The 57,671-nt window shown below is 63.5% G+C and carries 49 protein-coding genes (1 of these 49 cut by a window edge); 12 read left to right on the top strand and 37 right to left on the bottom strand.

Annotated elements, in window-relative coordinates; translation table 11 throughout:
* Positions 1-2,221, bottom strand: the 5' portion of a protein-coding gene (smc, locus tag Q0C23_RS07700) for a chromosome segregation protein SMC (protein WP_291511784.1). The gene continues 1,247 nt to the left of window position 1, outside the view; the window shows 2,221 of its 3,468 coding nt (coding positions 1-2,221); its start codon is at positions 2,219-2,221; its stop codon lies beyond the left edge, outside the window.
* A 59-nt stretch (positions 2,222-2,280) separates the two neighbouring features.
* Here smc and queF point away from each other — a divergent pair, with 59 nt between their 5' ends.
* Positions 2,281-2,706, top strand: a complete 426-nt coding sequence (gene queF / locus Q0C23_RS07695) for a preQ(1) synthase (protein WP_291511783.1) — start codon at positions 2,281-2,283, stop codon at positions 2,704-2,706.
* Between the two features lie 41 nt (positions 2,707-2,747).
* Here queF and Q0C23_RS07690 read toward each other — a convergent pair whose 3' ends face one another.
* The 9 genes from Q0C23_RS07690 to Q0C23_RS07650 form a co-directional block, all read right to left on the bottom strand.
* Positions 2,748-3,995 (bottom strand): FAD-binding oxidoreductase, encoded by a 1,248-nt coding sequence (locus Q0C23_RS07690; RefSeq protein WP_291511782.1) that lies wholly within the window; start codon positions 3,993-3,995, stop codon positions 2,748-2,750.
* Positions 3,996-4,057: 62 nt separating this feature from the next.
* Positions 4,058-4,759 carry an endonuclease gene (locus tag Q0C23_RS07685; RefSeq protein WP_291511781.1) on the bottom strand — a complete coding sequence of 234 codons (702 nt, stop codon included), beginning with the start codon at positions 4,757-4,759 and terminating at the stop codon, positions 4,058-4,060.
* Positions 4,752-5,624, bottom strand: coding sequence for a 23S rRNA pseudouridine(2605) synthase RluB (rluB, locus tag Q0C23_RS07680; RefSeq protein WP_291511780.1), 873 nt, complete (start codon positions 5,622-5,624; stop codon positions 4,752-4,754). Before rluB ends, Q0C23_RS07685 begins: the two co-directional genes overlap by 8 nt.
* Before the next feature lie 79 nt (positions 5,625-5,703).
* Positions 5,704-7,011, bottom strand: a complete 1,308-nt coding sequence (locus tag Q0C23_RS07675) for an FAD/NAD(P)-binding oxidoreductase (RefSeq protein WP_291511779.1) — start codon at positions 7,009-7,011, stop codon at positions 5,704-5,706.
* Positions 7,012-7,168: 157 nt separating this feature from the next.
* On the bottom strand, positions 7,169-7,705 hold the full coding sequence (gene scpB / locus Q0C23_RS07670) for an SMC-Scp complex subunit ScpB (protein ID WP_291511778.1): 537 nt from the start codon (positions 7,703-7,705) through the stop codon (positions 7,169-7,171).
* A 6-nt stretch (positions 7,706-7,711) separates the two neighbouring features.
* Positions 7,712-8,500 (bottom strand): ScpA family protein, encoded by a 789-nt coding sequence (locus Q0C23_RS07665; protein ID WP_291511777.1) that lies wholly within the window; start codon positions 8,498-8,500, stop codon positions 7,712-7,714.
* A 7-nt stretch (positions 8,501-8,507) separates the two neighbouring features.
* Entirely contained in the window at positions 8,508-9,722 is a 1,215-nt protein-coding gene (locus Q0C23_RS07660; protein WP_291511776.1) for a tryptophan--tRNA ligase, read from the bottom strand.
* Positions 9,719-10,381, bottom strand: a complete 663-nt coding sequence (locus Q0C23_RS07655; protein WP_291511775.1) for a site-2 protease family protein — start codon at positions 10,379-10,381, stop codon at positions 9,719-9,721. The genes Q0C23_RS07660 and Q0C23_RS07655 overlap by 4 nt, the downstream gene beginning before the upstream one ends.
* A 32-nt stretch (positions 10,382-10,413) precedes the next feature.
* Entirely contained in the window at positions 10,414-11,049 is a 636-nt protein-coding gene (locus Q0C23_RS07650; RefSeq protein ID WP_291511774.1) for an L-threonylcarbamoyladenylate synthase, read from the bottom strand.
* 64 nt (positions 11,050-11,113) lie between these two features.
* On the opposite strand from Q0C23_RS07650, the gene Q0C23_RS07645 reads away from it, so the two are divergent.
* From Q0C23_RS07645 to Q0C23_RS07635, 3 genes are all read left to right on the top strand, one after another.
* The gene (locus Q0C23_RS07645; protein ID WP_291511773.1) at positions 11,114-11,752 is read left to right on the top strand and encodes a 7-cyano-7-deazaguanine synthase; all 639 of its coding nucleotides are present in this window, start codon (positions 11,114-11,116) and stop codon (positions 11,750-11,752) included.
* Positions 11,753-11,780: 28 nt separating this feature from the next.
* On the top strand, positions 11,781-12,605 hold the full coding sequence (locus tag Q0C23_RS07640; RefSeq protein WP_291511772.1) for a ferritin-like domain-containing protein: 825 nt from the start codon (positions 11,781-11,783) through the stop codon (positions 12,603-12,605).
* A gap of 75 nt (positions 12,606-12,680) precedes the next feature.
* Positions 12,681-14,948 (top strand): mechanosensitive ion channel domain-containing protein, encoded by a 2,268-nt coding sequence (locus Q0C23_RS07635; protein WP_291511771.1) that lies wholly within the window; start codon positions 12,681-12,683, stop codon positions 14,946-14,948.
* Here Q0C23_RS07635 and proB read toward each other — a convergent pair.
* The 7 genes from proB to lexA all read right to left on the bottom strand — a co-directional run bounded on the left by proB (position 14,924) and on the right by lexA (position 28,745).
* Positions 14,924-16,192, bottom strand: a complete 1,269-nt coding sequence (proB, locus tag Q0C23_RS07630) for a glutamate 5-kinase (protein ID WP_291511770.1) — start codon at positions 16,190-16,192, stop codon at positions 14,924-14,926. The genes Q0C23_RS07635 and proB overlap by 25 nt on opposite strands.
* Positions 16,189-17,802 carry an APC family permease gene (locus tag Q0C23_RS07625; RefSeq protein WP_291511769.1) on the bottom strand — a complete coding sequence of 538 codons (1,614 nt, stop codon included), beginning with the start codon at positions 17,800-17,802 and terminating at the stop codon, positions 16,189-16,191. Before Q0C23_RS07625 ends, proB begins: the two co-directional genes overlap by 4 nt.
* A gap of 213 nt (positions 17,803-18,015) precedes the next feature.
* Complete coding sequence (locus Q0C23_RS07620; protein ID WP_291511768.1) at positions 18,016-19,854, bottom strand: EAL domain-containing protein; 1,839 nt, start codon at positions 19,852-19,854, stop codon at positions 18,016-18,018.
* Positions 19,851-22,850, bottom strand: coding sequence for an ATP-binding protein (locus Q0C23_RS07615; protein WP_291511767.1), 3,000 nt, complete (start codon positions 22,848-22,850; stop codon positions 19,851-19,853). The genes Q0C23_RS07620 and Q0C23_RS07615 overlap by 4 nt, the downstream gene beginning before the upstream one ends.
* Before the next feature lie 163 nt (positions 22,851-23,013).
* A complete protein-coding gene (locus Q0C23_RS07610; protein ID WP_291511766.1) occupies positions 23,014-27,459 on the bottom strand; it encodes an error-prone DNA polymerase in 4,446 nt (1,481 codons plus the stop codon).
* A 15-nt stretch (positions 27,460-27,474) separates the two neighbouring features.
* Positions 27,475-28,140, bottom strand: a complete 666-nt coding sequence (imuA, locus tag Q0C23_RS07605) for a translesion DNA synthesis-associated protein ImuA (protein WP_291511765.1) — start codon at positions 28,138-28,140, stop codon at positions 27,475-27,477.
* On the bottom strand, positions 28,137-28,745 hold the full coding sequence (lexA, locus tag Q0C23_RS07600) for a transcriptional repressor LexA (protein WP_291511764.1): 609 nt from the start codon (positions 28,743-28,745) through the stop codon (positions 28,137-28,139). The genes imuA and lexA overlap by 4 nt, the downstream gene beginning before the upstream one ends.
* 190 nt (positions 28,746-28,935) lie before the next feature.
* Here lexA and Q0C23_RS07595 point away from each other — a divergent pair, with 190 nt between their 5' ends.
* Positions 28,936-29,382 (top strand): host attachment protein, encoded by a 447-nt coding sequence (locus Q0C23_RS07595; RefSeq protein ID WP_291511763.1) that lies wholly within the window; start codon positions 28,936-28,938, stop codon positions 29,380-29,382.
* A 19-nt stretch (positions 29,383-29,401) separates the two neighbouring features.
* Here Q0C23_RS07595 and Q0C23_RS07590 read toward each other — a convergent pair whose 3' ends face one another.
* Positions 29,402-30,022, bottom strand: a complete 621-nt coding sequence (locus tag Q0C23_RS07590; protein ID WP_291511762.1) for a trimeric intracellular cation channel family protein — start codon at positions 30,020-30,022, stop codon at positions 29,402-29,404.
* A 185-nt stretch (positions 30,023-30,207) separates the two neighbouring features.
* Here Q0C23_RS07590 and merA point away from each other — a divergent pair, with 185 nt between their 5' ends.
* Positions 30,208-31,824, top strand: coding sequence for a mercury(II) reductase (merA, locus tag Q0C23_RS07585; protein WP_291511761.1), 1,617 nt, complete (start codon positions 30,208-30,210; stop codon positions 31,822-31,824).
* Between the two features lie 7 nt (positions 31,825-31,831).
* The gene (locus tag Q0C23_RS07580; RefSeq protein ID WP_291511760.1) at positions 31,832-32,284 is read left to right on the top strand and encodes a MerR family transcriptional regulator; all 453 of its coding nucleotides are present in this window, start codon (positions 31,832-31,834) and stop codon (positions 32,282-32,284) included.
* 4 nt (positions 32,285-32,288) lie between these two features.
* Here the strand turns inward: Q0C23_RS07580 and Q0C23_RS07575 are convergent, their stop codons facing one another.
* From Q0C23_RS07575 to pstS, 7 genes are all read right to left on the bottom strand, one after another.
* Positions 32,289-34,670, bottom strand: coding sequence for a sucrose synthase (locus Q0C23_RS07575; RefSeq protein ID WP_291511759.1), 2,382 nt, complete (start codon positions 34,668-34,670; stop codon positions 32,289-32,291).
* Positions 34,663-36,810 (bottom strand): HAD-IIB family hydrolase, encoded by a 2,148-nt coding sequence (locus Q0C23_RS07570; protein WP_291511758.1) that lies wholly within the window; start codon positions 36,808-36,810, stop codon positions 34,663-34,665. Before Q0C23_RS07570 ends, Q0C23_RS07575 begins: the two co-directional genes overlap by 8 nt.
* Positions 36,811-36,830: 20 nt before the next feature.
* Positions 36,831-37,769, bottom strand: a complete 939-nt coding sequence (locus Q0C23_RS07565; protein WP_291511757.1) for a PfkB family carbohydrate kinase — start codon at positions 37,767-37,769, stop codon at positions 36,831-36,833.
* Positions 37,766-38,317, bottom strand: coding sequence for a mechanosensitive ion channel family protein (locus Q0C23_RS07560; RefSeq protein WP_291511756.1), 552 nt, complete (start codon positions 38,315-38,317; stop codon positions 37,766-37,768). Before Q0C23_RS07560 ends, Q0C23_RS07565 begins: the two co-directional genes overlap by 4 nt.
* A 114-nt stretch (positions 38,318-38,431) precedes the next feature.
* The gene (pstA, locus tag Q0C23_RS07555) at positions 38,432-39,274 is read right to left on the bottom strand and encodes a phosphate ABC transporter permease PstA (protein ID WP_291511755.1); all 843 of its coding nucleotides are present in this window, start codon (positions 39,272-39,274) and stop codon (positions 38,432-38,434) included.
* The gene (pstC, locus tag Q0C23_RS07550) at positions 39,271-40,227 is read right to left on the bottom strand and encodes a phosphate ABC transporter permease subunit PstC (protein ID WP_291511754.1); all 957 of its coding nucleotides are present in this window, start codon (positions 40,225-40,227) and stop codon (positions 39,271-39,273) included. The genes pstA and pstC overlap by 4 nt, the downstream gene beginning before the upstream one ends.
* A gap of 120 nt (positions 40,228-40,347) precedes the next feature.
* Complete coding sequence (pstS, locus tag Q0C23_RS07545) at positions 40,348-41,370, bottom strand: phosphate ABC transporter substrate-binding protein PstS (protein WP_291511753.1); 1,023 nt, start codon at positions 41,368-41,370, stop codon at positions 40,348-40,350.
* A gap of 182 nt (positions 41,371-41,552) precedes the next feature.
* Here pstS and Q0C23_RS07540 point away from each other — a divergent pair, with 182 nt between their 5' ends.
* From Q0C23_RS07540 to Q0C23_RS07525, 4 genes are all read left to right on the top strand, one after another.
* Positions 41,553-42,524, top strand: coding sequence for a bifunctional riboflavin kinase/FAD synthetase (locus Q0C23_RS07540; protein ID WP_291511752.1), 972 nt, complete (start codon positions 41,553-41,555; stop codon positions 42,522-42,524).
* Positions 42,503-45,316, top strand: a complete 2,814-nt coding sequence (ileS, locus tag Q0C23_RS07535; protein WP_291511751.1) for an isoleucine--tRNA ligase — start codon at positions 42,503-42,505, stop codon at positions 45,314-45,316. Before Q0C23_RS07540 ends, ileS begins: the two co-directional genes overlap by 22 nt.
* Positions 45,316-45,774: a signal peptidase II gene (lspA, locus tag Q0C23_RS07530; protein WP_291511750.1), complete on the top strand. Its 459-nt coding sequence runs from the start codon at positions 45,316-45,318 to the stop codon at positions 45,772-45,774. Before ileS ends, lspA begins: the two co-directional genes overlap by 1 nt.
* Before the next feature lie 149 nt (positions 45,775-45,923).
* The gene (locus Q0C23_RS07525; RefSeq protein WP_291511749.1) at positions 45,924-46,139 is read left to right on the top strand and encodes a hypothetical protein; all 216 of its coding nucleotides are present in this window, start codon (positions 45,924-45,926) and stop codon (positions 46,137-46,139) included.
* A gap of 44 nt (positions 46,140-46,183) precedes the next feature.
* Here the strand turns inward: Q0C23_RS07525 and Q0C23_RS07520 are convergent, their stop codons facing one another.
* The 3 genes from Q0C23_RS07520 to Q0C23_RS07510 are packed head-to-tail and all read right to left on the bottom strand — an operon-like array spanning position 46,184 to position 49,184.
* Complete coding sequence (locus Q0C23_RS07520) at positions 46,184-46,795, bottom strand: hypothetical protein (RefSeq protein ID WP_291511748.1); 612 nt, start codon at positions 46,793-46,795, stop codon at positions 46,184-46,186.
* Positions 46,796-46,799: 4 nt separating this feature from the next.
* On the bottom strand, positions 46,800-47,363 hold the full coding sequence (locus Q0C23_RS07515; protein WP_291511837.1) for a thioredoxin family protein: 564 nt from the start codon (positions 47,361-47,363) through the stop codon (positions 46,800-46,802).
* 48 nt (positions 47,364-47,411) lie between these two features.
* Positions 47,412-49,184, bottom strand: a complete 1,773-nt coding sequence (locus Q0C23_RS07510) for an ABC transporter ATP-binding protein/permease (RefSeq protein ID WP_291511747.1) — start codon at positions 49,182-49,184, stop codon at positions 47,412-47,414.
* Positions 49,185-49,297: 113 nt separating this feature from the next.
* On the opposite strand from Q0C23_RS07510, the gene Q0C23_RS07505 reads away from it, so the two are divergent.
* Positions 49,298-49,786 carry a DsrE family protein gene (locus Q0C23_RS07505; protein ID WP_291511746.1) on the top strand — a complete coding sequence of 163 codons (489 nt, stop codon included), beginning with the start codon at positions 49,298-49,300 and terminating at the stop codon, positions 49,784-49,786.
* Positions 49,787-49,802: 16 nt separating this feature from the next.
* Here Q0C23_RS07505 and Q0C23_RS07500 read toward each other — a convergent pair whose 3' ends face one another.
* The 9 genes from Q0C23_RS07500 to Q0C23_RS07460 all read right to left on the bottom strand — a co-directional run.
* Positions 49,803-50,600 (bottom strand): carbon-nitrogen hydrolase family protein, encoded by a 798-nt coding sequence (locus tag Q0C23_RS07500; protein WP_291511745.1) that lies wholly within the window; start codon positions 50,598-50,600, stop codon positions 49,803-49,805.
* A gap of 8 nt (positions 50,601-50,608) precedes the next feature.
* Positions 50,609-51,580 (bottom strand): N-acetylmuramoyl-L-alanine amidase, encoded by a 972-nt coding sequence (locus tag Q0C23_RS07495; protein ID WP_291511744.1) that lies wholly within the window; start codon positions 51,578-51,580, stop codon positions 50,609-50,611.
* Positions 51,581-51,645: 65 nt separating this feature from the next.
* Positions 51,646-52,095, bottom strand: a complete 450-nt coding sequence (trxC, locus tag Q0C23_RS07490) for a thioredoxin TrxC (RefSeq protein WP_291511743.1) — start codon at positions 52,093-52,095, stop codon at positions 51,646-51,648.
* 15 nt (positions 52,096-52,110) lie between these two features.
* Positions 52,111-52,383, bottom strand: a complete 273-nt coding sequence (gene grxC, locus Q0C23_RS07485; RefSeq protein WP_291511742.1) for a glutaredoxin 3 — start codon at positions 52,381-52,383, stop codon at positions 52,111-52,113.
* 5 nt (positions 52,384-52,388) lie between these two features.
* The gene (locus Q0C23_RS07480) at positions 52,389-52,814 is read right to left on the bottom strand and encodes a rhodanese-like domain-containing protein (RefSeq protein ID WP_291511741.1); all 426 of its coding nucleotides are present in this window, start codon (positions 52,812-52,814) and stop codon (positions 52,389-52,391) included.
* Between the two features lie 6 nt (positions 52,815-52,820).
* The gene (locus Q0C23_RS07475) at positions 52,821-53,042 is read right to left on the bottom strand and encodes a DUF2892 domain-containing protein (RefSeq protein ID WP_291511740.1); all 222 of its coding nucleotides are present in this window, start codon (positions 53,040-53,042) and stop codon (positions 52,821-52,823) included.
* On the bottom strand, positions 53,039-56,329 hold the full coding sequence (locus Q0C23_RS07470; protein WP_291511739.1) for an efflux RND transporter permease subunit: 3,291 nt from the start codon (positions 56,327-56,329) through the stop codon (positions 53,039-53,041). Before Q0C23_RS07470 ends, Q0C23_RS07475 begins: the two co-directional genes overlap by 4 nt.
* Positions 56,322-57,407, bottom strand: coding sequence for an efflux RND transporter periplasmic adaptor subunit (locus tag Q0C23_RS07465; RefSeq protein WP_291511738.1), 1,086 nt, complete (start codon positions 57,405-57,407; stop codon positions 56,322-56,324). Before Q0C23_RS07465 ends, Q0C23_RS07470 begins: the two co-directional genes overlap by 8 nt.
* The coding region (locus Q0C23_RS07460) for a TolC family protein (RefSeq protein WP_291511737.1) at positions 57,404-57,671 on the bottom strand (268 nt) is incomplete at its 5' end. The genes Q0C23_RS07460 and Q0C23_RS07465, both read right to left, overlap by 4 nt.

Genomic DNA, 57,671 nt, shown 5'->3' with positions numbered 1-57,671 from the left:
CGAGCTCGCCGGCCAGAGTCGACGCCTCCGTGTGCAGGCGGGCCAGATTTGCCTCTGCACGGCGTTGGGCCTCCCGCTGCGCTTCCACCCGGCTGCGCAGGCTGGCCAAGCGTTCGCGTAGGGTCAGTTCCTCTTGTTGTCCATTACGGTCGGCCTGCGCACAGAGCCGGCGGTGCTGCACGCGCTGCGCAAGATCCTGTTCCAGGGCAGCGACCTCCTGCTGCAGGCGTTCCGACTCCACCCTCCCTGCGGCGTCCTCGCTTTGCAGTTCGGCGAGTTCACGACGGCATTGCAGCAAACTGGCCTCGCTGTTGCCCGGCACTGGGCTGAAGGCTTGAGGACGCAAGATCTGTCCCGTCGGTGTGATCCAGGCCTCGTCGTTCGCGAGCTCATGGCGTCGGGCCCAGGCCTCGGCGATGTCGCCGCTGCAGCGTAGACCCCAGAGCCATTGGCGCAGGGCACCTTGCCACGGTTCGGGAACATGGATCCTCCGATAGAGGGCATCGTCGCGCGTTTCGGCGGGGTGATCCGCTGGACGATCCGCAAGAATCCAGGGCCGTTCCCAGTCGAGGTCCTCCGGGTCGCCGTCTCCTGGTGAACGCAGCTGCGCTCCGAGGAGGGAACCCAGCATGCGCTCGACGGCCAACTCCCAGGGCGGATCCACGCGCAGATGCTCCAGCAGATCCGGGGTGGCCTGCGCCGCTGTCGGCAGACCTGCCATCAGTCCCGACTCCAGGCGCTCCAGAGCCTGGCGCCGGGCACGCAGCTCCTGCTGACGGGCGCGCTGTTCGGCCAGCTGGGCACGGCGGGCCTCCAGTTCTGCCTGTGCCGCTTCGACCGCTGCGGTGGCCGCGGCCAGTTCGCTGGCCTGCTGCACGCGCGTGGTCTCGAGCTCCGTCCATGCGAGTTCTGCCGCCGCCAGCTCCGCCTCGGCCGAAGAATCGGGACGGCTCTCGAGCTCGGCGATCTGTCGGCGCAAGGCCTCGAGACGGGAGGCCAGCTCCCGGCGCCGGGCGCTCGCCACCTCCCGCTCGCGCCGGGCGTCGGTACGCCGTTCCCGTTCCGTATCCAGCTGGCGGGCGCACTCGTCCAGCTCCGTTTCGATGCGCTTCAGCCGGCCGCGACAGACCTCCAGTTCCGCCGCCAGGCCCAGCTCCTCTTCGCCGATGGCGCTGCAACGGTCCTCGGCACTTTGCGCTGCGGCCAAACGGCGCGCGCTCTCTTCGCGCAGGCGCTGCAGGCGTTCCTGCTGGCCTTGTATGGCTCGTTCCGTCTCTTGGCAACGCTCTTCCTGGTGGCGAAGCTCCTGTTCCAGGGTGCTCTGTTCCGCCTGCAGCCGATAGAGCGTCTCTTGGGCCTGGCGCAGCGCTTCGCTACCGCTTTGGCGGCGCTGCTGGAGTGCCTCCTGCTGGCGGGCCTGCTCGGCAAGCTCCTGGGTCCAGACAGCGGCCTGCTCTTCCTGGGATTTTATCCGCTGCTCCAGCGCCTCGCTTTCCCGAGCCGTCGCTTCCAGCCGATCCACCAGCTGCCACCAGCGCCAGCACCTTTGCTCCCGCCAGAGATCGCGCAGGCGCCGGGCGGACTCGGCCTGGCGTTGCAGGAGCTCGATGCGTTCGTCCAGGCCGCCGTGGAGATCGTGCAGGCGCTGGAGGTGCTCGCGGGTCTCCTGGATACGTTGCTGACTCTCCTTGCGTCGCTCCTTGTAACGGCTGACCCCCGCCGCTTCCTCGAGGATGGCGCGCAGTTCCTCTGGGCGCGCTTCGACGATGCGGCCTATGGTGCCCTGTTCGATGATGGCATAGGCGTTGGCCCCCAGGCCCGTGCCCAAGAAGAGATCGGCGACGTCGCGACGGCGGCAACGGGCGTCATTGATACGATATTGACTGTCACCGTCGCGGCTCAGTCGTCGCCAGACGCGAATTTCCGGGACCGGTGTCCAGGGCGCCGGCGCCTTGGCATCGGCATTGTCGAAGGTGAGCTCCACCACCGCCTCGCTGGCCGTAGCGCGGCCGTCGGCACCGTTGGAAATGACGTCCGCGAGCTGCGTACCGCGCAGTTGACGCGCCGAGGACTCCCCCAGCACCCAGCGGATGGCGTCGACGATATTGGATTTACCGCAACCGTTTGGTCCGACGATGACTACCGGATTGGCCTCCAGACGGATCTGGGTTCTTTCACGGAAGGATTTGAAGCCGTGCAGACGAATGGCGGAAAGGCGCATGGGCGCGTGTTTTTGCTATAGTGGTGACCTACTGGAGGCTGCATATTGAGGAGAAGTCTGTGCCCAGTCAACCGAGTCGCGAGCTGCAGCATTTTGCCAATCCCCACCCGGAGCGGGATTTTCTCATCCATATGGATCTGCCGGAGTTCACCTGCCTCTGTCCCCTCACCGGCCAACCGGACTTCGCCCACTTTTTGCTGGACTACATTCCCGACCAACGCTGCGTCGAGCTCAAGGCCCTGAAGCTCTACCTGTGGAGTTTCCGTGACGAGGGAGGATTCCACGAGGCCATGACCAACCGCATCGCCGACGACCTCATCCATCTGCTGTCGCCCCGCTATCTGCGGCTCCTGGGACGCTGGTATGTGCGCGGCGGCATCGCTACCGACGTGCTGGTGGAACAGCGCGCTCCCGGCTGGGACAACCCGTCCCTGCTGCAACAACTTGGTCCGGCCCAGTTCACCCGCCACCAGCCGGGCTACTGAAGCCTGGAACATCGCCGTCTATTCAGCCGCGTCTCGAGCCCTCAAGAAAAACGCGCCGGGGCGTAGGGCGTGGGATCGGTGAAGGGCGCTTCGCCGCCCATGAGCTGTGCCAGCAGTCGACCCGTCGTCGGTCCCAGGGTAAGACCCTGGTGGCAGTGGCCAAAATTGAGCCAGAGTCCATTTCTCCCGGGGAACGCCCCGATGATGGGCAGCATGTCGGAGGTGCAGGGGCGTTGTCCCAGCCAAGGCGTCGGATCCAGCCGCGCTCCCAGGGATGGAAAGATCTGCCGTGCCGCGAGCTCGGCGCGATCCAGGGCAATGGGTGACGGCGGAGCGTCCCGGGGCGCAAACTCGGCACCGGTGGTCAGGCGCAGACCCTGGCGCATGGGCGCGAGCACATAGCCGGCATCGGCATCCAGAAGGGGCGTCGTCAGTTCATTGGGCGCCGATTGCGCGTAGTGCATGTGGTAACCGCGCTTGACGAAGACACTGGGGTGCCAGCCCAGACCTCGGGTGAGATCGGGCGTCCAAGCCCCCAGCGTCAATACCAGCCGTTCGCCATGCAGATGCTCCCGCTCTCCGCGCAAGCGCCAGCCCTGCCCTTCGGGAGCCAAACCTTGGGCAGCAAAGGTACGGAATTCGCCGCCCTGAGCCAGAAAATAATCCAGATAAGCAAGAGTCAGGGCGTGCGGATCGACGACCGCCAAAGGCTGTTGCCAGTGAATCCCACCGGCCAGCCCCTCCCGCAGGCCGGGCACGCGCGCGCTCAGGGCCGCCGCATCCAGGGCGGTGTACTCCACCGCGAAATGTTCCTGCTTGTAGCGGGCAGCTTCCAGCTCGGCCTCCAGGCTGTGGCGATGCTGGTGCACTTGGAGGTAGCCGCCGGGACGAAAGAGGTGGGTAGCCCCGGCCAGCGCGGCGACGGCCAGATGGTCCTCCAGACAGTGGGCGATGAGCGCCGCATAATGCCGGGCGATCTGTCGATGGCGCTCTGGCTCGGAGTTCCACCAGTACTTCCAGAAGGGAAAACCCAGGCGCGGCAGCATGCTGCTCTGGTAACGCACCTCCGTCGAGCGGTTGCTGGCGTAATGCAGAATGGTCCCCAAGGCACGCGGAAAGGCATGGGGAAACACCGCCTCACGCTGAATGAGGCCGGCATTGCCAAAAGAGGTGCGTTCACCGGCACCCTGGCGATCCAAGAGGAGCACCTGCCATCCACGCAACTGCAGCTGCAAGGCCGTACTGACCCCGACGATACCGGCCCCCAGGACCATGACTTCACGACTCACCGGAACTCTCCTTACGCCATCGTTTACAGTGTAGCCGAGGGAATCCGCCTCAGCTCTGTGGCTCAGCCCTGCCGCAATCCGACCAGATCTTCCCGATCGCCGCCCCTCGCCCCATAAGTGCAATCCCGGCGAAGTGGACACTCCCGACAGGATGGACGACTACGGCAGAAGGTCTTGCCCTGCACGACGATCAGGGCATGCAGTTCCTGCCGTTTCTGTATATCTCCCGGCGGGAGTTGCGCTTCCATGCGGTCTTGTAGGGCGGCATAGGAGGGCTTGGGGTCTGTCCAGCCCAGGCGGTACGCCAGACGCCGCGTGTAGGCATCTACCACGGCAATGGGGCGGTGCAGGGCATAGAGGAGGATGGAATCGGCGGTCTCCTCGCCCACGCCGTATACACTCAGGAGTTTGCGCCGCAGACAGTACAGATCGTCTGCTGCGCCCAGGCGCTCGGGCCGATCCAGACAACCTTCCCGCTTCAGGAAAGCGCAGAAAGCCTGCAGGCGGCGGGTCTTGAGGCGATAGTAGCCGGTACAGCGGAGCAGAGGCTCCAGGGTCTCGGGTGCCGCTTCCAGCAGCGCTCCGGCATTCAGGAGTCCCGCCTCGCGTAGTTGGTCGATGGCCCGCTCCACCTGAGTCCAGCTGGTGTTCTGGGTGAGAATGGCGCCCACCATGACCTCGAAGGGGCTGTCCGCCGGCCACCAGTGCTGCGGGCCAAAGGCGCGTTCGAGCCTTGTCAGGAGCTCTTGCCAATCCTCAGGCATGCCCGGAACGCGGTCCTCTCTTGCCTCGGCCAGGAGACGAGCGCGCGCCTGGCCGGGTCTTGCGCAGCAGGTGCACTGCGCTGTCCGCCGCCGCAGCAGCACTGGCCCCGGGCCGCGAGGTATTGGGTTCGGACCAATCGACGGCCGCCAGCAGGACCGCTCTCTCCTCATCGCTCAACTCTTCAAAGTAGCCGAGTTTCAGATGCCGAGGCATATCCACCGGTCCATAACGGATGCGGATCAGTCGACTGACACTGAGGTTGACGGCCGCCAACAGACGCCTTACCTCGCGGTTGCGTCCCTCGGCAAGGCTTACGTGATACCAGCGATTGCTCCCTTCCCCGCCCGCCTCTTCGATGGCGAGAAAACGCGCCGGACCATCGTCCAGTTCCACTCCGCTCAGGAGCAGGGTCTTCTGCTCATCGCTGAGGCTGCCGAGGACGCGCACGGCATATACCCGCTCGAGTTGCGCGCGGGGATGCATGAGGGCGTTGGCGAGATCACCGTCGTTGGTGAAGAGCAGCAGGCCCTCGGTGTTGAGGTCCAGTCGTCCCACCGCCACCCAGCGGCTCCCCCGCAAACGCGGGAGACGATCGAAGACCGTCGGACGACCCTCGGGATCCTGACGCGTGGCCAGCTCCCCTGCCGGCTTGTGATAGCGCAGCACGCGCAGACGCGGCCGTACCCAGGACGGCACCCGCAGGACCTTGCCATCCACGGACAGGCGATCCCGGCTGGTGACGCGGTCGCCGATACTGGCCGGGCGATCGTTGATCTGCACCCTTCCGGCACGAATCCACTCCTCCATCTGACGGCGTGAGCCGAGACCGTGGCGTGCCAGGACTTTCTGCAGTTTTTCGTCCACTCCTCGTTCCTCAAAAAGGCTCAGGCCCCGCCGCAAAGCGAGGCCTGAACGCTAACCCAAGTGTGGCAACCAGCGCTCCTCAGGAGGCCTTGCGCTGCTCCACGGGTTCTTCCTTGAGCCGGGTAATGCCCATCATCTTGAACAACACCTTCTCATAGAAGGGCTCGGAGACCCCCATCTTCATCTTGCGGATGAAGTATTTCTCGAAGGCCACCTTGGCCAGGTGTACCCAACGCCCGTAGGCGAAGACATCCACCTTGCGCGGCTTGAGTTGCGGCAGGGCGACGAAGGCCGCACCGCGGTCGCCCATGTCGGCGAAGCAGACAGCATTCCAGGTGCCCATGGTCCGATCCCCCTTGCGCCCTTCGATATCCGCCTTGATGTTGTGCACGGCCGCCGAGACCATGGACTCGATCATGTAGCCGGTCTTGGGCGCACCGGTGGGTACCGGCGTTTGCTCCACGGGCGGGATGGCGATGGCGATACCCGCAGCGTAGATATTGGGATACTTCTTGCTGCGCTGGTTCTCGTCCACCAGGACGAAGCCGCCGGGGTTGCACAGACCTTCCACACCTGCCACGGCCGGCACGCCCTTGAAGGCAGGGATCATCATGCCGAACTTCACCGGCAAGGTGAACTCCTTGACGGTCTCACCCTGGTCGTTGACCTGCGTGATATACATCTGACCATTCTCCACCTTGGTCACCTTGCAGTTGGTGTAGGCGGTGATTCCCTCCTCCTCCAGACCGCGGGTCAGGATACCGCGGGAATCGCCCACGCCCTGGATACCCAGGTGACCGACGTAGGGCTCGCTGGTGACGAAGGAGAAGGACGGGATCTTGTCGCGCATACCGCGCTTCTTGAGGTCGGCAGCCACGATCATGGCGTATTCGTAGGCGGGACCAAAGCAGCTGGCACCGGGCATCGCACCGATGACGATGGGACCGGGATTGTCCAGCAGCTCCTGATACTTGCCGTAGGCCATTTCGGCGTGATCGGTGGTGCAGACGGACTGCACGGGGCCTTCGTGCGGATCGGAACCCGGCACGTTCTCGAAAGCAAGCTTCGGACCCGTCGCGATCAGCAGGTAGTCGTAGTGGACGCTGCTGCCGTCCGCCAACTGGATCTCCTGCTTTTCCGCATCGATCTTGTCAGCGCGCTGTGGAATGAAGTGGATACCCTTGCGCTCCACGTAGGGCCGAATCGGAAAGGTGATATCCTCCCGTTTGGACCAGCCCACACCCAGCCACGGATTGGAAGGAACGAACTGGAAATAGTCATTGGCACTGATCAGGGTCACCTCGTGATCCTTGCCCAAAGCATCCTTCATTTCATAGGCCGCCGGCATGCCCCCGGTTCCTGCCCCTAGAATCACTACGTGTGCCATGTCATGCTCCTCAAAGCGTCGATCGTGTCGTTCGTGGATCGGCAAGCCACGCTGCTCTCCCTCACCAGTGCCAGGCTCACCCACTTCCAATGGCAACTATCGCCGAGAGTACGGACAGCGTCAAATCAGATTATTGTTTCAACAACATTACCTTATTTTATGAGTTACTAAGACACTCCGGAGCAAGTAAATCCAGTTCCGCCTTGGGCAAATCTGCCAAAGTATTCAAGCCGAAATGGCGCAGGAATTGCTCGGTGGTCGCCCACAGGGCCGGACGACCGGGGGTTTCGCGATGGCCCACCACCGCGATCCAGTCCAGTTCCTGCAGCTGTTGCAGGATAGGGGTACCGATGCTGACGCCACGCCATTGTTCCATCTCCGGGCGCGTGATGGGTTGGTGGTAGGCGATGACCGCCAGCGTCTCCATGGCGGCGCGGGAGAGGGGACGCGCCTCGGCTTGCCGTAGACGGCTCAACAAGGGGTTGAATCGAGAGCCGATACGCAGGCGGTAACGCCCGGCCGTCTGCACCAACTCCAGCGGGCCGAAGCCCTCCCGCGCCAGGGTCGAGAGGATCTCCGAAAGACGGTCGGCTGCTTCCGATTCGACAAAAACCGCCGCGAGCTCGCTGTGCGCAAGTCCGGCATCGCTGGCGAGCAGGAGGGCAAGCACCGCCTCTTCGGTGAGCTCGGTCACGGGCCGTCACTCCGCCGTACGCACCGTCCAGAGATGTGCCTCATCCTCGCCATCCAGCAGGAGATACAAGGCGCGCTGGCGCAGTAGTTCCAAGACAGCAAGCAATGACAGGCCGACCGCCAGCGGGTCCAGCTTGCCCTGCGGGAGCAGATCCGCCAGGGTCAATGGTCGCAGTGCCGCCCGGCAAAGCTGCAACACCTCGAGCATGCGCTGACGTAGACTCCACTGTGGCGGTCGCGGCGTCGGCGCAGCCTGCACGCCCTGTTCCACCCGACGCGCCTGGCGGACACGCAGTTCTACCCAGCATTGGCACAACTGCCCGAGACTCAGGGAGGGCACCGGCGGCGGCAGATCCGTCGCATCCACCGGCCGTACCAGCCAGAAATCCCTGCCCTCCTGCGGGAGTTCGGCCAAGGCCGCGGACTCCGCCTGGATCTGCGCCAAGGCCTGCAGACGCCGTGCCAGCTCTTCCCGCGGGTCCAGGGCCTCCTCGTCCGTACAGGCGGGGGCAACCGGGAGCAGTAGGCGTGCCTTGATTTCTGTCAGCCAGGCCGCCATCAGCAGGTAATCCGCCGCCAGCGGCAGATTGCGGCGGCGCGCCTCTTCCAGATACGCGAGGTATTGACGGGTCACTTCCGCCACGGGAATGTCACGGATATCCATGCGATTCCTGCGGATCAGCCAAAGCAAGAGGTCCAGGGGACCGCTGAAGCGGTCCAGGATGAGTTCCAGAGCATCGGGCGGGATATATAGGTCCTCGGGGATCTCCACCTCGACCCGGTCAGCGCCGGACATTGCTGCGCTAGCGAGCAAGGGTATCGCCCGAGGTCAGGCCCATGGCGGCGCGCACGCGCTCCAGGGTGGTCTCTGCCCGCTGACGCGCCCGTGCCGCCCCTTGACGCGCCAGGTCCCGCAGTTCCGCAGGTCGCGCCGCCCAGAACTCGGCCCGCGCGCGGATGGGTTCCAGTTCTTCCAGAACGGCCTCGATGAGTGGCGCCTTGCACTCCAGACAGCCGATACCGGCGCTGCGGCAACCGGTCACCACCCACTCGCGCCTTTGGACATCGGAGTAGACCTGGTGCAGGGCAAAGACCGGGCACTTGTCCGGATCCCCGGGATCCTGACGGCGTACCCGGGCAGGGTCCGTAGGCATGGTACGCAACTTCTGACGGATATTTTCGGGATCTTCGCGCAGAGCAATGGTATTCCCGTAGGATTTGCTCATTTTCTGGCCGTCCAGACCCGGCATGCGTGGTGCCTCCGTGAGCAGGGCGCGAGGCTCTACCAGTATCTCCCGACCTCGCCCCTGCAGTTCGCGCAACAACAAGGCCCGATCGTCCGCGGACAGACTGGCTGCCTGAGCCAGCAGGGTCTCCGCTTCGGCGACGGCCAGCGCATCACCCGCCGTCTGATAGCGCTGGCTGAGATTGTGGTAGCTGCGGGCACCGGCCTTACCCATGCGTTTGAGAGCATCGGCGACGCGGGCCGGCGCATCGGCCTCGCGCCCGTAGAGAAAATTGAAGCGCCGCGCCAGTTCCCGACTGATCTCCAGGTGGGCCACCTGGTCGGCTCCTACGGGCACCTCTTCGGCACCGTAGAGCAGGATGTCGGCGGTCATCAGCAAGGGATAGCCGAGGAAACCGTAGGTAGCCAGATCGCGCTCGCGCAGTTTTTCCTGCTGATCCTTGAAGGTGGGAACACGCTCCAGCCAGGACAAGGGTGTAAGCATGCCGAGCAGTAGAGCCAACTCTGCGTGCTGGGGCACCCAGGACTGCAGGAAAAGGGTCGCATGCTCCGGATCGATGCCCACGGCAAGCCATTCGATGAGCAGATCCCAGCTGGCCTCGGCAATACCTCCGGGAGTCTCGTAGTGGGTGGTGAGCGCGTGCCAGTCCGCCACAAAGAAATAACACTCTGCAGAGTTCTGCAGGCGCAGCCAGTTCTTCAGCACACCGTGATAGTGGCCAAGGTGCAAGCGTCCCGTGGGACGCATGCCGGACACGACCACGGGGCTCACGGCAGGCCTCCCAGGTGCAGGAAAATCCCGCGCACGACGACGAAGGCCGGCCCCAATACCGCCCACAGGACGCCCGTGAAGAGCAGGACGATGAGGATGATGAAGCCGTAAGGCTCGACGCGGCTCAAGGCAAGGCTGGGTCCTGCAGGCAGCAGTCCGACGGCCACCCGCCCGCCGTCCAGGGGCGGGATGGGGATGAGATTGAAGAGAAAGAGCACGACGTTGATGAGGATACCCGCCTGCCCCATGAGCTGCATGGGTACGGAGAGATACGCCAAAGGTCCCGGCAGGTGGCCACCGAGCCAGAGGATGAAGGTCCAGATGAAGGCCATGAGCACGTTGGCAAGCGGTCCAGCCAGTGCCACCAGGACCATGTCGCGCTTGGGGTCACGCAGACCGGCAAAATTCACCGGTACGGGCTTGGCGTAACCGAAGAGGAAGGGGGAATGCAGCAACAGAAGCATGCCTGGCAGGAGGATGGTACCGAAAGGATCTATGTGCTTCAGCGGGTTGAGGGTCAGACGGCCCATGAGCATGGCCGTCGGATCGCCGCGCTTCCAGGCCACCCAGCCGTGCGCAACCTCGTGGACGGTAATGGCGAACAAAACAGGTATGGCCCAAATGGCAAGGCCGCGAAGGAAACCGTCGATGTCGTTCATGACCCGAGTATATCAGCCGGATAAAGCGCTACCTATAGGCCAAGGGTCTGGCGCAGCGCGGTGCTGTCGCCCAGTCCCTCGCGCAGGATCTGCGGCGGCCACTGGGTGCAGTCCACCACCGTCGAACACACGGTCGAGCCCTCGCCTCCCAGCAGGACGCCATCCACCCGCTTTTCCATGCGCGTGCAGATATCCTCAGGATCGTGCAGAGGCAGATCGTCACCGGGCAGATGCAGGGTCGAGCTCATCAGCGGTTCACCCAGTTCCGCCAGGAGCGCCCGACAGATGGCAGAATCGGGGATGCGCGCGCCGATACTGCGCCGCTTGCCGTCGGCAAGGCGCCGCGGAACGTCGTGGGTAGCAGGAAGAATCACAGTGTAAGGGCCAGGCAGCAAGCCGCGTAGGAGGCGATAGACACGATCGTCCAGTTTGAGATACTCGCTCAGCTGCGACAGGTCTGCGAACAGGAGGGAAAGGTCGTGCTGGATATCGAGCTGCCGGATGTGCCGCAGGCGATCCTGGGCGTCCTTGGCCCACAGGCAACACCCCAGCGCATAACAGCTGTCCGTGGGATAGACCAGCAATTCGCCGCGGCGCAGACCATCGGCGGCCTGCGCGATGAGGCGCGGCTGTGGATTCACCGGATGCAGATGCAGACAGGGCACCATGATCTTCCTCCCCCCGGGGCAGGCAGCCGAGCCGAGTTCAGGCATGATAGAGCATAGGCCGCGCATGGCGCTACGTCCTTCACTGCCGCCAGCGGAGCGATCGCTTCTGCTCTGCAGCGGCGGCGTGGAGAGCTTCACCCTGGCCCATGCCTTTGCCGCCCATACCGGTGCCTACCTGCTCTTCCTGGACTACGGACAACGGGCGGCCGCGCAGGAGTGGGCGCGGGTCCAGCGTCTCGGGAAGGACCTGCGACTCGAGCAGGGGCGCTTCGACCTGCGCGCCTTCGGTGAGGCCGTCGGCCGGCTGCGCCCGCACCGCTACCACGTGCCCACGCCCCACAGAAATCTCCTGGCCGTGGCGGCAGCAGCCAACGTCGCCAGCGGCCTTGGGCGTGATACCCTGGTCCTCGGCACCACCGCCGACGATGGGCAGACGGATCGCAACGGCAACGGTGCGTTCCTCGCAGCTCTGGCCGCCACTCTGCAGGCCTCGGACCTGAATCTTGCCACACCCCTCGCCCAATACGGCAAGGCAGAGGTGATCCGATACGGTGAGGACTTGGGCGTCCCCTGGGAAATGTCGTACAGTTGCATTTTGGGATACGAGACGCACTGTGGCCGCTGTCCACAATGCATCCGGAGGCGACAGGCCTTCCAGGACGCTGGGCTGGGCCACAAGGATGTCGTCTACTCCGGTCATTGAAGACCTTTCGTATACAGGAGACTATCGTATGGCCCCTGCAACGCCGCAACCTCGTTGGTCACTGCAGGATGTTTCCTTCGACCATATTCAGAAGGAGTGCATCGTCCACGATCAGGACTGGTTCTACCTGCTCGCCGGGGCATCCTTTGTCGAATCCCTGGCGGATCTCTATGCCCATAACCTCGTTGCTTACTACGACGACAACCCCGCGGCCCAGCGCTGGCTCGGCGGGGAATGGGAACGGGAAGAACTGCAGCACGGGCGCGCCCTGCGTGCTTATGTCCAGACCGTCTGGCCGGACTTCGACTGGGAAACGGCCTATGCGGCCTTCGAACGCGCCTATCGTCCGCTCTGCGCCGATGGCTTGCTGGGTCCGACCAAGGCCCTGGAGATGGCGGCCCGCTGCGTGGTCGAGACGGGCACGTCGAGTTTCTACGGCATGATCCAGGCCGCCAGTCCCGAACCCGTGCTGCGCGATCTGGCGGGTCGCATCCGCGCCGATGAAGTCCACCACTACAAGTACTTCTACCGCTACTTCCGCGAGTACCAGCAACGCGAGCGCCTGTCACGCTGGCGCCTGCTGCGCGAACTGCTGCGTCGGGTCTCGGAGGTGGATCAGGAAGACACCTTTCTGGCGATTCAGGCCGCCTACGAGACGCACAACCGGGGACAGCACTTCAGCCGTGCCGATTTCGACGCCTTCCGCCGGCGGATGGGCAATTGGATCCAACGCTATTACCCCTTCGAAATGGCCGTCAAGATGCTGCTGAAACCCATTGATCTTCCGCCTTTTTTGCATCGAGCGGCGGTGCCCCTGCTGACGCGCAAGGCGCGCAAGGTCCTGGCGGGTTGAGTCGGTAGCCCTTGCTTTGAGGCATCTGCACTGGCCCGGGGGCGTGACCGCATCCAAAGGTCCAGGGAGAAAGCTGTGAGCGCGTGGGCATTGCGGATCGCTATCGGGTTTGCCTGGATCGTCCTGCTTTTTGGGGTCGGCGCCTCCGGAGTCCATGCCGAGAGTGCCCAATTTGCCACCGACAGTCTGGTACTCAAGCACATCCACGAAGCCCTGACGCATTCCACCGACCCGCGTCAGCTGCGGCCCTGGCGCGCGCAGGTCCAGGACATCATCCGCCAGGCCAACGCCTGCATCCAGGAAGAAACCGCAGACCTGGACAACATCGACAAGGGCCTCAAGGTGGTGGGGCCCTTCGTATCCGGCGAACCCCAGAGTCTGACCCAGCTGCGGGACAATCTGCTGCAGCAGCAGCGCCGTGCCAGCGGCAGGCAGGCAGCCTGCAAGGTGCTCTATGTCGGTGGCAACGACATCCTCAACAGCATCCATAAGAAAGAGCTGGCTTTGCGTACGCGCTACCTCTTCCAACGTGGAGCCGATATTTTCGGACAATGGCAAGGACTGCAGGCGCTGCCGGTGCAGGTCTGGACCCAGGAACGGGATTTCTGGCTCTATCGCGAGGGCGAGCCGGTCCTGCAGCAGAGCCGCTTTCAGGGGGCCCTGGGCTTTGCCCTGGCCACGTACATCCTCGCAGCCCTGCTGCGCCAGCGCAGTCGCCGGAGTTGGCGCCACCTCTATCCCCTGCTTGCCCCCATCGGTCTGGGTCTGCTGGCCTGGTCCCTGGGAGTGTTCTATCCCCTCATCGTCCTGCTCGTCGGGGTCTGGACGACCTTCATCGTCCTCACCTGGACCTTCAAGACCCTGCTGCGCCACCTGCAAGGACTGCCGGCGCGGGCGCAGCGGGAGGCCGTCCTCCTGCGGGTGCTCTGGCGGCCGCTGCGCTTCGTCCTGACCCTCGCCAGCTTCATCGGTCTCTACGAGTTGCTGGATCGCCAGGCGAGTCGAGCGGTTCTCGACAATGTAGCCTTGCTCACGGTCTTCCACGTCCTTGTCGCCATTGCCCTGCTCTGGCTGCTCTGGCGGGCGCGACGCTTTACTTTTTTCCGCCGCCACGTACTCTCCCAGCTGCTTCTCGTCAGCTCGATCCTGGCTACCGTAGCCCTGGACCTGCTGGGCTACGTCAACCTCGCGGATTTCCTGTTCTTTGGCATCAGTGTGACGGTCGTGAGTCTGCTGCTGGCGCTCATCCTCACCTGGGTCGTTGAGGATCTCTCGGAAAATGAGGAGAGCGACACCGGCGTCATTGGAGACTTTCTGCGCCGTCGTCTGGGCTTCAGCCCTACCGAGATCATCCCCTGGGTGACCTGGATCAAGGCCCTGCTGTTTGTCGCCATCTGGCTCGGCGCCCTCATTGCCGCCCTCTTCGGTTGGGGGCTCAGCCATAGCGGTCTTGCCCTGGTCTGGCATTACTTCGTGCAGGGCTACACCATCGGCGGGATGCACGTGGAGCCTTTTCGCTGGCTCATCGCCCTCGCTCTGCTCATCCTGCTGTTCAACATCAACAATTGGTTGCAACGGCAGCTGTCGAACCGGTCGCGCCTGTTCCGCCACATGGATGTGGGCTCGCGCCACTCGGTGCTTGCCATCATCCGCTACCTGGGATTTCTTCTTGCCTTTCTCATCGCTCTGTCGACGGCGGGCGTTGCTCTGCACAATCTGGCCATCATTGCTGGTGCCTTGTCCGTCGGCATTGGTTTTGGTCTGCAGAATATCGTCAACAACTTCGTCTCGGGACTCATCCTGCTCCTGGAGCGGCCCATTCGCGTGGGCGATTGGGTCAAGGTAGGCAATACCGAAGGCACGGTACAGCGCCTCAGCATCCGCTATACCTTGATCCTGACCTTCGATCGCACCGAGGTCTTTGTGCCCAATTCTGAGCTCATCTCGGGACAGGTGACCAACTGGATGTATTCCAACGCCGTGCTGCGGCTGATGATCCCGCTGCAGATCGATCACGATGCCAACATCGATAAGGTGCGGGAAATTCTGGAGGAAGTGGGACGCAAGCACCCCGAGGTGCTGCAGGAAGATGACCCGCGCGGACTGCCACCCACCGCCCTGCTCCTGGATGTCAGTCCCAGCGCCCTGGTCTTTTATCTGCGCGTCTACATATCGGACTGCAATCGGAGTTTTCTGACGCAGACGGAGCTGCGTGCCATGGCGGTAGAGGCGCTGCATCGCCACGGCATCCGCTTGGCGCATCCGCAGCAGGACGTCCACCTCATCGCCGAGCGCGCCGAGGCCGGTGCCCAGCGGCCCTATACCACCGCGCCGCCGTCCTGAATTCGGGCCTGCGGCTCCGGATCCTCTGCCAGCCTCTGCTCACTGCCCTGCTTCGGTGTCCAGTCGGCCGCCGTGTCCGTCAGAACCAGATTATCGCGATGGATGACGACGCTGTCGGTAACGGTCGGGTCCTCGTCCAGCTCCGCCCGACTGCAACCCAGGATGCGTCGCATGACGCTGGCGTCCAGATCGATGAGACCGCGAGCAATCTCGCGACCGTCGACGCTGCGGCAGGCCACCAGATCGCCGCGGTGGAACTCCCCTTCCACCTGTAGTACACCCACACTCAGCAGGCTCCGCCCCTGGTCGCGCAGAGCGTGCACGGCGCCGGCATCCAGAACCAGGTTGCCGTGCACGCGCAGATGGTCGGAGAGCCAACGCTTGCGTGCCTTGAGGGCTGGCCGGCGCACCCGGAAGAAGCTACCGATGGCGGCCCCCTCGGCCAGCTGCGGCAGGATATCGGGGTGACGGCCGTGGGCAATGACGGTGGCGGTACCCGAACGGGCCGCGCGTGCCGCCGCCTTCACCTTGGCCAACATGCCGCCGGTACCGACGCCCGAGCCCCCACCTCCGGCGATGGCCTCCAGGCGCGGATCGCCCGCCGCCACCTCCGACAGGAAACGCGCATCGGGGTCCTGACGCGGATCGGCACTGAAGAGGCCGTCCTGGTCCGTCAGTAACACCAGAATATCGGCATCCAGCAGGTTGCAGACCATCGCTGCCAGGGTATCGTTGTCGCCTAGCTGGATGGGTCGATAGGAAATGGCGTCGTTCTCATTCACCACCGGTAGCACATTGCGGTCCAGGAGCACCCGCAGGATATTGCGCGCGTTGAGATAGCGCTTGCGGTTGCGCAGCTCGTCGTGGGTGAGGAGCACCTGACCGCAGTGCAAGGGTGGATCTTCCGGGTGCGCTACCTGCTGCAGGATCTTTTCGTAATGGTGGATGAGGGCCGACTGCCCGACGCTGGCGGCGGCCTGTCGCGAGGCCAGATCGCTGGGTCGCTGGACCCAGCCCAGTAGAGCCGTTCCGGCGCTGACGGCACCGGAGGATACCAAGACCACCTCCTTACCAGCGCGATGGAGCTGGCGAATCTGTTCCATCCAGCGCGCGATCCAGGCGAGGTCCAGCCCGGCCCCGTCGTTGGTGAGCAGGCTGCTTCCGATCTTGATCACCCAACGCTGCGCCTCGATCTGCAGCTGCGCTCGAGGCGGCCAGGCCGCCTCCCGCTGGCGCCGACTCATGGCGCCCCGACGCCCCTGCTGCCGAGATTGCGCATATAGAGCTGGATGGTCCGGTCGGATACGGCACTGCGCAAGGCCCAGTAAAAGATCACCAGGCTCAGCAGCGCCACGAGCCCCATGTCCGCAAAGAACCCGACCAAGCCGATGCCCTGCAAGCTTTTGGGACCGATCCAGGCCGCACCCCACAGCATCAGGAAGTAGGGAATGATCCACCACATGTACTCCCAGCCCATCTCCCGCAGCTTGGTCTTGCTCAGCCAGCCCCAGAGGGCATAGACGATGAGCAGGGCGAACAGCGTGCCAAAAATGAAGTTGAGGGTGTGCAGACCCGACCAGAAGACGATCCAGCTCCCGGCGACAAAGGCCAGAGGTGCGATGACCGGTGCCAGGGGCAGGCGAAAGGGTCGCTCCAGATCCGGCATGGCTTTACGCAGCTGCAGGATGGCCACCGGTCCGATCACGTAGGACAGGACGGTCATGGAGGCAATGTAGCCCACCATCTTCTGCCAGGAAGGAAAAGGCAGGAAAAAGATGGCCCCCACCGCGTAGAGGAGCAACAGACTGGTCCAGGGTACACCGAAACGGTTGACCTTACTGACCCACTGCGGCGCCGCGCCCGACTCCGCCGTGGCCAGCGTCACCCGTGAAGCCGTGGCCGTATAGATCAGGGCGGTCCCGGCCGGTGACACGAAGGCGTCGATGTAGAGCAGCACCGACAGCCAGGTAGCACCCACCGCCGCCGCCAGCGCCGCGAAAGGTCCGTTGATGCCCTTGAACTGCAGATTCGGCCAGCCGCCGTGCGCCAGATCCGAAGGATGAACGGCACCGATGAAGGCCACCTGCAATGCGAGATAAATGAGTGCCACGATCAGCACCGAACCGATGGTGGCCAGTGGAATATCGCGGCTGGGATTCTTGCTTTCCCCGGCAAGATCGATGGCGTGACGAAAGCCCAGAAGGCTGAAAATGACCCCGCCCGTCGCCACCGCCACGAACATCCCCTGCAGATCCGACCCAGCATTGCCCTGCTGGATCTGGAAGTTGCTGGGGTGCCAGGCAAGGACGACCAGGATACCGACGGTCAGCAGCGGTACCACGATCTTCCACCAGGTGGCGCCGTTATTGATGCGCAGTACCCAACGCACCACCAGAAAATTGACGGCGATGAACAGTCCCAAAAAGACCAGAGCAATGAGAAATCCACGGGTACTGAGCAATGCCGTATGGGGCTGCAGAAAGATCGGCAGGTAATTGTTGGCATAGGTCAGTAAGGCCGTTACTTCGATGGGCGCGATGGTGGCGTAGGAAAGGAAGAGGATCCAGCTCCACATGTTGCCGACGATGGGACCATTGCCCACGTGGGCCAGGTGGATGACCGCGCCCGCCTTGGGAATGAGCGGCCCGAGTTCCGCAAAAACCAGGGCAAGCAGTAATATCGCCACGGCTCCGATAATCCAGGAACCAACGGCATAGGGTCCGGCAATTTGTGCTGTATAGAGTGGCCCGAACAACCACCCGGAACCGATGGAGGCGCCGACACAGGCGAGAATCAGACCTTGCAGGGTTCCTTCTCGACGGAGACGATTCTTGAGGTTCTTGAGTTTTGCCACAAGATATCCTTATTTTTCGAAGGGAATATAAGGATGACAGGATGTACCACGAAGGTCAACCGTAAAGCCTGCGCGGCCCTTCCGATCATATCTTTTTCTTCATTTCAAACAACAGGCTATCTTTTGTGTAAACAGCGGATAAAAATTCTGTAAAATCTTTATAAATGATACCGTGGTCTTCGATAACTCTCCCCCGTGAAGCATCTTGGAGCATCAGGACCTATGATCAAATGCCTTGAGCCACAGCAAAAGATCCGGCTCCATCAATGGGCGCGAAAAGTAATATCCCTGAGCAATGGCGCAGGACAGATCCCGCAGGAGATCGAGATCGCCCACCGTCTCGACCCCCTCGGCAACGCTGACGAATTTCAGGTCTCTGGCCAGCTGGAGGATATTGGAAAGCAAGGCGGCCTGCCTACGGTCGCGTGCTGCGCCATCGACAAAGGATCGGTCGATCTTGAGGGTGTTGATAGGAAGGTTCTGTAGATAGGACAGAGACGAATATCCTGTACCGAAATCGTCCAAGGCAACGCCGATGGCGTTTTCACGCAGCTTCTCCAGTTGCGTCACCAGCCAGTCGAAGTCCGTCAGTAGACTCGATTCGGTGATCTCCAGCTCGATGAGCCCGCGCGGGATATGGTACAGCGCCCGTCGGGTCTCGATGGCATTTACCAGGCTCATACCCCGGGCACGCATGAGTTCAAACTGGCGCGCCGAAACGTTGAAGGCTATGGGGAGGTTCCAGGATCCACGCTGCAATCGTTGGGAAAGAAAGGAGAATACCCGGTCCATGACCAGCATTCCCAGGATCTCGATGGCGCCGGTATCCTCGGCGATGGGGATGAATTCCCCGGGACTGATAGTCCCCAGAGAGGGATGATGCCAACGCAGCAAAGCCTCACAGCCAACGACACGATGGCCAGAAATATCGACCTTGGGCTGGTAGGCCAGCTGGAATTGCTCGGGCTGTGTCTGCAGCGCTTCCTGCATGGCCCTCTCGATACGGTGCCGTCTGGCAAAACTTTCCGCCAGGCGCGCGTCGTAGAGCAGTGCCCGGTTGCCCAGTCGGTGCGCAGAGGCCAGCGCGAGTCCAGCAGCGCGCAAAGCCGCATGGCGCTGATCGACAAGATCGACATCCTTGCTGGCGGGGCTCGCCAGGGCATAGCCGCCGCGCCCGTGCAGAACCACGTGGGATCCGTGGAAGGGCAAGGGCGCAAAAACCGTGTCGAGAATGCGTTCGACTTCCGACTTGAGATCCTCCCGTGCCGGAAAAACTGCCAGGAAGGTCTGGCCACGCCATACCCCGCAGATGCCCCCCAGGTCCTGCATCAACGCTGCCAGACGCGTACCTGCCTCCCGCAACAGATAGTCTACGGATTGTGCGCCCTCCAGCAGCATCAACTGATCGGCGTCGCTCAATTCGACCAGCAGAAAAACGAGATCTCCCTTCGTCTCTTGCGCGAGCTCCTCGAGTCCCTGACAAAGACCGTGGCGGTTGAGCAGTCCGGTGATACTGTCGTGGCTGGCCAGGTAGGCGATATCGTGCTCGCGCTCTGCCAGCGCCTGCTGTTGGGCCGAGATGGTCTGTCCGTAGGCATCGAGCCGCTGCCGCGCCTGACGATGGAGCAGGCGGGTCTGCAGGGCATTGCGGATGCGCTTGAGGACCTCGTCGAAGTCGAAGGGCTTGAGGATAAAATCCAAGGCGCCAGCGTCCAATGCGGCGGCACGGGTCTCGGGGTCGGTCTGCGCCGTCAGGATGATGCAAGGCAGGTAGTCGCCATCGGCCACCTGCGAGCGCAGCCGCGCCATGACCTCGAGACCATCCAACTCCGGCATGCGCATATCCAGCAAAAGGAGGTCGTAGGGCTGGGCGAGCCAGCGGCGCACGGCCATTTCCGGCGAGGCTTCCAGGTCTACCGAGCGATAGCCCGTCTCCCGCAGCAGTTCGGCCAGTACCGTGAGATTGGCGGGATTATCGTCCACCACGAGAATGCGTGCGGCGGCCAGCTCTTCGGGGAGCGCGCTCGCGTCCTGGCGGTCAAGAACCTTCATGGCAGGTCCGAAGTCATTCGTGCGAAATCCTTCGTAGCCAGTTGCAGCCGATCGAAGACCGCATGAATCTGCGCCAGATCGATGGGTTTGGTGAGATATCCCTGAAAAAGGCCGCTCTGCTCCGCCTGCTGACGCGCGGGCAAGGTGGCGTCCGCCGAGAGCGCCAGGATGGGAATGGCCGCCGTTTCCGACCACTTCTTCAGACGCGCCGCCACCTGCTGTCCAGAAATACCGGGCAGATTCAGGTCCATGAGGATGAGATCGGGCTGGTGCAGCAGGGCAAGCTCGAGGCCGCTCTCGCCATCCCTGGCCTGCAGCAAGCGCAGATCATCGCGTTCCGCAACGATTTCCTCCATGAGTGCCGCATTGGCGGGATTGTCCTCCACATACAGAATCAGGCGACGGCGCTGGTCGGGCCCGGCACTTCGGGCAGCGGCATCCGAGGGAGAGGAGGTCGTCGCATCTCTCGGCGCAGGCACGGACTCCAGCTCTGGCGCCGGCAAATATACGAAAAAGGTCGTACCCTCGCCTTCGCGACTTTCAAAATGGATCTCACCCCCCATCCGCTCTACCAGCTCCTTGGTGATCATCAGACCGATGCCGGTCCCCTCGATAGGACCGGTTTCCTGACCAAGACGTTCAAAAGGACGAAAAAGTCGATGCTGCTTGTCTGCGGGGATACCGATCCCCGTATCGCTGATGGCCACACCGCGAAGCGCCGGCCGATCCGCTGTCGCTGGCACGGTCGGCAAGGCCCATATCCGCACTCGCCCCTCGGCACGATTGTACTTGATGGCGTTGCTCAACAGATTCAGCAAGATCTGACGGGACCGGGTGAGGTCGACGCGCACTGGTATTGCCGTATCTCCCAAAGCATCCACGATCTGTACCTCGCGTCCACGGGCGAGATCCGCCACCATTTCGCTGGTTTCTCGTATCAGTGTAGTCAGATTCAGGACCTCGGGCGAGAAGGTAAGCTCGCCCGCCTCGATCCTGGCCAGGTCCAGCACATCGTTGATGAGGCTGAGCAGGTGCTGGCCCGCATCGCGTATGTGTTCCACAAAACCTTGCTGACGCTCCGACAGGGGCTCGCGGCGCGAGGCGGCCAAGAGCTGCGCAAAGCCAAGAATGGAATTCAGGGGAGTGCGCAGCTCGTGGGACATGGACGACAGAAACTGCGATTTGGCCTGATTGGCGCGCTCCGCCTGATCCTTACTCTCCAGAAGACGCTGTTCATACTGCCGCTGTGCCTCGCGCTGGCGCAAAGTTACGATCATGATGGCGTAGGTACTGAAGAAGGGTTCCAGAAGGTGCAGCAAGGACTCGTCGATACCTTGCTCGCGGTTCGCCAAGCCCACGACGCCCACCAGTTCCTCCCCCTGAAAAAGCGGAACGCCCAGATAGTTGCGCAACTCCGGATGCCCCGGCGGCGTCCCGCCGCGGCGCTGCTCCTGGCGCATGTCGGGCACGATCACCGGGGCGCGGCTGCGCATGACGGCACCGATGAGATTGTCGGGATTGCAGAAGAGCAAGTCCCCGGCCAGCACCTGCGCATAGAGGGCATCGGACTCGGGACTCCAGGACAGATTGGTGATGGCGTGAATCTTCAGACAGGGTTCCGGCTTGACCCCGAACAGCACCTCCCCCAGAAATCCATAGTCGGCACCAGTCACGGTGAGGAGCTGGCTGAGCATCTGATCCCAGACCAAGCGCGAATCCACCTCGCGCAGGAAAGACTGTACCGCTTCATTGAGACCCGCCAGCAGTTTTTCCTGACTCTCCTTGAGCTGCCGCGCTTCCACCTCGGCCGTGACGTCCTGCGTGATCCCCACCAGAGCCACAGCCTGGCCCCGGTCATCGTAGACCAGGTCACCGCGTGCTCGCAGCCAGGTTGCCGGCGCTCCCTCCGATCGGACCAGAGGATAATCGAAACGAAAGCCGACGCCATCGCGCAGGGATTGCTGCAAGGCGCGGTCGATGGCGGCGTGATAGGCAGGATCGATGCCTTGACGCAGCTGCCCTTGATGAATCTGCCGCGTGTTCGGTGGGAGACCAAAAAGACGAGCGAAGCCCTCGCTTATGGTCATGTCACCGCTGGCGATATCCAGAGACCAGGCACCCTGCCGCGTAAACCTTTCGCCACGCCGCTGAATATCCTGAAGGCGCTCGAGGTCCGCATTCAAGGCGTCGATTTCCGTCATGTCCTGGATGACCACGACAAAACCGATGCGGTCGCCGAACGGTTCCAGGAGTGGTGCCATGGTGGTCAACAGGTGCCAGAGACGCCCTCCAAGCGGCAACACGAGCTTTTCTCGGGCAGGCTGCCCGGTACTGCGGATATTGGCCTGCAAAGCGGTGTAGGTGCGCAGCACCTGGGGGGGGAGCACGGCATGCAGATATTCCCCGGCCAGTGCTTCGGGAGATTTTCCCAACAGACGGGCAAAGGCTTTGTTGATCAGGATGAATCGCTGGTCATCGTCGATGGCGGCGATGAGGCTTGGAGTACTGTCCATGACCGTCCGCAGCAGCGCCCGCTCCCGCACGAGTTCATCCTCGCGCGCGCGTAATTGCGCCAGCAGCCGCTCGGCATCCAGCCGGGCCTGCAGGGTCGCCGCGAACTCCAGCGCATAATCCTGCAAAAGCGCGAGTGCATCCTCCGGCCAGAGGCGGGCGCGGGTCTCAACGAGACACAGAACACCCACCGTGGCATCGCCATCCACGGCGATCCGCGCCGCAGCAAAGGCCCCAATCTCCGCACGATCAGTGCGCTCGCCGTCGGCTACAGCGCCGGTATCCGGCACGGACCACAGCGGCTGCGAATGCGCCATGCCCTGGCGGCACAGGTCCTCCAAGGCCTCGCGGGCAAGAGCTGCGGCACCATCGGTCAATACCAGCTGGAAACGATCGGCACTGCCCAGGGCCAGCACCACCTCGGCGACCCCGAGACTCTTGCGCACCATCATCACACCGCGTCGCAGTATTTCTTCAGATGCCATGCACGCTTTTTGTAGAGCCTGCGCCGTTGGGGACGGAGGGTGGGTGTCCGCACACGTGGCGGCGGTCATGAAGTCTTCTCCTGGAGCTAGATTTCTTCGGATACTTAGTCGATTTTGGCGCGGTTGCCCGGCACCCCCCCGTGCGCCACAGGATCGCCGCAGATCAACAGAAATCCCGGGACCGGGTAGCCAGTTCCCCTAGCCACTGGCTGTAATCCGTAAGACTCTGAGCGATGAGGTGACAGACCCGCCCGTCCCTCTCTAGCTTGCCACGCACCCCCAGGAGCCGGCCCTGGAGGATGGCCCGACGCCAGGGCTCCACCCGACTGGGCCAGACGATGACGTTGATCCGGCCGCTTTCGTCCTCCAAGGTCAGGAAGACCGTTCCGTGGGCGGTGGCTGGGCGCTGACGATGGGTAACCAGGCCGGCGACGCCCTTGCCTCCCCCCGCCGGCGCCCGCAGCAGTTCGGCAATGGGCCGATAGCCTTCCGCCTGCAGGCGTTGCCGCAGGAAATGCAGCGGATGAGGACCGAGGCTCAAACCCAACTGAGCGTAGTCGATGCGACAGCGCGCCGCCGCCGGCGTCGCCGCAAGGGGGACTTCGGGTTCCGCCGCCGGCGCCAGGGGCAAGGCGGTGGCTTCCCGCACGGCCGCCACCTGCCAGAGACTCTGGCGTCGATCCTGACCTTCGTCTTCCCAGGCCCCAGCACGGGCGAGCCGCTCCACCTCGGCGCGGGGGCAGCCCAGCTCCCGCACCAGCGCCACGGGATCCAGAGAACCGCCCTGCTCACGCCAGGCGACGATCCTATCGGCCACCGCCTGTGGCAAGCCACGCAGTTGATGGAAACCGAGACGCAGAGAGCCGCCACGGGCGCGGCTTTCCCAGACACTGTGGCGGATAGACAGAGGCAAAACCTGCACCCCCCGTTCCCGCGCCTCAGCCACGATCTGGGCCGGAGCATAGAAACCCATGGGCTGACTGTTCAGCAGCGCCGCGCAGAAAACAGCCGGATGATGGCACTTGATCCAGGCCGAGGCATAGACCAACAAGGCGAAACTCGCCGCGTGGGACTCGGGAAAGCCGTACTCGGCAAAACCCTGGATCTGTTGGCAGAGTTGCCGTGCAAAGGCTTCGTCGTAACCCCGCGCCTGCAATCCCGCCCGCAGGCGGTCCTGATAAGGGCCGAGATTGCCGTGCCGACGCCAAGCCGCCATGGCACGGCGCAGGCCGTCGGCGGCGTCGGCATCGAAACCCGCTGCCTCCATGGCAATCTGCATCACCTGTTCCTGAAAGATGGGTACCCCCAGGGTCCGCTCCAGGACCTTGCGCACTTCCGGGCCGGGATAATGCACCGCTTCGACGCCTTCACGCCGGCGCAGGTACGGGTGGACCATACCCCCCTGGATAGGCCCCGGGCGGATGATGGCCACCTCGATAACCAGATCGTAAAAGCAACGCGGCTTGAGGCGAGGCAGCATGCTCATCTGAGCCCGCGACTCCACCTGAAAGACCCCCAGACTCTCGCCCCGCTGGAGCATGGCATAGACCGCTGGATCCTCCGGCGGAATGCCTTCAAGCCCGAGACCCAGATCGTCCAGCGCCCGGCGCAGCACGCTCAGCATGCCCAGCGCGAGGAGATCCACCTTCAGGATACCCAAGAGGTCAAGGTCGTTCTTGTCCCACTGGATGACGGTCCTGCCCGCCATCCGGGCGGGCTCGATGGGCACCAAAGCGTCCAGAGCCTCGGCGCTCAGCACCATCCCGCCCACGTGCTGGGAGAGATGGCGGGGCAGACCCACCAGGGCGTTGGCCACCAGCAGCAGGCGCCGCACCGCCGGACTTTCGGGATCGAAACCCGCCTCCTGCAGCCGTTCCGGCCTTATCCGACGACCATCCCACCAAGCCAGATCGCGGCCGAGGGCATCCTGCTCCGCCGCGCTGAAACCCAGGGCCCGGGCCGCGTCGCGCAGGGCGCTGCGGGGGCGGTAGTGGCGGATGCTGGCGGTAAGGGCGGCGTGACGGCGACCGTAGCGGGCGAAGACGAATTGGATGACCTCCTCCCGGCGCTCGTGCTCGAAATCCACGTCGATATCCGGCGGCTCCCCCCGCTCGCGCGAGAGAAAGCGGGAAAAAAGGAGATTACTCCGGGCAGGGTCCACCTCCGTGATGCCCAGGGCGTAGCAGAGCACCGAGTTTGCCGCCGAACCCCGCCCCTGGCAGAGAATGCCGCGGCTTTTGGCAAAGTGGACGATCTCGTGCACCGTCAGGAAATACTGGCCATAGTCCAGCTCGTGGACGATACGCAGCTCCTCTTCCAGCTGCCGCGCCACCTTCTCCGGCACGCCGTCGAGATAGCGGCGGGCAAGCCCCGCGCGGGCAAGAGCCTTCAGGTACTCTTCAGGATTTTGCCCCGGCGGACAACTCCCGGGCGGGTAGCGATACTGCAGACGATCCAAGGAGAAATCGCAGGAAGCCGCCACCGCCAGGGTTTCGACCAGCAGGTCCCGGGGATAGATGGCGGCGAGCTGGGCTCGGGAACGCAGGTGCGCCTCGCCGTTGGCCGCAAGTGCAAAACCCAGTTCGCTGAGCGGGCGTCCCCGGCGGATGGCGGTGAGCACGTCCAGCAGAAAACGCTCGCGCCGGCGCGCCATGGTGACTGCCCCGCAGGCCAAGCCGCGGATTCCTGTCCGCGCCGTCCAATGGCGCAACCGTGCCAGACGCTGGGAATGATCGCCTTGATAGCGCAGGACAAGGCCAAGGCGCAGACGTTCCGTCCCCCAATACCCGGAAAGCTCTCTCAAGGTCTCAGGCGGCTCTTCGGCCCGCTCCCAGTCCGGCAGAAAGATGGCCAGCAGCCCCGGGCAAGGCGGAAGATCCCCCCACTCCAGACGATATTCGCCTTTGTCTGCCCGTCCCCGGGCCAGGGTGATGAGGCGCGCCAAGGCCGCATAACCCGAAACATCCTGTACCAGCAGCACGAGCTCCTGACCGTCCACCAGGCGAAAGCGGCTTCCCAGGATGAGTTTCAGCCCTTTCTCTCGGGCCGCCACGTGGGCGCGGGGGGCGCTGATGAGACTGCAGTCCTCGGTGATGGCAAGGCCGGCGTAGCCCAGTTTGACGGCGCGTTCGATAAGATCTTCCACCGCCGCCGTGGCCTGAAGGAAACTCAGGTGGCTCTGTGCGCACAGTTCGACGTAGGGAGGTTCGGTTTCAGGCGAAGTAACCATGGATAAAGACTCCTCCGTGACGACGATCGCGAAAGACCCAGCAGCGCGCGCCATCGCGACGACGCCACAGGAAATAGTCGCGATCCACGTCGGCACCGTCCCACCAGCCGCCCTGGATCCGCTCGATTTCGCTGTGGGGATGGACATCCCTCTCTTCCAGAGGCTGCGCTTTGGGCAGGAGCCACAGAGGACGCCGCCGCGGACCTGCCCACGGCCGTGGGGGAGAATCCGATAGGCCCGTTCGGGCCGATGATCGGGCCAGGGGCTCAAGGTCTGCACCGCCTCTGGTCCAAGGCGGGCTTGCCACTGCTCCACGAGCTGCTCCTGGCGCTCGGCCAGATCCTCTCGCCAGAAATCCTGCTGCCGCCCACCCCAGGGACGGCTATCCAGCGCTTCGAGGACGATGGTCTCGGCGGCAAAGGTCCAGTGGTGACGCTCCAGGCGTCTTTGCCAGAGCTCCAGGAAAAGTTCCCGATCGCTGAGTACTTCCCGACTTTCCAGACAGTCTTCGAAAAACGCCTCCCGAGCCTGCAGACGGAGCCGCCAACGGCGGGCTCCGAGGCCCGCCCGTGCCAGCATATCCTGGAGCTCGCGAAAGAGACGGGCCAAAGGAAAACGCAAGGCTGGCCAGTCCTCTACCGGCCGCACCAGGCGGAGCTCGCGCCGCGGCGTTTCCGGAAAGGCAAAATAGGGACGTGGATCGGGATGCGCGCCCGCCACGATCTTCAGGAACTCGCCCCAGTGGGGGCCAAAGCGCTGGGCCCGCGCCGCATCGTCCAAGGCAGCCAGGTCCCCCAGACTGTGCAAGCCCAGACTCTGCCAAAGCTCCCGCACCCGCTCCTCGGCGGGTAGCAGGCGTAAAGGCAGATTCGGCCAGACTTCCGCCCAACGTCTGGGGACGGCCGCCCGACCACTGGCCTCCGCCGTGCTCAGAGCCATGAGAGCGGCCCCCGTGGCCGTGGGTGCGGCTCCCCAGCGCCAGCGCGGCCCGCCTTCGGCCCGCTCCCGCAAGGCCTGAAGAAAGGCCCTGCGGTCGGCACGCCAGCGAGGGTTGCTGCCCACCTCCACCGCCAGAATCGTCGCCCAAGGCTCGATCATGGCTACCTGAGGTCCCCAGCCGTAAAGCCAATGGGCCCAGTCCCGCAGAAACTCGCGACGACGCTGCGATCGCTCCGGCCGCAGGCGCAGGTCCGGACAAAGAGCTCTGGCCTTGGCGAGGCTCATGTCGAGCTCCAGACCCCGGCGCAGAGCCAGGGGACCGCGCTGACGGATGCGACGCCGACCATCCGCCAGCACCACCGGGCCTACTCCCTCTTCATCCCGCTCCCAGAGGCCGGCATCCAGCTCTGGAAAATAGAGGGCCACGTAATAGGAGGGCACGGCCGTCACCGTCCATCAGCCGATGGCCAAAGGCAGCTGTTCCCCTTCCGACAGGGGAACGACTCCACGACCAGGCATCCCACCTCGCCTTTTCTGCACGGCTACCGCCACTCCCCGAGGGTCGGGCCGCAACTCTAGACGTAGTGCTGCCCACCCCGAAGCCGACGGCTGCGCTTCGTGAAAGAAGAAAAACGCCGCCGTATCCCCTTCCTGTGCCGCCAGCTGCAGACGCCGCCAGGCCGTGGTATCCAAGGGTGGAGGCCAGGCCAGCACGGCGCTGCAGGTACCGGAACGTAGCGCACTCTCCAGGGCCCAGAGGCGATCCTGACGCTGCCGTGGGTGGAGGCATAGCATACGCTCCAGGCGCAGGCCGGCGGCAGCCAGGGCCGGAGGATAAGGAAGGTAGGGTGGCGTCACCCAGAGAATCCAACGTTTCTGCTGCTGACTCAGGGTAGCCAGCAAGGGTAGCAGCAGGCGCAGTTCGCCGATGCCCGGGGTGCTGCTGTGGATTTCGGTGATGCCTCCTCGCGGCCAGCCTCCCAGCAATCGGTCCAGTTCCTCCCGGCCCGTTTTCAGGGTGGCCGCATCGCCACCCGTCGCCCTGCCTTCTCCCGGACTTTGCAGGCCTCGCCAAAGGTGGCGCGGATGCTCTCGGAGCAGGGATTCCAATGCCGGCTTCATAGTTTTCCTCCTCGCCGTATCAAACCCACCACCACCCCCTCCACACTCAGGGCCTGACGCCCGAGATCCACTTCGATGGGGGCAAAATCCGGATTCTCCGGCAGCAGCCAGAGCCGTTCCCCTTCCTGTTGCCAACGTTTGACCGTCACCTCATCGTCCAGGCGCACCACGGCAATCTGCCCGTTGTGCACCTCTAGACAACGCTGGACTGCCAGGAGATCGCCGTCGAGGATGCCCGCATCCCGCATACTCATCCCCTGCACCCGCAGGAGAAAATCGGCTTCGGGAAAAAGTCGGTCGGCCGTTGGCAGATAAGATTCCAGATTTTCTTCCGACAGGATGGGCTGACCGGCCGCCACCCGTCCCACCAGCGGCAGACCCTCCTGCTGCACCGTCTCCGTGAGGCGGATGCCGCGCGCCCTGCCCCGCTGCAACTGCAGATAGCCCTTGCGCTCCAGGGTGCGCAGATGGGATTCGGCAGCGTTGGGAGACTGAAAGGCAAAGGCCTGCATCAACTCCGCCCGGGTTGGTGGCACGTCGTTTTCCTGCACATAGCGGTGCAGCCATTGCAGAATCTCTGCCTGTCTTCTGCTCAGTTTTTCCACGCTGCTCACCTCCCCATCGAATACTGTAAATTTATACAGTTTTATGCACAAAGGCAAGACCGGCCGCGCTATGAGAAATAAGCGGTCTCTCGGGCTATGGCCCCGGCAAAAGGGATCGTCCGGTCCTATACTGGAAGGGTGAAGTATCCCCACCAACAGCCGATAGGGCCACACAGCGAAGGAGCATTCCATGACCAGAACCTGGGTACTCGTCAGCAACGGCAGCCACGCCAAGTTCTTTCTCCACTCCGGCTGCGGCAAAGGGCTACAAGCCTTGACCGAGCGGCATCACGACAGCAGTCGCCTGAAGGGGACGGAGCTCGTAAGCGACGCTCCCGGACGCGTACAGCAGAGCTTTGCCCACGGCGCAAGACCAGCACTGGACGGAAAGAGCTCGCCCAAGGACCAGGAGCTCCAGCAATTTGCTCGCGAGCTTGCCCAGACCCTGAGAGAGGGGCGAGTCCAGACGGATTACGACGACTTTGTTCTGGTGGCTCCGCCCGCCTTTCTCGGCCTGCTGCGCGAGGCCTTGGACGAACCCACGGCCAAGCTGCAGCGGGCCAGCATCAACAAGGACTACATCCAGGCGGATCTGGCAGAGCTGAGCGCACACCTGGGCAGAGTACTCTGCGTCTGAAGCCAGCAAGGAGAGACCTTCAGCGGGCTCGCGGCAAGCTCCAGTGCCGGTACAGCGCCATGGTGCGCAGGAAAAAGGTCAGAGCCGCACCCGCCAGGGTGCTTTCCAGCGGCGGCAGGTGCAGAGCGTCCCCCGCCAGGACCAGCACACAGCCCAAGGCCGCCGCCGAGGCGTAGATCTCGGCCCGCAACACGACGGGTACCTGCCCGCTCAGAACATCGCGGACCATGCCGCCACCGATCCCACTGATGACGCCCAGCACTGCGGCCATGAAGGGACTGAGGCCAAAGGCCAAGGCTTTCTGTGTGCCGGTCGCGGCGAACACCCCAAGCCCGGCCGCATCGAAGAGCAGCACCGGATGCTGCAGACGGTCGAAGAGGCGATGAAAGAAAAATACAAAGACGCCAGCAAATACCGCCAGGGCAACACTGTGCCAATCGGTGATGGATTCCGGCGGAATAGCGCCGATGAGCAGGTCGCGAACGATCCCGCCAAAGACGGCCGTTACCACCGCCAGGACGATGATCCCGAAGATATCCAGCTGACTGCGCACTCCGCGCATCGCCCCACTCACGGCAAAGACGAAGATACCGATGAGGTTGATGGCGTGCAGCAGTAGCAGAGGGGCGTCCGTGTGCATGGTTGTCCGCAGGAAAACGTGGATTTTATGGAAGTCTCCCAGCCCACCGCAAGGGCAGAGATGCCTGGCTTGATTCCGTACTCGGATACGGGGTCTAGAATACGGCAAGTTTGGGATCGACCTTACCAGCCCAAGATCCCGAACCCGATCCAGTCCTGCAAAACCATCGACAGGAGCAGCAACGCATGTCCCAGAGTCTTGACCTCGGCATCACCGGCATGACCTGCGAGCATTGTGCTCGCACGGTGGAAAAGGCTCTGTGCGCGGTCCCGGGCGTGCTATCGGCACAGGTATCCTGGCCGGAGCGCAAAGCCCACATCCGGGCCAGCGAGGACCTTGATCCGGCTGCCCTCGGCCGCGCCGTCACGGCCGCCGGGTACGGCATCGGCGGCGAGGGTAGCCCGGCGGGCGCACGGCACTTCGCCGTCATCGGCTCGGGCTCCGCCGCTTTTGCTGCCGCACTGCGCCTAGTGGAGGGTGGTGCCCGGGTCACCATGATCGAAGCCGCTACCCTGGGCGGTACCTGCGTCAACGTCGGCTGCGTGCCTTCGAAAATCTTCATCCGCGCGGCCCAGATCGCCCACTTCCAGCAGGATCACCCGGTGGCAGGTCTGGAGCGTCACCGCCCACAGATCGACCGCCAGGCCATGCAGGCGCAGCAGCAGGCTCGTGTGGAGGAACTGCGCGAAGCCAAATACAGTCACGTCCTCGAAATCCACCCAGCCGTGGAGTTGCGCCACGGCCACGCCCGTCTGCTGGACTCCAAAAGCCTGGAGATCGAGGGCAGCGACGGGCAGCGCGAGACCCTCCGTGTCGATGGCATACTCATTGCCACTGGGTCCCGTGCTCAGATTCCGCCCATCGCTGGCCTTGACCAGACCCCCTATTGGACCTCTACCGAGGCGCTGGCGGCCACCCAGATTCCCCGGCGTCTTGTGGTCATCGGGGCTTCCATCGTCGCTCTCGAACTGGCCCAGGCCTTTGCCCGCCTGGGCAGCCGCGTCACCATCCTGGCCCGCAGCACCCTGCTGTCGCAGCTGGATCCGGAAATCGGCGCCGAGCTCAAGAAGGTGCTGGAGGACGAGGGTCTGGATATCCGCTTGCATAGCCAACCGGACGCGGTCCGCTACGCCGAGGGCGTGTTCCACATCCGTCTGGGCGATACGGACCTGGTCAGCGATGCTCTGCTGGTGGCCACCGGTCGGCGCGCCAACACCGACGACCTGGGTCTGGAAAGGCTCGGAGTGGACTGCGACGCCCGCGGTGCCATTCGCGTCGACAGCGGGCTGCGCACCAATATCGCCGGCGTCTTTGCGGCGGGCGACTGCAGCACCTTGCCGCAGTACGTCTATGTCGCTGCAGCCGCCGGCACCCGGGCGGCCATCAACATGTTGGGCGGCGAAGCGCAGCTGGATCTCGGGGTGCTACCCGCGGTGGTCTTTACCGACCCTCAGGTGGCCACCGTCGGTCTGGATGCGAGGGCGGCCGGTGCCGCCGGCCACAAGGTGAAAGTCCGCCGTCTGGATCTGGATCAGGTGCCCCGGGCGCTGGCGAACTTCGATACCCGCGGCTTCATCAAGATGGTGGCAGACGCCGACACGGATCGCCTCCTGGGCGTGCAGGTATTGGCCGCCGAGGGCGGTGAGCTCATTCAGACCGCTGCCGTCGCCCTGCGGGCGGGATGGCGGGTCGCGGATCTTGCCGGAATGCTCTTCCCCTACCTGACCATGGTGGAAGGTCTGAAACTCTGCGCCCAGACCTTCACCAAGGACGTTTCGGAACTCTCCTGTTGCGCCGGATGACCATCCCATGAACCGAAAAAATCCACCAACCGCAAGGCCTCGCAGTGCCGCGGCGGTTTTGAGTATCGGCCAGGTTGCCAAGAATGCCGGGGTACACGTGGAGACCATCCGTTTCTACGAACGCGAGGGTCTCATCGCCCAGCCTCCCAAGCCGAGCATGGGCATCCGCCGCTATCCCCAGGACACCGTGCATCGCATCCGCTTCATCAAGCACGCCCAAGCCCTTGGCTTCAGCTTGCAGGAGTGTCGAGAGCTGCTGGAATTGCGGGGTGACGATCCGCAGGCTTGCGCGCTCATGCGCCATCACGCTCAAGAAAAGCTCAGCGCCATCCGCGCCAAACTGCAAGCCCTGTCGCAGATGGAAGGCGTCCTGACCGAACTTCTGGAGGCCTGCCAGCAGGGCAGGATTGGCAAAGACAATCCCTGCCCCATCCTGAAGGCGCTCGACGCCGAAGACTGATTCCCTAGTCCAATGGGACCGCGTGGGCCAGAGGCCGCCACTGAAGGTGCCGGAACATCTGTAGGTAGCGCTCCATCACCTGACTGTCACGATCCAGCACGAAGCGCCAGAAGCCAAAGATCCGGGCAATGGTCATGAGACGCTCGGCGTAGCGTTCCCAGGTGTAGCGCTCGGCTACCCGCGCCAAGGCCGCGTCGGAAATCTCCGTCCAATACTTCGGGCGCTCACGGGCGGCCTCCAGAAAGTCCGCCAGACGCTGGGCGGTGGCCTCGTGATCGTTGGGATCGATGTGAAAACCCGAAACCCCGTCCTCGATGATCTCCAAAGGTCCACCGAAACGGGTGGCAAACACCGGTAATCCCGAACTCATGGCCTCGATCACCGTGAGGCCGAAGGCCTCGAAGAGCGCAGGCTGGACAAAGACTCCGCGGCTATCGGCCACCACCCGATAGAGCTCCCCGGCGACGGTCTTGTCCAAAAGCGCACCGACCCAGCGCAGCTGCCCGTCCAGCTGGTAGTGGTCCATGATCTCGTGCATCCTCCGGATCTCCTCGCGCTCCTCGGCATCGCGCGAGTTCTGCACATCCACGTGGCCGCCGATGATGACCAGGTTGGCCAGGTCGCGCAGCCGCGCTGAGCGCCCGTAGAGTTCGGCCAAACCACTCAGATTCTTGATGCGATCCATGCGCGCCATGCTGAGGAGCAGAGGCCTGTTGTGATCCTCCAGCACACCGCGCCGATCCGATCCCGGCTCGTGGCCATAGAGAAGGGCCTTGATCTCTCCGTCAAGGAAGCTCGGGCGCTCCTCGCTGCGGGTATAGGAAAAATAGAAACGCGGGTCCGCCCCGGGGGAGACGATATTGAACTTACTGTCGAAGACGTCGATACCGTTTTCCACCCGATACAGCCCCGGCAAGGTGTAGTCCTGATGCCCCTCGTACTGGCCGATCTCGCGGTCGTTGCCGGCAATCTCCTGATAGGTACTGGTGACGATGATGTCGGCAGCATTCATGGCGATGAGATCCGCTGTGAATTGACAAGCAAAATGATGATCCTGCTCGTGGTCGCGCCAGTGCAGGTCGCTGTAGAGGTATTTGCTCTTCTCCAGCGCATGGGCAATGTTGCACTGGGTCACCCCGAGGCGTTCGCTGAGCAGGGTGGCCACCAGATTGCCATCGGAATAGTTGCCGATGATGAGGTCCGGACGGCTGCCCAGCTCTGCCAACACCTCCCGCTCCAGATCCAGGGCGTAGCGTTCCAGCCAAGGCCAGATCTTGAAGCGGGAGATCCAGTGGGGGTGGATACGGCCATCGGCATAGCGAAAGGGCACCCGTAGAATCTGCACATTTTCCGACCCGACCACCGGTTCCAGCCTTTGGTCACAGGTGGTGCCATCGGCCTCGGGGATGAGGCGCGTGGCAATGAGAATGCGGGGCTCCACATCAACACCCTGCTGGCGCAGCCGCTGGCGCATCTCCTGTTCCAGAGCCCGAGCCTGATCCAGGATATACACCACCTGTCCACCCGTGTCCGGTCGACCCAGCACCTTGTCCTGGGCAAACCAGCCGTGGATGGAGACGATGAGAATCCGGGAAATCATGGGAATGCGATCCAGGAAGGATTCCAGGGCCGAAGGCGAGGGACTGTCCAGGAGGTCCATGAGCAGACGCATGGTCTCGCGCACCCGCCCAGCCGTATCTCCCCACCCCGGAGCAAAACCGCGGCGACGCATGTCTTCGCGTATCTCCGCCCAGGGTGTTTCCCGCGGCAGGGTCGCCAGGTGCTGCACGGTCTGCCGCAGACTGTCGAAATCGGTATTGCCGTTGCTGAGCATGAGATTCTGCCCGTCCAGACGGTGCAGGCTCAGGAACTCCAGAATCTGACTGCGACCGGCCGCCAGATCGCTGAAGATCCGCCCCGCCAGTCGGCGGTTGAGGTGCGTCAGACCATCACCGATGGTGCTCTCGTCGCGCAGGCGGCGGCTTACGGGCCGAAAATCTCGGAAATCCACCGTCAGTACCGCCTCATCCTCGCTGCCGTGGCCAACGATGCCCTCTTTGGCCTGCAGGTAGGCGGCGGTGCTCAGCTCTTCCAACGCCAGCTGCTCGCGGTGGATGCGCAGATAGATCCAGCGGCCAGGGCGCGGGCGCCAGGCAAAGACCATCCATGGGTCGCGAAAGATGACCTCCTGGGTGTGTGCGATGAAATCCTCCAGCGGGCCCATACAATCCGCGTACTCACTCGGAAGCTGTGTGCGGAACTCGGCGCAGGCCCGCTGCAGGTCCGTGTAGAGCCAGGATTCGCGCTGGCCCGCCACCAGGTGGCGGAGAAAGGCATAGAGAGAGCGGGGTTCTTCCAGAAGCTGCTGGCGTAGGGCTTCAATCATCTTTGGCTCCGGCAAAATGATAGTGATGGATGCCTTCCAGGATTCCTCCGGCACAGGCAGCCTTGGCAAAATAGACTTCCGCGTGTCCGCGAAGTTCTTCCAGCTCCGGTGTGTGGTTGCCCACCACGACGCTGCGCAGCCCCCCTCCGAGCATATCCAGATCGTTGCCGGAGTCGCCCGCCGTCAGTACGCAGTCCAGGGGAAGGCCCCAGCGAAAGCAGAGAAAACGGATGGCATGCCCCTTGGAAGCACGACTGGGAAGGATATCGAGATAACGCTGGTGGGAGACGATGGCTCGAGCCGCGATGCCCTTCTCGCGCAGGGCCTTGAGCAGGGCCGGCACGGAGGGCGGTCGCTGTGGCTCGAAATAGTAGCTCACCTTGAATTCCGATTGCGCCGCCTTCTCCTGCAGCCGCAGATCCCCATGGCTGCGCAGGACCTCCAGAACGCCCTCGCGCCACCAGCGATGGCGCAGGTGCTCCGCCCAGGCCTGATCCTCGTGCAGACGCTGACGATAGGTAATCCGGGTCCCGACATCGGTGATGAAGATCTCCGGATTGGGCACCTCGTGTTCTGCCAGAACCGCCAAGGTCTGCTCCAGATTGCGTCCCGTTGCCACGGCCAGGGCGACCTGCGGTCGCGCCCTCAGCCAGGCGATCAGCCGCTGCAGCTGCGCGTCATCGCCCACCAGGGTGTTGTCGATATCGCACACCAATAGGTGATCTGCCCTCGGCAGAAAGCTGGGATTCTGCTCCAGGACCATGCGCCGTCGCCGCCGGGACTTGCGTTCCCGATGGCGGATGCGCTCGACCCGGCGCAGATAGGCGCGGGCGTGAGCGTCCCAGCTGTAGACCCGGGTCACCGCACGCAGCCCGGCGCGACTCGCCTGCTGCCAGCGCCGACCATCCGTCAGCAGGGTCTCCAGGGCGCGAGCGATGTCCGTGGGTTCCATGGGATCCACCAGTATGCCGTTACGGCAATTGCGCAAGATATCCTGGGGCCCGCCATTGCGGGTAGCCACCACCGGCAAGCCAGAGGCCGCGGCCTCCAGGAGCGTGAGGCCAAAGGGCTCGGTGAGGGCAGGATTGACGAAGACTCCGCGATATTGACTGGCAAAACGATAGTACTCGGGGATATCGTCCTGATGGTGGCTCTTGGGAATGGCGACACTGCCATACAGGTCGTGATCGTCGATGCCCTGGAGGATGTCCGTGACCACCTCACGGGCACCCGGCTCCAGCGCGTCCAGGCGCTCTCGCTGCCCCATCACCAGTACCAGATTACTCTGCTCACGCAGCAGCGCGGAACCGGCATAAGCCGTCAGGAGGCGCTGCAGATTCTTGCGCCCGTCGGGACGGGCAATGGCCAGGATCGGTGGCTTGCGTGGGTGCTGCAAAAAGCGACGCAGTTGCGCCAGCAGGGGCGAGGGGCGGCGCCGGTCCGAAGGTGGCGCAAAGCGCGCGAGATCAACGCCCGGTGGCAGGATCTCGAATTGCGCCCGTGCCCGATTCTCATAAAGACCGTACTGACGCTCCACCTCCTGGCGAGTACTGGCAAAGATGAGGGAAGACTCGGCCAGAATCTCCTCTTCGGCGGCTATGCGCCGGGCAAATCGATAGCGGCGGTCAATGCTGCTCGCCTTTTCTCCCGCAGCCAGCAGACGCTCCCGTTTGTCCCGACCCAGGGAGTGGCCTGTGTGGATGAGCGGCACCCCCAGCAGCTGCGCCAAACGTACCCCGACAAAACCGGCATCGGCATAGTGACTGTGCAACCAGTCCGGCACCTCGCCCGTCTCACGCAGCCACTGCAGCGTGCGATCCACCAGCGCCGGGAGATGATCCCAGAGCTGCTCCTTGGGCAGATAGCGGTCGCGCGGTCCAAAGTAAAGGCGGACGATGCGCACCCCGTCGCCCAGATCCTCCACAGGCTCGTCGTGGATGGCAGGCAGGCGCGGGTCCGCGAAACGGCGGGTCAGCAGATCGACACGGCGTATCCGCGGATCACGGGCCAGCGCGCGCATCTCTTCCAGGACGTAGGTGATCTGGCCTCCCGTATCGGCATCGGCGCCCAGTTCCGGCTCGGCACAGACCCGCCCATGCAGACTCAACATCAAGACATAATAGCCTTCCCGCTCGCCCATGCCTCTGCCTCCTCGCCGTCTCAGCCGCCCCGGGCTGCTTCCCCCACTTCCGCGATGAACTCGCGGTAGAAGTCGTGTGGATCTTCCGGCAGCGCACCGTCCAGAGCACAGACCCTGGCTGCCAAGCCGTTGGCCAGTCGCAGAGCCTGTGCCACCGTGGCCCCGCACCTGCGGGCATGCAACCAGGCAGCGCTGAAAGCGTCGCCGGCACCGACGGTATCCACCACCGCCGTTGCCGGCGCCAAAGCGCGGGTCAGGGACACTCCGTCCCAGTGCAGCGCACCATCGGGGCCACAGGTCACGATGATCTCGCCGACATCAAAGTGTTGTCTCAACGTCGCCAGTATGTGCTCCACCGCACCATCCCCCAGCGCAAACTCGCGCTGCAGGATGCGCAATTCCTCGTCGTTGCATTTCAGGACCAAGGCGCCCTGCAGCAGCTTCGCCAAAAAAGGCGCCTGCCAGCAGCCATCGCGCAGATTGATATCGACAAAGCGCCCCTGTGCCCGCGTGGCGAGGAAATGCCAGGTAGCACGGCTGAGCCCCTCCTCACGCAGGGCAAGGCTGCCGTGATAGAGCAGAAAGGACGATTCAGCCGCCTTTGCCTGTAGTGCCTCGTCCGTGGCGATGGCGTCGTAGGCCTGATGGGGCAGGATCTCGAAGCGGTGCATACCGGTTCCCAGCCGATGCACCAGCACCCGACCGGTCGGCAGGGTGTCGTCTTCCTGCAGCCAGGCCTCGGCACCTGGCCACCGCTGCAACTGCGCGCGGATCTGTGCAGCGGGTCCGTCCCGGCCGACACGGCTGATGAAGTACGCCGTCTGGCCCAAAGCCCAGAGGTGGCTCGCAACATTGAAAGGTGCGCCGCCCAGGCGCTGGAAATCGCCAAAGTCGTCTACCAGACACTCGCCCAGTACCCAGATTGCCTCATTCCCGTCCGCCGCCGGGGTCTCGCTCACGCCTTGTCCTCCAGCGCCTCGCGACGCACCACCCGCTGAAAGAACAGATTGTTGGGGATCACGACCACACGACCATCTTCCTGGCGCAGTTCCGTGAACATGAGGTTTTCCTCTACCACCTCGCCGCACAGTCCTTCGGGAAAGATTTCGACCCGCTGCCCCATCTGCAGCGGCCGCCAGAACCAGATGAAGAAACGTGCGGTGACATTGCTGATCATGGTCCAGACAGCCAGCAGACCGACGCCGATGACCGCCAGCATACTGACAAAAGTGGTCCAGATGGCAGAAACGTCCAGACCCCACAGGCGCAGCAGTATCACGCCCAGCAACAGCCACAGGAACCAGCCCGTCACCCGCCGCAGGATGGCGACATAGGCGCGCGACACCCGCCGCCGCCGCTCCATCAGGGTCAGAAGCTTGCCAAAGACTCCGTGGAGAAAGCGCGACAGCAAGACGCCCAGGACGAGCAGAATGGCGCTGTAGGCCAGATGTGCCAGAACCCACTGGCTATCCATGGGCAAGGCGTACCAAAGTGATGACAAAACCACCTCCCAATCCACATACAGTCCGCCGCAGCGGACATCCTCAGGTCCATCCGCGCCGCTGTCGGCAGATCACTTCACTTTACCTATATACTATAACACAAATTAATGGTAAGCGGCTCAGCTGCGCTGGGAGCGATACAGGACGTAGCGCGCGGCAAGACTCAGCAAGAGGATGAAGATCACCGTCACCAGCGCACCCGCCCAGGCCAGCGCCTGCAAATCGGCATAGGGGCTCATGGCGAACTGGTAGATGGCCACCGGCAGGCTGGCAATGGGTTTGCCGAGATCCGTGGACCAGAACTGATTGTTGAGCACCGTAAAGATCAAGGGCGCCGTCTCGCCGCTGATTCGCGCCAGCGCCAGCAGGATGCCGGTCAGGATGCCCGCGCCTGCCGCCCGATAGGTCACCCGCAGAATCATTGTCCAGTAGGGGGCACCCAAAGCAAGGGCGGCCTCGCGCAGGCTACCGGGCACGAGCCGCAGCATTTCATCGGTGGTGCGCAACACCACGGGGACGAAGATGATCGCCAGGGCAACGGCACCAGCCCAACCCGAGTAGTGCCCCATCGGGTAGACCACGACGCTGTAGGCGAAGAGGCCGATGACGATGGAGGGTGCGCTGAGCAGAATATCGTTGAAAAAACGTACCACCCCGCCGATGCGCCTACCCTGGGAGAACTCCGCCAGAAAGGTTCCGGCGAGAATGCCCAAAGGCGTGCCCGCCAGCACGGCAAGCCCCACCAACAGCAGACTGCCGACAAAAGCATTGCGCAGGCCACCGGGGTTCCCGGGCGCCGGAGTATCCATCCGGAACAGCTGAAGATTCAAGGCGGAAAATCCAAAGCGCAGGGTAGTCCAGGTGATCCACAGCAGAACCACAAGGCCGATGACCGTCACCAGCATGGCCATGCCGAAGTGAAAGAAATTCCAGAAACGACGCCGGGCATAGAGCGCATTCATAGGCCGGCCTTTCCTTGCGCCGTTTCAAGGCGCCAGAGCAAGAGACGAGCGAGGATCAGGATGACGAGCGTCATGACGAAGAGTATGAAACCCAGGGCCAGCAGCGAGGACTGGTACAGCGGCGAAGAGGCCTCGGCAAACTCGTTGGCCAGAAGTGCCGCGATGGAATTCCCGGGCTTCAGCAGGGAGCTGCTCAATTGGTGGGCATTACCGATGACGAAGGTCACCGCCATGGTCTCCCCCAGGGCCCGCCCCAGGCCCAGAAAGATGCCGCCAAGAACGGCGCTGCGGGTGTAGGCCAGAACCACGTGGCGTTGTACCTCCCAAGGCGTAGCACCCAGGGCATAGGCCGATTCCTTGAGCATGGGTGGCACCACCGCAAAGACATCGCGCATGATGGACGCGATGAAGGGCAGGACCATGATGGCCAGAATCAGGCCCGCCGTGAGCATGCCGATACCCATGGGCGGACCGCGAAAGAGGACACCGAGATAAGGCAGTGTGCCGATGTGGGCCGAGATCCAAGGCTCCGCCTTGGCGAAGAGGGGCGCGAACACAAACAGACCCCACATCCCGTAGATGATGCTGGGGATGGCGGCCAACAACTCGATGGCGCTGCCCACCGGCCGTCCCAGCCAGGCCGGTGCCAGGCTGGTCACGAAGAGAGCGACACCGTAGGCCAGCGGCACGGCGATGAGCAGGGCGATGGCCGAGCTGATGAGCGTACCGGCGATGGGGATCCAGCCGCCGAAAAGGTCACGGACCGGATCCCAGGTCCCGGTCCAGAGAAAGGACCAGCCAAAATGCTGAAAGGCTGGCAGGGACCGCCATAAGAGCGCGACGGCAACGCCAAAGAGCACGAGCAGGACGAACAGGGCGGCAAAGCCTGCAAGACTGCGAAAAAAGATATCCCCGACACTCGGACGGGGAGATCCGGAGCTGGACGCGAGCATGGGTGCGACTCCATCACGAAAGCGGGCCGCGCCGGTAAGCCGGTCGCCGGCCCAGACAGAGATCCGGCGGCTCGCGCGAAGGTCTGCCGCCGGATGCATGGTGGGGAGAAAGCGCCGCCCTTACAGGCCCAGCTTGCTCTTCCAGTAGCCCTCGATCTGCTTCACGGTGCTGCTGGGCAGTGGCACATAGGCCAGCTGCTCGGCTTCCTGCTGTGCCTTGGGGGAGGTAAGGGACCAGCGGAAGAACTTCACGACGCCCTCGTTGGTCGCCTTGGGAGCGTCGTCCCGCAGCATGACCCAGGTGGTCGCCGTGATAGGCCAGCTCTGCGCGCCCTTCTGATCCGTCAGGATCAGGTAGAAGTCTTCGGCCTTGCCGTAGTTGGCATTGGCAGCCGCCGCCTGGAAAGTCTTCATGTCCGGCATCACCACCTTGCCGGCCGCGTTGATCATGCGGGTGTAGGCCAGCTTGTTCTCCACCGCGTAGGCCTGTTCCACGTAACCGATGGAACCGACGATTTTCTGCACGAAGGAGGCGACACCCTGATTACCCTTGCCACCCGTACCCACCGGCCAGGAAATGGCGGTATCGGCACCCACTTTCTGCTTCCACTCCGGGCTCACCTTGGACAGGTAGTCGGCAAAATTGAAGGTCGTACCGGAGCCGTCGGAGCGATGCACCACGGTGATGTCCAGGTCCGGCAGCTTCATCTGCTTGTTGAGGGCGACGATGGCCGGATCGTTCCACTTGGTGATCTTACCAAGATAGATGTCCGCCAGAACCTTGCCGTCCAGCACCATCTGACCAGGCTCGACGCCGGGCAGGTTGACGATGGGGGCGATGCCGATGATGATGGCCGGGAACTGGATCAGGTGATCCTTGCGCAGTTCCTCACTGGTCAGAGGCTTGTCCGTGGCACCGAAGGCCACCTGTCCAGCCTTGATGTCCTTGATGCCCTGGCCCGACCCGCCACCGCCGTAGTTGATCTCGACCCCGGTATTCTCCTTGTAGGTGGCGGCCCACTTGGTCAGCACCGGCTGGATCGCCGTACTGCCGGACCCGGAAAAACTTTCCGCCGCCTGCACCGCTCCCGCCATACCCAGGGAAAGCAGACTCACGCTCAGAGCAACTACTTTGATATTCATAATGTTACGCCCTCTCTATCGATTATCTATGGAAGTACAGCGAGGAAAGCATAGCAGGCGAATATGACAGTATGATGACAGCGGGCGAACCGGCGCGGGTACAGGATCCGCTCTGAGCATGCACGATGGACGGCTTTGGGCTAAGATAGCGGCCACTTTGTGCCCGTGGAATACCGCCTTTCATGTCCGGTCCCTCTGAGACTTCGGCCTTGCGCCTGCACCGTCTGCGATGGCGCCGCCCTGAGCCGCACCCCGTTGCCGTGACCATCGGCAATTTCGATGGCGTGCATCGCGGTCACCAGGCCCTGATTGCGGCCATGGAGGGGCCCGTGCGCAGCGTACTGACCTTCGAACCCCTGCCACGGGAGTTTTTCCGGGGAGCGCAGGCGCCCGCACGTCTCAATTCCCTGCGGGAGAAGACCGTGGCGCTGCGGCAGGCGGGCGCCGACGCCGTCTACGTGGCCCGCTTCGACGGAGCCCTGGCGGCCTTGAGCGCCGAGGACTTCGCCCGCGAGATCCTGCATCGCCGCCTGGCCGCCCACAGCGTCCATGTTGGCCACGATTTTCGTTTCGGTGCCGGACGGCGAGGCGATTTTGATCTCTTGGCGCGTATGGGCCGCCAGCTCGGCTTCCGGGTCCAGGAGCAGCCCCCATTCTGCCTGCAGGGGGAGCGTGTCAGCAGCACCGGGATCCGCCAATTTCTGCAACAAGGCCGGATGGACGAGGCAGCACAGTGGCTGGGCCGACCCTATGCCATCTGCGGCCGGGTAGTGGGCGGCGATCGCCTCGGTCGCGAACTTGGCTTTCCCACGGCCAACATCGATCTGGCACGCCGTCCGCCGCCCCTGCGCGGCATCTTTGCCGGTATCCTGCGCACCAACCAGCAGGCCTGGCCCGCGGCCGTCAGTATCGGTTTGCGGCCCACCGTGGGCGGCAAGCGTCTGCTGCTGGAGGCCCACTGCCTGGACGTGACGGTAGATCTCTACGGGCAGATGGTACAGGTCCAGCTCTTGCACAAGTGGCGGGATGAAGCGCATTACGATCAGCTGGACCAGCTCATCGCTGCCATCACACAGGATGTCGCCAACACCCGCCAGTACTTTCTCGATCACCCCGACGCTTTGGGACAACCATGGATTACAAGAACAGCCTGAACCTTCCCCAGACCGATTTCCCCATGCAGGGAAAACTCCCCAGTCGCGAACCGGAATTCCTGGCGCGCTGGCAAGGCATGGATCTCTATGGGCGCTTGCAAAAGGAGCGCGCCACCGCGCCCAGCTACATCCTGCACGACGGTCCGCCGTACGCCAACGGCAAGATCCACATCGGTCACGCCGTCAACAAGATCCTCAAGGACATCATCAATAAAAGCCGACTCCTGGAGGGCATGCGGGTGCCCTACGTGCCCGGCTGGGACTGCCACGGTCTGCCCATCGAGGTTCAGGTGGAAAAAGAATTCGGACGCCCTGGCGAAAAATTGAGCGCCGCGGCCTTCCGTCAGGCCTGCCGCGCCTATGCCGAGAGTCAGATCGCCGGACAACGGACCGATTTTGAACGTCTCGGCGTGCTGGGTGACTGGGAACACCCCTACCTCACCATGCACTATCAAGCCGAGGCCGACATCCTGCGTGAGCTGGGGCGCCTGACCGTCCAGGGTTTCGTCTACCGGGGCGCCAAACCGGTGCACTGGTGCGTGGACTGCGGCAGTGCCCTTGCCGAGGCCGAGGTGGAATATCAGGAACGCAACGATCCGGCCATCGACGTCGCCTTCCTCGCTGCCGATCTGCCACGCTGGCAAGAGCGGCTGCAGCTTGCCCCAGAGATCGTCCCGGAGGTCATCATCTGGACCACCACGCCCTGGACCCTGCCCGCCAATCAAGCGGTGGCCGTGCATCCAGATTACACCTACGTGCTGGTGCACGAACATGGGCGTTGGTTCATCCTGGCCGCTGAGCTCGCGGAGCTCGCCCTGGCCCGTTACGGCCGACCGCCGGTGGAGACCGTGGCGACCTTTACGGGACGCCGGCTGGAGGGACTCACCCTGCAGCATCCCTGGGAGGAGCGGCAGGTACCCATCGTCCTGGGCGAGCACGTGACCCTGGACACCGGCACCGGTTGCGTTCACACCGCCCCGGCCCACGGTGTCGACGACTATCTTCTCGGCCTTCAGTATCGTCTGCCCACGGACAGCCCCGTGCTAGGCAGCGGCCACTATCGCGCCGATCTCGGCTCAGGGCTGGGCGGGCTGAGCATGCAGGAGGCCAACGTACGGATACCGGAACTGCTGCACGAACTGGGCCGCCTCGTCCACCAGGAAAAAATCCACCACAGCTATCCCCATTGCTGGCGGCACAAGACCCCCCTGCTCTTTCGCGCCACACCGCAATGGTTCATCCGCATGGATGAGGGGGGGCTGCGCCAGCAGGCTCTGGCGGCCATCGAGACCACGCGCTGGATCCCCGAATGGGGTCGGGAGCGTATCCAGCAGATGGTCGCCCAGCGGCCAGACTGGTGTATCTCCCGACAGCGTTCCTGGGGGGTACCGGTGGCGCTCTTTGCCTGCCGCCGCTGCGGTGAACCCCTGCGCGACGCCGCCCTCTTCGAACGCATCGCGGCCCTGGTGGAGGCGGAAGGCGTAGAAGCCTGGTATCGCCATCCCGACAGCGATTTTCTCCGGGGCGACGAGCACTGCGCTCTATGCGGCCACGACCAGTTCGACAAAGTCACCGACATCCTCGACGTCTGGTTCGACTCCGGCTCCACCCACGCCTTTGTCCTCGATCGGCGTCCCGAACTGCGTAGCCCCGCCGACCTCTACCTGGAAGGCTCCGACCAGCATCGCGGCTGGTTTCAGTCCTCCCTGCTGGAATCCGTCGCTTCCCGTGGTCGCGCGCCCTATCTGGCGGTGCTCACCCACGGCTTCACCGTCGATGCCGAGGGACGCAAGATGAGCAAGTCCCTGGGCAATGTCATCGCTCCCCAGGAAATCATCGACCGCTACGGCGCCGACATCCTGCGCCTGTGGGTGGCTTCGGAGGACTACCGAGGTGAGATCCCCATCTCCGAGGACATCCTCGCTCGTCTGGGCGACAGCTACCGCCGCATCCGCAACACCGCCCGTTTCATCCTCGGCAACAATCACGACTTCTTGCCCAGTCGCGACGCCCTGGCCGCCGACGAACTGCTGGAGATGGATCGCTGGATGCTGGCCCGTCTGGGCAAGCTACAGGCGGAAATCCGCGCCGCCTACCAGGAATTTCACTTCGTCAAAGTTGCTCAGGGCCTACATCAGTTCTGCAACCTCGATCTGGGTGGACTTTACCTCGACGTCCTCAAGGATCGCCTCTACACCACGCCGGCCCGTTCCCGGGCGCGCCGCTCGGCGCAGACGGTCCTGCAGCACATACTGGAGTCCATGGTGCGCTGGATGGCGCCCATTCTGAGCTTCACCGCCGAGGACATCTGGCAGCACATGCCGGAACGGCCGAGCGAGAGCGTGCTCCTGGCCACCTTCGTGGATCTCCCGGAGATCCCGGATGCCGCCGCTCTGGAGCTGCGCTGGCAGCGGCTGCGTTCCTTGCGCGAGGCCGTCAACGCCCAGATGGAACCCTTGCGTCGCGATAAAAGCATCGGCTCGGGCCTGGATGCGCGGGTGCGGATCGAGGCCCACGGCGACTGGTTTACGATCCTCCAGGGTCTCGCCCAGGAACTGCGTTTCTTTTTGCTGTGCTCCGACCTCGAGTTGCAGGAAGTCGACATCGCACCGGTCGTGCAGGAAGGCGTGCCCGCGGGCTTGCGGATCTCGGTAGCGCCGGACACGGACCGCAAGTGCGCGCGCTGCTGGCATCGCCGCCCCGACGTCGGACAGCACGCCGAGCATCCGGAGCTCTGCGGTCGCTGTATCCGGAATCTGAGTGACGAGGGCGAGACCCGGGAGTTCTGCTGATGTTGCGTTATCTATGGTTGTCCGTGGCGGTCATTCTGCTGGATCAGGGCGTCAAACTCTGGCTCAGTCACATCTGGCGGGTCGGCCAGGGGGTCGTCCTCATTCCGGGACTACTCGATCTGCGCCTGGTTCACAATACCGGCGCCGCCTTCAGCTTCCTGGCCGGCGCCGGCGGCTGGCAGCGTTGGCTGCTGATCCTCATCGCCGTGGCGGTTGCTGTCGTCATTGTTGCCATTTTGCGACGGCTCAAAGCAGGCTCGCACTGGACCGCCACAGCCCTAGCGCTCATCCTCGGTGGTGCCATGGGCAACCTCATCGACCGTATCCGGCTGGGTTACGTGGTGGATTTCATCGGTGCCCACTGGGGGCACCTCTATTGGCCCTACTTCAATATCGCCGACAGTGCCATCAGTATCGGCGCGGTGATGCTGATCATAGACGCCTTTCGACGGCACTGAGTGCCGTTTTTCTCGGGCTTGTCGTGCGCCGGAGACAAAAAAAGCCAATAAGGACGCCCACCGGCATAAAAACTTTCTCACTTTCAGCGTGTTACGAAACTGGCATGCCTATTGCTTAAGTCTTTGTAAGACCTTTTTCGGAGCACGCCATGGACACCACCAGCAAACTCCTGGCCGCCTTGCGCAGGGTGCGTAACTTTCCGAGTTATCACTCTTTTATGGCCGAACACGAACGCCACCGGATCAAGCGCGATCTGCAGTTGCGTCTTCTGCAGCTGCGTCGGCAGCGGCAGCGTTCCGCCGCGATCCATCACCTGGGGCTCCGGGCACGACGCCCCTTTTTCCTGCGCACGCTCTTCCACTGAGCAGCGCGGACCGAGTCGCCGTCGGAATCCAGTCGTTCTGGTTCTTACACGAGCTGCCGCTGTAAATCCTTGGCCCACTCCGCCAAGGTCTGCCAGCGGCCGATCCATTCCGACAGGGGATAGAGGCTGGCGCCGGTCATGGCCTGGCGGAACGCGGCAAAGTTGCGCTCTATCTCTGCCAGACCGCCCAGAATCCGGCGCAGTCGATTGGCATCGTCCCGTCTCTGTGCCTCGCCGATACGCTCCTGTGCCACAATGAGGGCGCGGGGGAAATCCATGGCCAGTCGTAGGGCCGCCTCCCGTCGCTTGCGCTCGCCATTCTCCCGATCCTGCAGGCGGCGCACCCGTTGTTGCCATTCGTTGATGAAATCCAGGGTCTGACGTTCCAGCTCTGCGCGCTGCTTCTCTGCGATCTGCGCCAACAGTTTGGCGGCACGACGACGGCGCTCGGTAAAGATCTCGCGTGCCTGGCTGCTGAGACTCAGGGCGAGATCCTGCTCAGCCACCACACCATCGGCGATGAGTAGCGCCCCAAGGCGCTGGTGCGTCGTATTCTGGCGGGCCAGTGCCCGCTCCAGCTGCGCCTCGGAAATGAAGCCTCGGCGCAGGAGAATCTGGCCGATGCGCTGTTTTTCGCGGGCTGCCGCGGTACTCAAGGGCTCAGTCCGCCGGGGCGTTACCGGCTCGCCACTTGATGCTGCAGCCCATACAGGGCGCTACGTTGCTGGGCGGCGCGCGATGCTGCAACAGTGCCTGTACGGCATGGTCCAGATCGGCACCGGTGACGGGTTCGTTGTTCTTGGGTCGGCTGGAGTCGAACTGGCCGTGATAAAAGAGCTTGCCCGCCGCATCGAAGAGAAAGATGTCGGGCGTGCACGCAGCGTGGAAGGCCTTGGCCACGGACTGATCGGCGTCGAAGAGGTAGGGGAAGGTATACCCTGCCCGCTTGGCCTCGGCTGGCATGCGCTCCGGCGCATCCTCGGGATACGTTTCCGGATCGTTGGCATTGATGCCCACCACCATCAAACCCTGCTCCTGCCAGCCGCGGGCCAGCGTCCCGAGCTTTTCCGCTATGTGCAGCACGTAGGGGCAATGATTGCACAAGAAAAGCACCAGCAGCGGCTTGCCCGCCGCCTCGGCACTGCGCCAGCGTCCCTCACCGCCACCGATGGGCAGCTCGAAGGATGGCAGCGGACTACCCAAGGGAAGATCCTTACCGGTCATGGCCACGATACATTCCTCCTCAATGCAAGATCCGGACGATAGACGGGATTATCCCGGATAAGGCTGCAAGCGCAAGGCTTGGCCGGGTGACGGGGTGTCGATGGGCCGTATCGTCCAGCCGCCCTGCCCGTCCAGCCGCAGACAGCGCTCATGGAAGACTAAAAGACTCGAACGATGACCGACGCTGACGATAGCTGTGCTGGGCAACTGTTCCAGCAGCAGCCCATAGAGAGCCTCCTCTGCCGGCTCATCCAAGGCCGACGAGGCCTCGTCGAGAAACAGCCAGGGCGGTCGATGGATGAGCACGCGGGCAAAGGCAAGTCGCTGTTGTTCGCCCAGGGACAGGGTGTGCGACCAGAGCTTGACCTCCTCCAACTGGTCCACCAGAGACGGCATGCCCACCAAGTGCAAGGCCTGGCGCAGTCGCTCGTCGTCCGGGGCCGAGATCCCGAAGGGATAGACCAGAACGTCGCGCAGGGTGCCCATGGGCAGGTAGGGGCGCTGCGGCAGGAACAGCGGCCGGTCGCCCGCCGGCAGGGCGACTCGACCATCGCCGAAGGGCCAGATGCCGGCCAGGGCACGAATCAGGGTGCTCTTGCCTCCACCCGATGGGCCCATGATCAGAAGCCGCTCGCCCCGATGCAGCTCAAAGTCCAGATCCCGTACCAACTCGCGGCCGTTCGGCAGACGCACCGTGAGCCCAGTGACCTGCAGGTGCGGACCGTCGCGCCGGTCGATGTGGTAGTGGTTTTCCTGAATGCGGTGCACCTCGTCCATGGACTGCTGGAAGAAACGCAGACGATCCACCACCGCATGCCAGTTGGCCAAGCTGCTGTAACTACTGACAATGAAGGATAGCGCCCCTTGCACCTGACCAAAGGCCGAGGCGATCTGCTGTAGCCCGCCGATGCCGATGGCCTTGTTCACGAAGTAGGCGGGCAGACTGACCAGGATCGGAAAGATGATGGCCGCCTGACCATAGCCCGAGCTCCACCAATTCAGGCGCATGGACCGCCAGATGATGCGCCAGTAGTTGGCGTAGACCTCGGCGAAGCGACGCAGGAAGTGGTGGCGTTCTTCACCCTCGCCGCGATACAGGGCCACACTCTCGCTGTTCTCGCGCAGACGCATCATGCTGAAACGAAAGTCCGCCTGATAGCGCTCCTGATTGAAGTTGAGCTGGATAAGGGGCTTGCCGATCCAGGCCGTGACGATGGTACCGAAAACGGCGTAGATCAGAGCCGCCCAGACCAGATAGCCGGGAATGGTGAAGGTGTGCCCGTGCCAGGGAATGGTGATCAGGGCCGACAGTTCCCAGAGCATGAACACGAAGGCGAACAGGGTAGTGATGGAGCTCAGCAGGCCGATGACGATGTTGAGGGTCATGCTGGTGAAACTCGCCAGATCCTCGCTGATACGTTGATCGGGGTTATCCGTGCCATCCCCCAGCACCTGCATGTGGTAGAAGGTGCCACGGGCGAGCCAGGCGTCCAGATATTCCACGGTCAGCCAGCGCCGCCAGCGTATCTCCAGCATCTGAGTGAAGAAGGTCTGGGAAACGGCAGCGATGATGTACAGGGTCGCCAGACCCAGAAATATGGCCATCTGGGTCCAGGCCGCCTGCACCTCAAAATGCTGCAGCGCGTTCCAGAACACCGCGTACCATTGGGTGATGCGGTAGGAAATGAACACCATGAAGAGGTTCAACGCGATGATCAGGGCAAAGACCCAGCGTGCCAGCCAGCGCTCCGGTGAACGTGACCAGTAGGGTTTGATGATCTGCCACAGATCCTTGAAGAACGCTCGGTTGAACTGCTGCATCGATCACTCCATGTGCTGGAAGACGCTCCCAGGGAGCTCCGGAATGCGGTCCTCGATGGTCCGCTTATTGCTAGGCTGAGATAAGAGTCCCTCACGCAAGCAAGGAGCATAACATGGCCGAAACCAAAAACCATTCCCGTCGACAGTTCATCGGCAGTCTTGCCATCGCCAGCGTTGGCGCCATCGCTGCCAGTGCCCAGGGGGGCGAGATGGGCATGGGGATGGGCATGGGTCCCAGCAAGAATAAGGTCGTCTACCAGCTCAACAAATCCGACCCGGCCTACATCCTCGACATCCTCCACAGCGCCGCCGTGGTCCTCGGTCACTTCAACAACGACGTCAACATCGTCATCGACTGCTTCGGCCCTGGCATCTGGCTGCTGGTGAAGGATGAACACAACAAGCACCACTACGAGGCCTTCATCCGCGAGCAGGTATCGAGCCTGGCGATGTACGGCGTGGTCTTCAATGCCTGCGAGCAGACCATGAAGACCATCAAGATCACGGCCAAGCAACTGATCCCGGAGGCAAAGCAGGTATTCAGCGGCGCCGTGGATCTGATGCTGCTGCAGCAGCAGGGCTACGCCTACATCGCCTGGTAAGGGATCGAGATCGTCCTCACAAGCGCCGGTGCTGCCACACCGGTAGACTACGGCGCTGGGCCTGTTGGCGATGGAGGTCACATTCGGCCACCAAGACTCCGGGATGCTGGTCCAGGCGGACCAGCACCTGTCCCCAGGGGTCCACGATCATGCTGCCGCCATAGGTCTCACGACCGTTGGCGTGTCGCCCTCCCTGATCGGCCGCCAGAACGAAAGCCTGATTCTCTATGGCACGGGCACGCAGGAGCGGTTCCCAGTGCGCCGCTCCTGTCTGGGCCGTGAAGGCGCTGGGCACGACCAGAAATTCGGCGCCGGCGTAGGAACGATAGAGCTCCGGAAAGCGCAGATCGTAACAGATGGATAGCCCCACCCTGCCCCAGGGCGTTGCTACGGCAGCGGCTCGCCGCCCCGGAGCAATGGTACGGGACTCCCGGTACTGTTCGCCGCCGGGCAGATCGACGTCGAAGAGGTGGATCTTGTCGTAGCGGGCACGACACTGGCCCTGTGGATCCATGACCAGCAGACTGGCAAAAACCCGCCCGTCGGGACTGCGCAGCGGAATACTGCCACCCAAGAGCCATAATCCGTGCTGGCGCGCCTGCGTCGCCAGCCAATCCTGGATGGGACCCGCACCTGTCGCTTCGGCGATGGCAAGCTTGTCGTTTTCGTGCCGCCCCATGAAGGCAAAGTTCTCCGGCAGGAGCGCCAGACGGGCACCCTGGGCTGCCGCCTCCCGCAGGAGCTCCGCTGCCGTCGCCAGGTTGCTATCGACCTCAGCACCGGAACAGAGCTGGACGACCGCCGCTTTGACCATGTCGCGGCCTAGGCGTGCAGGATGGGGACGCGCAGATAGCCTCGCGCGGGCAACTGCGCCGAGACCAATCCGTTGGCAAGGCGCAGCACCTCGGGCCGTACTCCGTAGCGCGCCGCAAGCTCCGACAGGGTCTCGCCCGGGGCGATGGCGTGCCGCGCAGAGGACCAGCGCGAGTCACTGGGCGGTGCCTGTACGAAATGGGCAAGCACGGCATCGCTGATGCTCTGAGCCAGCAGCGCGCGGAAAGCGGGGTCGCGCAGTCGCTGTTCTTCCTCGGGGTTGCTGAGGAAGGCAGTCTCCACGAGAAGCGAGGGTACGTTGGGCGCGCGCAGGACTACGAAATTGGCCTTCTGGACCTGAGCCGTGTGCAGGTCCTCCACCTCCGCCAGGGCCCGGAGCATGAGCTGGGCCGCGCGCGTCGCGGCACTGGTCGCGGCGCTGCGACTGAGATCCAGCAGCACGTCGTGCAGCTCACGACTGCCGCTGAGGGCCGCTCTGCTGTCCCAGAAGTCACCATTCTGGCTCTGGGCCAGCCAACGTGCCGCACTGCTGCTCGCGCCCCGCTCCGACAGAATCCAGACACTGGAACCGCGCACATCCCGTTCCGGGAAGGCATCGGCATGGATGGATAGGAACAGATCCGCTCGCTGCCGTATCCCCAGCTGGAGACGCTGCGCCAGCGGTACGAACACGTCACTGCGCCGGCTGTAGACCACCTGCAGACCCGGCACGGCCTCCAGCAGCGCCCCCACGCGCAGACCGACGTCGAGGACCACATCTTTCTCGCGCAGGCCCCGGACACCGACGCAGCCCGGATCGTGACCGCCGTGGCCGGGGTCGATGCAGACCACGACGGGACGCAAGGTCTCGGCCAGCGCAGGCTCCCAGCCGAGTCCCGCGGCAAGCCCGAGTCCCAGGGCCGCCGCTCCTCCCCGGAGAAAGCGACGACGTCCTGGATTGCACTTTCCGGCAGGGGGCAAGGCATCCTCCTAGATCATGAAACTCAATGGCTTAGAGCTCCAATCTAAAGAGTTTTCAGAACAAGTCAAGAGGCTCGGGACGATATGCCCTGGCGCGCGAGCCAGGCCTCGATGTCTGGAGCGTTCATGGCACCCGATTGCCGGGCCAGTTCACGGCCCCCGCGGAAGAGGATCATGGTGGGAATGGAGCGGATCTGGAAGCGACCCGCAGTGGCCTGGTCCGACTCCGTATTGAGTTTGGCAAAGAGGCAGTGCCCGCGCAGGCGGCGCGCCGCCATCTCGAACTGCGGCGCCATGGCGCGACAGGGAGCGCACCAAGGAGCCCAGAAATCCACCAATACCGGCAGATCGTTCTTGTCGATGAAGCGCGCAAAGGCCGCACCCGCCAGTTCAACCGGATGCTGGGGCAGCAGGGCCTGGTGACATTTGCCGCATTTGGGCTCTTCGCCCAGGCGTTCCTCGAGCAACTGGTTGATGGCACCGCAGTGCGGACACACCACATGGATCTTAGCCATGGAAAGCCTCCCGACTCAGCATAGCCCGGTATCCGCCAGCAGGGCATCCAGGCGCCCCTGGCGCTCCAGGGCGGAAAGATCGTCAAAACCACCGACGTGTCGGTCACCGATGAATACCTGCGGTACCGTACGCCGACCCTGGCTCAGCCGCAGCATTTCTTGACGCAAAGAAGGGTTGTGATCCACCCGCAGGATCCGCGGCTGAACGCCCTTGCGCCGCAACAGGGTTTCGGCCATATGGCAGTAGGGGCAGCTCCCAGTGGCGTAGATGCGCACATCCACGGGCATCGCCCTCAGTCCTTCTCTACCGGCAGACCCGCGCTGCGCCACGCGGATATGCCCCCTTTGAGACTGTAAACCTTGGTGAAACCGGCCTTCTTGAGTATACCGGCGGCACGTGCCGAGCGCATTCCACTGGCGCACTGACAGATGACGTGATGTTCCTGGTGCTTGCGCAGATCCGGCAGGTATTTGCCCACCTCGCCCAGAGGAATGTGGCGAGCGCCGGGCAGGTGACCACGCGACCACTCCGCCGACTCCCGCACATCGATGACCACGGCATCGTGGTCGTTGATGAGGCGTACCGCATTCTCCGGTGCGATTTCCTCGATCCCGGCCAGCTTGCGTACGATGGGCCCCTTGAACAGCAGCAGCAGGATACCCAGCACCGCCAGTATCAGCGGCCAGTGCGTCGACAGGTAGCTACCCAGATTGGCCATCGCGACTCAACTCCCGCAGACGCGCGCATCGCGCACGCCGAGCTTGAGCAGGATCTTCTCCAAAGGGCAGAAACAGGTCAGCCCACTTTGCATCAGATTGAGCCCGACAAAGGCGGTAAAGGCCAGAAACCACTCACTGGCGAAGACCGGGCTGCCCGGAATGCCCAGCGCCAGACTGAGCAGGATGAAAAGTCCGGCAACCACGCGTACCCAACGTTCGGTATTCATTTCTGTACCCCCGATTTTCTCTCCAGGCGCCGCTCCCAGAGATAGTACAGGAGCGGTATCACGATCAATGTCAGCATAGTGGAGGCGAAGGTCCCGAAAATCAAGGATACCGCAAGCCCACCGAAGACCGGGTCCGTCACCATGATGGCGGAGCCGAACATGATGGCCAGTGCCGTGAGGAGGATGGGCCGGAAACGCACCGCTCCAGCCTCCAGCACCGCATCCTCCAAGGCATAGCCCTCGCGCCGATACTCGATGATGAAGTCGATCAACAGCAGGGAGTTGCGCACCACCACGCCCGCCAGGGCGATCACCCCGATCATGGAGGTGGCGTTGAAGGGCGTATTCAGTAGCCAATGGCCGGGGAACACACCCACCAGAGTCAGCGGAATGGCGCCCATGACGATGATCGGCATGATGAAGGATTGGTAGTAGGCCACCAACATCAGATAGATGAAGACCAGAGCCACGATGAAGGCGGCGCCCAGATCGCGGAACACATCCAGGGTCAGGCGCATGTCGCCACCCCAGAGGATCTGGTAGTGGGTGATGTCCTCGGGTTGCGCCGGCATGAAACCCAGGTTACCCGTGTGCAGGCGCACGCCGTCGAGCGTCTTGCCATCGAGCCAGTGATTCAGGGAAAGCACGGCATAGACCGGACTCGAGCCCAGTAGATCACCGGTCACATAGACCACCCGGTGCTGATCGCGATCGACGATGGGCTTGTCCTCATGGGTATCCTGAATCTGGACGATGCTGGACAGTGGTACCTCCTGCCCCATGCGGTTGCGGATCTGCAAGTCAAGAATCTGCTGCTTCCAGGCCCGTTGGGCGGGCGGAACCCGCAGGATGATATCCACAGGTTCCCGGGCATCGGGCACAGACAGGGCCCCGAGCTTGGTACCGGCGATATAATCGTGCACCAGTTCTGCTACCTGTGCCGGTGCCACACCAGCCAGCATGGCCTTGTCCTGCTCCACGTGAATACGATACTCCGGCACCGTTGCCGTCACCGAATCGTCCACGTTCACCATCCGGTAGACCTTGCGGAATTCCGTTTCGACGGCGCCCGCAAGCTGCCGCAACTTGTCGTAATTGGGGCCATAGAGCTCTGCCACCACCTGCGCCCGCACCGGCGGCCCCGGCGGCACCTCGAAGATCTTGATGACGGTGTGGGGGAAGCGCTGGCGCACCGATTTCAGGGCGTGGTAGACACGGACGGCTACCTCGTGGGACATGGGTCGCTCGTCCCTTGGTACGAGGTTGACCTGGATCTGCGCGTAGTTGCTTCCCTGCCGCATCATGTCGCCGCGCACGAGACCTGCGAAGTCTACCGGCGCCGAGCGCCCGACATAGCTCTGGAAGTTTTCCACGTAGGGATTTTCCGCCAGCACCTCGCCCACAGCCTGCACCACCCGTCCCGTCTCATCCAGCGCCGTACCAGCCGGGGTGTCCACCTGAATCATGAAATCGCTGACATTACCCTCCGGCAGCATCTTGACGTTGACCCCCAAGAGGCTGAGAGGCCCGTTCATGCCCGAGGGACGGATGAACTGCCAGGCCGGCATCAGCATCGCCAGAAAGAGCAGGACCAAGACGACGATGAAGAACAGGTTGCGCTTGCTCCCGGACTCAAGCAGAGGCTTGAACACCCGGATATAACCTTTCTGCAGCGCATCGCGCTGCGTGCCGTGCTCGCCCGCGGCCATGGCCTCGCGCTCGTGCGCTTGCGCCTTGCGTCGGAGAAAGCGATAGGCGCCCCAGGGCACGACCGTGTATGCGAGCAGCACCGAAGCGATCATGGCGATGGGCACGAAGATGGGAATGGGCAGCATGAACGGCCCCATCATGCCCGTGACGAAGGCCATGGGAATGAAGGCCAGTATGACGGCGAGCGTGGCGATATTGGTGGGGTTACCGATCTCGTTGGTGGCGCGCACCACCCGCTCTGCAAAGGAAAGGCGTCCGCCACCGCCCCCGCTGATGTGTCGGTGGATGTTCTCGATGACGACGATACCGCCGTCCACCAGCAGACCCAGCGACAGGATCAGTGCAAACAGCGTGATGCGGTTGATGGTCTGCCCCAGCAACCAGCCAATGCCCAGCACCACGCCCAGGGTCAAGGGCACCGTCAGGATGACGATGCCGGCCTCGCGCCAGCCCAGGAAAAGCAGCAGGATCACGGCCACCACGGCGATGGCGATGCTGAGGTGCTCAAAGAGGGTGCTGACGGCTTGGTCGGCACGCGCGCCATAATCCCGCGTCAAGGTGACGTGAATGCCTTGCGGCATCGCCTCCCGTTGCAAGCGCTGGAGTTTGGCCTTGACGGCATCGGCGACGGTCACGGCATTGGCGCCCGGACGTTTGGCCAGGGTAATGGTGACGGCGGGCATGCTGGTTCCCGCCGGCAGACCCAGGGTATTGGCCCGCCCCAGGGTACTGCTGACAGCCGTGTCCATCTCGGCGGGGCCTTCCTCAATGCGCGCGACGTCGTGGAGGAAGATGGGGCGACCGTCGTGGCTGCCGATGATGACCCGGCCCACCTGCTGGGCCGAGCCCACCGCCGCATTGACCCTCAGCGGTATCTCCCGGTTGTCGTGAACCAGGCGTCCCCCAGGCAGGATGACATTGCTGGCTTCCAGAGCCTGGCGAACCTGCTGCAGACCCAGGCCGAGGCTAGCCAGTTTACCCGGCTCCAGCCAGACATTGACGGCCATGGGGCTGCCGCCGATGACCTCGGCATTGGCGACATCGGGCACGCTCTGCAACTGCTCCATGAGCCGCAGAGCCACTTGGCGCAACTGCGCCGGATTGTGGCGATCGCTGCTCAGGGTCACGGTGACGATGGGTACGTCGTTGATACCGATGGATTTGACCAGCGGCTGCTTGGTTCCGGGCGGCATGCGGTCGATATTGCGGCTCAGCTGGTTGTATACCTCCAGCAGGCTCTTCTCCTCATTGGCGCCTACCTGAAACTCCACCGTGACGATACCCATGTCGTTCATGGCGTAGCCGTAGGTATGGTGGACCCCAGGCAGGGAAGCCATGAGCGCTTCCAATGGTCGCACCACGAGGTTATGGGTCTCCTCACTGTCGGAGCCCGGCCGCATGACGAAGATCTCTGCCGCCGGCACCACGATCTCGGGATTGTAGAGCCGCGGCGTGACCAGCACCGCCAGGGTCCCAAAGAGGGCGATGGCGAGCATGATGAGGACGGTGATCTTGGAGCGGTAGAAACCCTGCGCCAGTCGGCCGGCAAGATTCAGGGGGGACTGTCCCTCAGTCATGCTGCGCTCCCACCGACACCACCCGATCACCGTTGACCAGATCCGCACTGGGATTCACCACGATGCGCTCCCCCGGAGCCAGGCCGGCCAGTATCTCTACGTTCTGTCCCACCACGGACCCGGGACGGACCAGACGGTAATGGGCAATACCTTTGGCATCGACGACAAACACGCCGGGAATACCGGCGCGGTCGAGGAGCGCGCTACGCGGCACCGAGATACCCTGCCGACTGGGGCTTGGAATCTGTACCTCGACGTAGTCACCGGCCTGCAGCGGACTGCCGGCAGGAACGGTCAGCTTGACGAGGTGGGTGTGGGTCTGACTATCGGCGACGCTGACGAGGTCCAGTACGCGGGCGTCGATGGTATGCCCATCGGCCAGCACCGGTACGGTCTGCCCCTGATGCAGGCTGGCAAAGAGACGACTGCCGACACTGGCCTGCACCTCGAGGTGGCTGGGATCGGCCAGACTGAGCACCGGCCGGCCCGGCGCCACCAGATCCCCATTTTGCTGAAACTTCTCGGTGACGATGCCGGCAAACGGTGCCGTCACGCGAGCGTAGCCCAGATTGGCCTGAGCGCTGGCGATACCGGCACGTGCCGCCGCCACCTGCGCCTGGGCCATGTGGTACTGCGACTGCACCTCGTCCCACTGTTTCGCGGGAATCGCCGACTCGGCATAGAGCTTCTTGAACCGCTCGTAGTTGGAGCGGGCATTGGCGAAATTGGCCTCAGCCTGGGCCAGGCCTGCCTGGGCCTGCCGTACCTGACTGTCGGCACTGGCGGGATCCACCTCGAAAAGCAGTTGCCCGCGCTGCACGGCCTGGCCGACGCGCAGATCCAGGTGGCGCAGATAACCGCTGAGGCGCGAGCTCAACTGCACCTGCTGCGCCGCGACCACGGTCCCTGGCACCGAACTGTAGCCTTTTTCCGAGCTGCTCTCGAGGGTCAGCACCTGGGCCTGCACCGTCGCGCCGGCCGCCGGCGCCTCCCGAGGGCTCTTGGCACAGGCTGCAAGGCCCAATGACAGGGTCAGCGCCAACCCACCCGCTATCCAGCTTCTCTTCGCTGCATTCATCCGGCTGCTCCTTCACGCGGCATGGACTCTCCCGTCACCGCCACAATATTCGATAGCTCCAACTTACCCAAGGCGAGCCACAGAGCTGCCCGCTCGACTGCTTCGTCGTAACGTGCCTGCACCAGCTCTGCCCGAATCCGATCCAGCTCCGCCTGCCCGCGCAGGAGACCCGTGAGCGTCTCGACCCCGTTGTCGTAGCGCAGGCGCAGGAGTCGCTGCGCCTCTTCCGCCTGCTTCACCGCCAGCTCCCGACTCTTCACGCGC

This window comes from Acidithiobacillus sp., from assembly GCF_023256195.1.
Taxonomy (GTDB): Bacteria; Pseudomonadota; Gammaproteobacteria; order Acidithiobacillales; family Acidithiobacillaceae; genus Acidithiobacillus_A.
This window is presented reverse-complemented; position numbering and strand designations above follow the sequence as displayed.

What these genes read in the sequence shown, in the direction of transcription:
- Q0C23_RS07500 (WP_291511745.1), bottom strand. Translation starts at nt 50,600, where the DNA reads ATGGTCAAAGCGGCGGTCGTCCAGCTCTGTTCCGGTGCTGAGGTCGAT.
- grxC (WP_291511742.1), bottom strand. Translation starts at nt 52,383, where the DNA reads ATGCCCGTGGATGTGCGCATCTACGCCACTGGGAGCTGCCCCTACTGC.
- Q0C23_RS07470 (WP_291511739.1), bottom strand. Translation starts at nt 56,329, where the DNA reads ATGACTGAGGGACAGTCCCCCCTGAATCTTGCCGGCCGACTGGCGCAG.
- Q0C23_RS07475 (WP_291511740.1), bottom strand. Translation starts at nt 53,042, where the DNA reads ATGAATACCGAACGTTGGGTACGCGTGGTTGCCGGACTTTTCATCCTG.
- Q0C23_RS07650 (WP_291511774.1), bottom strand. Translation starts at nt 11,049, where the DNA reads ATGGTGCCCTGTCTGCATCTGCATCCGGTGAATCCACAGCCGCGCCTC.
- Q0C23_RS07675 (WP_291511779.1), bottom strand. Translation starts at nt 7,011, where the DNA reads ATGGCACACGTAGTGATTCTAGGGGCAGGAACCGGGGGCATGCCGGCG.
- Q0C23_RS07645 (WP_291511773.1), top strand. Translation starts at nt 11,114, where the DNA reads ATGGCGCTACGTCCTTCACTGCCGCCAGCGGAGCGATCGCTTCTGCTC.
- Q0C23_RS07505 (WP_291511746.1), top strand. Translation starts at nt 49,298, where the DNA reads ATGGCCGAAACCAAAAACCATTCCCGTCGACAGTTCATCGGCAGTCTT.
- pstS (WP_291511753.1), bottom strand. Translation starts at nt 41,370, where the DNA reads ATGAATATCAAAGTAGTTGCTCTGAGCGTGAGTCTGCTTTCCCTGGGT.
- Q0C23_RS07665 (WP_291511777.1), bottom strand. Translation starts at nt 8,500, where the DNA reads ATGTCCGGCGCTGACCGGGTCGAGGTGGAGATCCCCGAGGACCTATAT.
- Q0C23_RS07580 (WP_291511760.1), top strand. Translation starts at nt 31,832, where the DNA reads ATGAACCGAAAAAATCCACCAACCGCAAGGCCTCGCAGTGCCGCGGCG.
- Q0C23_RS07510 (WP_291511747.1), bottom strand. Translation starts at nt 49,184, where the DNA reads ATGCAGCAGTTCAACCGAGCGTTCTTCAAGGATCTGTGGCAGATCATC.
- pstC (WP_291511754.1), bottom strand. Translation starts at nt 40,227, where the DNA reads ATGCTCGCGTCCAGCTCCGGATCTCCCCGTCCGAGTGTCGGGGATATC.
- proB (WP_291511770.1), bottom strand. Translation starts at nt 16,192, where the DNA reads ATGAGTCGGCGCCAGCGGGAGGCGGCCTGGCCGCCTCGAGCGCAGCTG.
- Q0C23_RS07595 (WP_291511763.1), top strand. Translation starts at nt 28,936, where the DNA reads ATGACCAGAACCTGGGTACTCGTCAGCAACGGCAGCCACGCCAAGTTC.
- merA (WP_291511761.1), top strand. Translation starts at nt 30,208, where the DNA reads ATGTCCCAGAGTCTTGACCTCGGCATCACCGGCATGACCTGCGAGCAT.
- Q0C23_RS07590 (WP_291511762.1), bottom strand. Translation starts at nt 30,022, where the DNA reads ATGCACACGGACGCCCCTCTGCTACTGCTGCACGCCATCAACCTCATC.
- Q0C23_RS07655 (WP_291511775.1), bottom strand. Translation starts at nt 10,381, where the DNA reads ATGAACGACATCGACGGTTTCCTTCGCGGCCTTGCCATTTGGGCCATA.
- Q0C23_RS07515 (WP_291511837.1), bottom strand. Translation starts at nt 47,363, where the DNA reads ATGACCGGTAAGGATCTTCCCTTGGGTAGTCCGCTGCCATCCTTCGAG.
- pstA (WP_291511755.1), bottom strand. Translation starts at nt 39,274, where the DNA reads ATGAATGCGCTCTATGCCCGGCGTCGTTTCTGGAATTTCTTTCACTTC.
- lspA (WP_291511750.1), top strand. Translation starts at nt 45,316, where the DNA reads ATGTTGCGTTATCTATGGTTGTCCGTGGCGGTCATTCTGCTGGATCAG.
- Q0C23_RS07525 (WP_291511749.1), top strand. Translation starts at nt 45,924, where the DNA reads ATGGACACCACCAGCAAACTCCTGGCCGCCTTGCGCAGGGTGCGTAAC.
- ileS (WP_291511751.1), top strand. Translation starts at nt 42,503, where the DNA reads ATGGATTACAAGAACAGCCTGAACCTTCCCCAGACCGATTTCCCCATG.
- Q0C23_RS07570 (WP_291511758.1), bottom strand. Translation starts at nt 36,810, where the DNA reads ATGGGCGAGCGGGAAGGCTATTATGTCTTGATGTTGAGTCTGCATGGG.
- Q0C23_RS07620 (WP_291511768.1), bottom strand. Translation starts at nt 19,854, where the DNA reads ATGAAGGTTCTTGACCGCCAGGACGCGAGCGCGCTCCCCGAAGAGCTG.
- Q0C23_RS07540 (WP_291511752.1), top strand. Translation starts at nt 41,553, where the DNA reads ATGTCCGGTCCCTCTGAGACTTCGGCCTTGCGCCTGCACCGTCTGCGA.
- Q0C23_RS07685 (WP_291511781.1), bottom strand. Translation starts at nt 4,759, where the DNA reads ATGCCTGAGGATTGGCAAGAGCTCCTGACAAGGCTCGAACGCGCCTTT.
- Q0C23_RS07465 (WP_291511738.1), bottom strand. Translation starts at nt 57,407, where the DNA reads ATGAATGCAGCGAAGAGAAGCTGGATAGCGGGTGGGTTGGCGCTGACC.
- imuA (WP_291511765.1), bottom strand. Translation starts at nt 28,140, where the DNA reads ATGAAGCCGGCATTGGAATCCCTGCTCCGAGAGCATCCGCGCCACCTT.
- Q0C23_RS07615 (WP_291511767.1), bottom strand. Translation starts at nt 22,850, where the DNA reads ATGGCATCTGAAGAAATACTGCGACGCGGTGTGATGATGGTGCGCAAG.
- Q0C23_RS07480 (WP_291511741.1), bottom strand. Translation starts at nt 52,814, where the DNA reads ATGGCCAATCTGGGTAGCTACCTGTCGACGCACTGGCCGCTGATACTG.
- Q0C23_RS07640 (WP_291511772.1), top strand. Translation starts at nt 11,781, where the DNA reads ATGGCCCCTGCAACGCCGCAACCTCGTTGGTCACTGCAGGATGTTTCC.
- trxC (WP_291511743.1), bottom strand. Translation starts at nt 52,095, where the DNA reads ATGGCTAAGATCCATGTGGTGTGTCCGCACTGCGGTGCCATCAACCAG.
- Q0C23_RS07575 (WP_291511759.1), bottom strand. Translation starts at nt 34,670, where the DNA reads ATGATTGAAGCCCTACGCCAGCAGCTTCTGGAAGAACCCCGCTCTCTC.